At 66.0% G+C, this 55,620-nt stretch carries 57 protein-coding genes and 1 tRNA gene (2 of these 58 cut by a window edge); 29 read left to right on the top strand and 29 right to left on the bottom strand.

Features of this window, described 5'->3' with window-relative positions; translation table 11 throughout:
- The 4 genes in view from NK214_RS04820 to gspG are tightly spaced (at most 9 nt apart) and all read right to left on the bottom strand, a layout consistent with a single transcriptional unit that may run on beyond the window.
- Positions 1-1,120, bottom strand: the 5' portion of a protein-coding gene (locus NK214_RS04820) for a GspE/PulE family protein (RefSeq protein WP_253313863.1). Its footprint begins 461 nt before the window's first position; only the first 1,120 of its 1,581 coding nucleotides appear in the window; its start codon is at positions 1,118-1,120; its stop codon lies beyond the left edge, outside the window.
- Positions 1,121-1,129: 9 nt separating this feature from the next.
- Positions 1,130-2,311: a type II secretion system F family protein gene (locus NK214_RS04815; protein WP_107798279.1), complete on the bottom strand. Its 1,182-nt coding sequence runs from the start codon at positions 2,309-2,311 to the stop codon at positions 1,130-1,132.
- 1 nt (position 2,312) lies between these two features.
- Positions 2,313-2,780: a transglycosylase SLT domain-containing protein gene (locus tag NK214_RS04810; RefSeq protein ID WP_107798278.1), complete on the bottom strand. Its 468-nt coding sequence runs from the start codon at positions 2,778-2,780 to the stop codon at positions 2,313-2,315.
- A complete protein-coding gene (gene gspG / locus NK214_RS04805; RefSeq protein ID WP_253313862.1) occupies positions 2,770-3,198 on the bottom strand; it encodes a type II secretion system major pseudopilin GspG in 429 nt (142 codons plus the stop codon). Before gspG ends, NK214_RS04810 begins: the two co-directional genes overlap by 11 nt.
- 337 nt (positions 3,199-3,535) lie before the next feature.
- On the opposite strand from gspG, the gene NK214_RS04800 reads away from it, so the two are divergent.
- The 3 genes from NK214_RS04800 to NK214_RS04790 all read left to right on the top strand — a co-directional run bounded on the left by NK214_RS04800 (position 3,536) and on the right by NK214_RS04790 (position 5,352).
- Entirely contained in the window at positions 3,536-4,198 is a 663-nt protein-coding gene (locus NK214_RS04800) for a cytochrome b (protein ID WP_253313861.1), read from the top strand.
- A gap of 99 nt (positions 4,199-4,297) precedes the next feature.
- Positions 4,298-4,810: a superoxide dismutase [Cu-Zn] SodC gene (sodC, locus tag NK214_RS04795; RefSeq protein WP_253313860.1), complete on the top strand. Its 513-nt coding sequence runs from the start codon at positions 4,298-4,300 to the stop codon at positions 4,808-4,810.
- 89 nt (positions 4,811-4,899) lie between these two features.
- Complete coding sequence (locus NK214_RS04790; protein WP_107798274.1) at positions 4,900-5,352, top strand: DUF4442 domain-containing protein; 453 nt, start codon at positions 4,900-4,902, stop codon at positions 5,350-5,352.
- An 11-nt stretch (positions 5,353-5,363) separates the two neighbouring features.
- On the opposite strand, the gene NK214_RS04785 is transcribed toward NK214_RS04790, so the two are convergent.
- From NK214_RS04785 to NK214_RS04775, 3 genes are all read right to left on the bottom strand, one after another.
- The gene (locus tag NK214_RS04785; RefSeq protein WP_253313859.1) at positions 5,364-5,792 is read right to left on the bottom strand and encodes a hypothetical protein; all 429 of its coding nucleotides are present in this window, start codon (positions 5,790-5,792) and stop codon (positions 5,364-5,366) included.
- Positions 5,789-6,727 carry a Nudix family hydrolase gene (locus NK214_RS04780; protein ID WP_253313858.1) on the bottom strand — a complete coding sequence of 313 codons (939 nt, stop codon included), beginning with the start codon at positions 6,725-6,727 and terminating at the stop codon, positions 5,789-5,791. Before NK214_RS04780 ends, NK214_RS04785 begins: the two co-directional genes overlap by 4 nt.
- Positions 6,728-6,852: 125 nt before the next feature.
- Positions 6,853-7,056: a hypothetical protein gene (locus tag NK214_RS04775; RefSeq protein WP_107798271.1), complete on the bottom strand. Its 204-nt coding sequence runs from the start codon at positions 7,054-7,056 to the stop codon at positions 6,853-6,855.
- An 818-nt stretch (positions 7,057-7,874) separates the two neighbouring features.
- Here NK214_RS04775 and NK214_RS04770 point away from each other — a divergent pair.
- Positions 7,875-9,584 carry a potassium/proton antiporter gene (locus NK214_RS04770; RefSeq protein ID WP_107798270.1) on the top strand — a complete coding sequence of 570 codons (1,710 nt, stop codon included), beginning with the start codon at positions 7,875-7,877 and terminating at the stop codon, positions 9,582-9,584.
- Here NK214_RS04770 and NK214_RS04765 read toward each other — a convergent pair.
- Together NK214_RS04765 and cysK are read right to left on the bottom strand one after the other, a co-directional pair.
- A complete protein-coding gene (locus NK214_RS04765) occupies positions 9,576-10,448 on the bottom strand; it encodes an ATP-binding protein (RefSeq protein ID WP_107798269.1) in 873 nt (290 codons plus the stop codon). The two genes, NK214_RS04770 and NK214_RS04765, sit on opposite strands and share 9 nt — an antisense overlap.
- 90 nt (positions 10,449-10,538) lie before the next feature.
- Positions 10,539-11,474 carry a cysteine synthase A gene (cysK, locus tag NK214_RS04760; RefSeq protein WP_107798268.1) on the bottom strand — a complete coding sequence of 312 codons (936 nt, stop codon included), beginning with the start codon at positions 11,472-11,474 and terminating at the stop codon, positions 10,539-10,541.
- Positions 11,475-11,668: 194 nt separating this feature from the next.
- Between cysK and NK214_RS04755 the strand changes: the two genes are divergently transcribed.
- Positions 11,669-12,544, top strand: coding sequence for an ion transporter (locus NK214_RS04755; protein WP_107798267.1), 876 nt, complete (start codon positions 11,669-11,671; stop codon positions 12,542-12,544).
- Here NK214_RS04755 and NK214_RS04750 read toward each other — a convergent pair.
- The 4 genes from NK214_RS04750 to NK214_RS04735 form a co-directional block, all read right to left on the bottom strand.
- A complete protein-coding gene (locus NK214_RS04750; RefSeq protein WP_107798266.1) occupies positions 12,537-13,061 on the bottom strand; it encodes an O-acetyl-ADP-ribose deacetylase in 525 nt (174 codons plus the stop codon). The genes NK214_RS04755 and NK214_RS04750 overlap by 8 nt on opposite strands.
- A 92-nt stretch (positions 13,062-13,153) precedes the next feature.
- Positions 13,154-14,518: an amino acid permease gene (locus NK214_RS04745; RefSeq protein WP_269326035.1), complete on the bottom strand. Its 1,365-nt coding sequence runs from the start codon at positions 14,516-14,518 to the stop codon at positions 13,154-13,156.
- Positions 14,519-14,862: 344 nt separating this feature from the next.
- Positions 14,863-15,324 carry a DUF4136 domain-containing protein gene (locus NK214_RS04740; protein WP_227107084.1) on the bottom strand — a complete coding sequence of 154 codons (462 nt, stop codon included), beginning with the start codon at positions 15,322-15,324 and terminating at the stop codon, positions 14,863-14,865.
- A gap of 4 nt (positions 15,325-15,328) precedes the next feature.
- Positions 15,329-16,219 carry a LysR family transcriptional regulator gene (locus NK214_RS04735; protein ID WP_253313857.1) on the bottom strand — a complete coding sequence of 297 codons (891 nt, stop codon included), beginning with the start codon at positions 16,217-16,219 and terminating at the stop codon, positions 15,329-15,331.
- Positions 16,220-16,404: 185 nt separating this feature from the next.
- On the opposite strand from NK214_RS04735, the gene aceB reads away from it, so the two are divergent.
- The 4 genes from aceB (at position 16,405) to NK214_RS04715 (ending at position 20,891) form a co-directional block, all read left to right on the top strand.
- Positions 16,405-18,000, top strand: a complete 1,596-nt coding sequence (gene aceB, locus NK214_RS04730; protein ID WP_227107080.1) for a malate synthase A — start codon at positions 16,405-16,407, stop codon at positions 17,998-18,000.
- Positions 18,001-18,235: 235 nt separating this feature from the next.
- Entirely contained in the window at positions 18,236-19,429 is a 1,194-nt protein-coding gene (locus NK214_RS04725; RefSeq protein WP_253313856.1) for a GGDEF domain-containing protein, read from the top strand.
- Positions 19,430-19,492: 63 nt separating this feature from the next.
- A complete protein-coding gene (locus NK214_RS04720; RefSeq protein ID WP_107798261.1) occupies positions 19,493-20,182 on the top strand; it encodes an SIMPL domain-containing protein in 690 nt (229 codons plus the stop codon).
- A 97-nt stretch (positions 20,183-20,279) separates the two neighbouring features.
- A complete protein-coding gene (locus tag NK214_RS04715) occupies positions 20,280-20,891 on the top strand; it encodes a glutathione S-transferase (RefSeq protein WP_253313855.1) in 612 nt (203 codons plus the stop codon).
- Positions 20,892-21,115: 224 nt separating this feature from the next.
- Here NK214_RS04715 and NK214_RS04710 read toward each other — a convergent pair whose 3' ends face one another.
- The 7 genes from NK214_RS04710 to treR form a co-directional block, all read right to left on the bottom strand.
- A complete protein-coding gene (locus NK214_RS04710; RefSeq protein ID WP_346774537.1) occupies positions 21,116-21,448 on the bottom strand; it encodes a YnfA family protein in 333 nt (110 codons plus the stop codon).
- A gap of 25 nt (positions 21,449-21,473) precedes the next feature.
- Positions 21,474-22,160, bottom strand: coding sequence for a DUF1345 domain-containing protein (locus NK214_RS04705; RefSeq protein WP_227107074.1), 687 nt, complete (start codon positions 22,158-22,160; stop codon positions 21,474-21,476).
- Between the two features lie 73 nt (positions 22,161-22,233).
- Positions 22,234-23,025: an arylamine N-acetyltransferase gene (locus NK214_RS04700; protein ID WP_107798260.1), complete on the bottom strand. Its 792-nt coding sequence runs from the start codon at positions 23,023-23,025 to the stop codon at positions 22,234-22,236.
- A 122-nt stretch (positions 23,026-23,147) separates the two neighbouring features.
- Entirely contained in the window at positions 23,148-24,368 is a 1,221-nt protein-coding gene (locus NK214_RS04695; RefSeq protein WP_253313854.1) for a carbohydrate porin, read from the bottom strand.
- A 96-nt stretch (positions 24,369-24,464) separates the two neighbouring features.
- Positions 24,465-26,117 carry an alpha,alpha-phosphotrehalase gene (treC, locus tag NK214_RS04690; protein WP_253313853.1) on the bottom strand — a complete coding sequence of 551 codons (1,653 nt, stop codon included), beginning with the start codon at positions 26,115-26,117 and terminating at the stop codon, positions 24,465-24,467.
- A gap of 16 nt (positions 26,118-26,133) precedes the next feature.
- Positions 26,134-27,564: a PTS system trehalose-specific EIIBC component gene (treP, locus tag NK214_RS04685; RefSeq protein ID WP_107798257.1), complete on the bottom strand. Its 1,431-nt coding sequence runs from the start codon at positions 27,562-27,564 to the stop codon at positions 26,134-26,136.
- 233 nt (positions 27,565-27,797) lie between these two features.
- Complete coding sequence (gene treR / locus NK214_RS04680; protein ID WP_199225800.1) at positions 27,798-28,505, bottom strand: trehalose operon repressor; 708 nt, start codon at positions 28,503-28,505, stop codon at positions 27,798-27,800.
- A gap of 190 nt (positions 28,506-28,695) precedes the next feature.
- Here treR and NK214_RS04675 point away from each other — a divergent pair, with 190 nt between their 5' ends.
- Complete coding sequence (locus NK214_RS04675; protein WP_253313852.1) at positions 28,696-29,172, top strand: nuclear transport factor 2 family protein; 477 nt, start codon at positions 28,696-28,698, stop codon at positions 29,170-29,172.
- Positions 29,173-29,336: 164 nt separating this feature from the next.
- Here NK214_RS04675 and NK214_RS04670 read toward each other — a convergent pair whose 3' ends face one another.
- Together NK214_RS04670 and NK214_RS04665 are read right to left on the bottom strand one after the other, a co-directional pair.
- Positions 29,337-30,029 carry a M24 family metallopeptidase gene (locus tag NK214_RS04670; protein WP_107798254.1) on the bottom strand — a complete coding sequence of 231 codons (693 nt, stop codon included), beginning with the start codon at positions 30,027-30,029 and terminating at the stop codon, positions 29,337-29,339.
- Between the two features lie 37 nt (positions 30,030-30,066).
- The gene (locus NK214_RS04665) at positions 30,067-31,131 is read right to left on the bottom strand and encodes an FAD-binding oxidoreductase (protein ID WP_253313851.1); all 1,065 of its coding nucleotides are present in this window, start codon (positions 31,129-31,131) and stop codon (positions 30,067-30,069) included.
- Between the two features lie 123 nt (positions 31,132-31,254).
- Between NK214_RS04665 and NK214_RS04660 the strand changes: the two genes are divergently transcribed.
- From NK214_RS04660 to NK214_RS04645, 4 genes are all read left to right on the top strand, one after another.
- Entirely contained in the window at positions 31,255-32,703 is a 1,449-nt protein-coding gene (locus NK214_RS04660) for a PLP-dependent aminotransferase family protein (protein ID WP_253313850.1), read from the top strand.
- Positions 32,704-32,747: 44 nt separating this feature from the next.
- On the top strand, positions 32,748-33,227 hold the full coding sequence (locus NK214_RS04655) for an SRPBCC family protein (RefSeq protein WP_227107062.1): 480 nt from the start codon (positions 32,748-32,750) through the stop codon (positions 33,225-33,227).
- Between the two features lie 120 nt (positions 33,228-33,347).
- Positions 33,348-33,421: transfer RNA gene (locus NK214_RS04650), tRNA-Gly, on the top strand.
- 63 nt (positions 33,422-33,484) lie between these two features.
- Positions 33,485-35,635, top strand: coding sequence for an AsmA family protein (locus tag NK214_RS04645; RefSeq protein ID WP_107798250.1), 2,151 nt, complete (start codon positions 33,485-33,487; stop codon positions 35,633-35,635).
- A gap of 78 nt (positions 35,636-35,713) precedes the next feature.
- Here NK214_RS04645 and NK214_RS04640 read toward each other — a convergent pair whose 3' ends face one another.
- Positions 35,714-37,687: a cation:proton antiporter gene (locus NK214_RS04640; protein WP_107798249.1), complete on the bottom strand. Its 1,974-nt coding sequence runs from the start codon at positions 37,685-37,687 to the stop codon at positions 35,714-35,716.
- A gap of 119 nt (positions 37,688-37,806) precedes the next feature.
- On the opposite strand from NK214_RS04640, the gene NK214_RS04635 reads away from it, so the two are divergent.
- The 15 genes from NK214_RS04635 (at position 37,807) to NK214_RS04565 (ending at position 51,790) form a co-directional block, all read left to right on the top strand.
- Complete coding sequence (locus NK214_RS04635; RefSeq protein WP_227107058.1) at positions 37,807-38,787, top strand: KpsF/GutQ family sugar-phosphate isomerase; 981 nt, start codon at positions 37,807-37,809, stop codon at positions 38,785-38,787.
- A gap of 25 nt (positions 38,788-38,812) precedes the next feature.
- The gene (locus NK214_RS04630; RefSeq protein ID WP_107798247.1) at positions 38,813-39,337 is read left to right on the top strand and encodes an HAD family hydrolase; all 525 of its coding nucleotides are present in this window, start codon (positions 38,813-38,815) and stop codon (positions 39,335-39,337) included.
- Positions 39,334-39,903 carry an LPS export ABC transporter periplasmic protein LptC gene (gene lptC / locus NK214_RS04625; protein WP_107798246.1) on the top strand — a complete coding sequence of 190 codons (570 nt, stop codon included), beginning with the start codon at positions 39,334-39,336 and terminating at the stop codon, positions 39,901-39,903. The genes NK214_RS04630 and lptC overlap by 4 nt, the downstream gene beginning before the upstream one ends.
- Complete coding sequence (gene lptA / locus NK214_RS04620; protein ID WP_107798245.1) at positions 39,893-40,447, top strand: lipopolysaccharide transport periplasmic protein LptA; 555 nt, start codon at positions 39,893-39,895, stop codon at positions 40,445-40,447. Before lptC ends, lptA begins: the two co-directional genes overlap by 11 nt.
- Positions 40,444-41,172 (top strand): LPS export ABC transporter ATP-binding protein, encoded by a 729-nt coding sequence (lptB, locus tag NK214_RS04615; protein ID WP_227107056.1) that lies wholly within the window; start codon positions 40,444-40,446, stop codon positions 41,170-41,172. The genes lptA and lptB overlap by 4 nt, the downstream gene beginning before the upstream one ends.
- Positions 41,173-41,175: 3 nt before the next feature.
- Entirely contained in the window at positions 41,176-42,597 is a 1,422-nt protein-coding gene (locus NK214_RS04610; RefSeq protein ID WP_235084266.1) for an RNA polymerase factor sigma-54, read from the top strand.
- Positions 42,598-42,664: 67 nt separating this feature from the next.
- Positions 42,665-42,979: a ribosome hibernation-promoting factor, HPF/YfiA family gene (gene hpf / locus NK214_RS04605; protein WP_019104259.1), complete on the top strand. Its 315-nt coding sequence runs from the start codon at positions 42,665-42,667 to the stop codon at positions 42,977-42,979.
- A 121-nt stretch (positions 42,980-43,100) separates the two neighbouring features.
- Positions 43,101-43,562, top strand: a complete 462-nt coding sequence (ptsN, locus tag NK214_RS04600) for a PTS IIA-like nitrogen regulatory protein PtsN (RefSeq protein WP_107798242.1) — start codon at positions 43,101-43,103, stop codon at positions 43,560-43,562.
- Complete coding sequence (gene hprK / locus NK214_RS04595; RefSeq protein ID WP_019104261.1) at positions 43,555-44,511, top strand: HPr(Ser) kinase/phosphatase; 957 nt, start codon at positions 43,555-43,557, stop codon at positions 44,509-44,511. Before ptsN ends, hprK begins: the two co-directional genes overlap by 8 nt.
- Positions 44,492-45,334, top strand: coding sequence for an RNase adapter RapZ (rapZ, locus tag NK214_RS04590; RefSeq protein WP_107798241.1), 843 nt, complete (start codon positions 44,492-44,494; stop codon positions 45,332-45,334). The genes hprK and rapZ overlap by 20 nt, the downstream gene beginning before the upstream one ends.
- Before the next feature lie 34 nt (positions 45,335-45,368).
- Complete coding sequence (locus NK214_RS04585) at positions 45,369-46,004, top strand: flavin prenyltransferase UbiX (RefSeq protein WP_253313849.1); 636 nt, start codon at positions 45,369-45,371, stop codon at positions 46,002-46,004.
- Positions 46,005-46,049: 45 nt separating this feature from the next.
- Positions 46,050-47,540, top strand: coding sequence for an NAD(P)H-hydrate dehydratase (locus NK214_RS04580; RefSeq protein ID WP_107798239.1), 1,491 nt, complete (start codon positions 46,050-46,052; stop codon positions 47,538-47,540).
- 115 nt (positions 47,541-47,655) lie between these two features.
- Entirely contained in the window at positions 47,656-48,573 is a 918-nt protein-coding gene (locus NK214_RS04575) for a DMT family transporter (protein ID WP_107798238.1), read from the top strand.
- A 77-nt stretch (positions 48,574-48,650) separates the two neighbouring features.
- Positions 48,651-50,195: a sensor histidine kinase gene (locus tag NK214_RS04570; RefSeq protein WP_107798237.1), complete on the top strand. Its 1,545-nt coding sequence runs from the start codon at positions 48,651-48,653 to the stop codon at positions 50,193-50,195.
- The gene (locus NK214_RS04565; RefSeq protein WP_253313848.1) at positions 50,192-51,790 is read left to right on the top strand and encodes a DUF3369 domain-containing protein; all 1,599 of its coding nucleotides are present in this window, start codon (positions 50,192-50,194) and stop codon (positions 51,788-51,790) included. Before NK214_RS04570 ends, NK214_RS04565 begins: the two co-directional genes overlap by 4 nt.
- Before the next feature lie 108 nt (positions 51,791-51,898).
- On the opposite strand, the gene NK214_RS04560 is transcribed toward NK214_RS04565, so the two are convergent.
- The 6 genes from NK214_RS04560 to NK214_RS04535 all read right to left on the bottom strand — a co-directional run.
- Complete coding sequence (locus NK214_RS04560) at positions 51,899-52,516, bottom strand: hemolysin III family protein (RefSeq protein WP_019100472.1); 618 nt, start codon at positions 52,514-52,516, stop codon at positions 51,899-51,901.
- Between the two features lie 181 nt (positions 52,517-52,697).
- Positions 52,698-53,354 carry an adenylate kinase gene (gene adk, locus NK214_RS04555; protein WP_107798235.1) on the bottom strand — a complete coding sequence of 219 codons (657 nt, stop codon included), beginning with the start codon at positions 53,352-53,354 and terminating at the stop codon, positions 52,698-52,700.
- 70 nt (positions 53,355-53,424) lie between these two features.
- A complete protein-coding gene (gene kdsB / locus NK214_RS04550) occupies positions 53,425-54,198 on the bottom strand; it encodes a 3-deoxy-manno-octulosonate cytidylyltransferase (protein WP_235084268.1) in 774 nt (257 codons plus the stop codon).
- Positions 54,195-54,377 (bottom strand): Trm112 family protein, encoded by a 183-nt coding sequence (locus tag NK214_RS04545; RefSeq protein ID WP_048408720.1) that lies wholly within the window; start codon positions 54,375-54,377, stop codon positions 54,195-54,197. The genes kdsB and NK214_RS04545 overlap by 4 nt, the downstream gene beginning before the upstream one ends.
- Complete coding sequence (gene lpxK / locus NK214_RS04540; protein WP_253313847.1) at positions 54,367-55,389, bottom strand: tetraacyldisaccharide 4'-kinase; 1,023 nt, start codon at positions 55,387-55,389, stop codon at positions 54,367-54,369. Before lpxK ends, NK214_RS04545 begins: the two co-directional genes overlap by 11 nt.
- A gap of 4 nt (positions 55,390-55,393) precedes the next feature.
- A protein-coding gene (locus tag NK214_RS04535) for a biopolymer transporter ExbD (RefSeq protein ID WP_107798232.1) crosses the window boundary here: on the bottom strand, positions 55,394-55,620 show its 3' portion. Its footprint extends 187 nt past the window's final position; 227 of the gene's 414 nt are visible here — the last part of the coding sequence; the start codon falls outside the window, past its right edge — the gene reads right to left on this strand; it ends in the stop codon at positions 55,394-55,396.

Genomic DNA, 55,620 nt, shown 5'->3' with positions numbered 1-55,620 from the left:
GATCGTGGCGCAGGATGGAGCGCAGGCCGCGGGCGAAGGTCAGGCCCTTTTTCTCGTTGACCGGGATTTGCAGAATGCCGGCCATCTCGTACTCCACCGGGTCTTCGATGGTGATGATCTTTTCCTCTCCGGTATTGATCTCCGCCAGCGCGCCGTACAAGGTGGTGGATTTGCCGCTGCCGGTGGGCCCGGTGATCAGGGTCAGGCCGTAGGGCAGTTGCGCCAGCGCGCGCACGCGGCGCGCGGTTTCGCCGTGAAAGCCCAGGCTGTCCAGGTTCAGGCTGTCGCCGCGCTGGGATTTGTCCAGCAGGCGCAGCACCGCGTTTTCGCCGTGGGCGCCCGGCATGATGGACACGCGGAAGTCCACTTCGCGGCCTTGCAGCGCCACCTTGAAGCGGCCGTCCTGCGGCACGCGCTTTTCCGCGATGTCCAGGCTGGACAGCACTTTCAGCCGCGACATGGTCTGGCTGGCCGCCAACTGCCCCGGCACCTTGCGTATGGCCTGCATCACGCCGTCGATGCGGTAGCGTATCTGCAGCCCGTCGTCGCGGGACTCCAGGTGGATGTCGCTGGCGCGGCTTTGCAGCGCGTCGTACAAGGTCATGTTGACCAGGCGGATCACCGGGCTTTCGTCCTTGGCCAGGCTGGTCAGCGAGATAGACTCCACCGCCTTGGCCAGGCTGTCCTCGGCCAGATCCACCGCCGCGCCGTCCATCACCCGCTCGCGGGCCTCGGCCTGTTTCAGCCAGGCGTCGGCCACGCCGGGCAGGCTGAGGGCGAAGCGCTGGCCGCGGCCCAACAGCCGGTTTTGCAGGCCGAGACGCGCGTCCAGCCGCAGCGGTTCGGCCAGCAGCAGGTACAATTCGCCCCGCCACTCCAGCGGCGCCGCCCGGCAGGACAGCGCTTCCGGCAGCGGCAGCAGATCGAAGCGCGCCGCCGCCTCCCCCACCTGGGCCTCGCTCAGCGCGGCCAGGCCCAGCAGCCGCGCCGCCTGCGGCAGGCTGGCCGGCTCGCGCTCCAGCTGCCGGTTCAGCAGCTCGGCCATCGGCAGGTCTTCCTCTCCGCTCTCGCGCCGCCATTGCCAGCCGGCCGTCGTCGTCGGGTCCATCAATGCTCGCATCACGTCTCCTCAGCCCATGCCGCCGGCCAGTTCGAATATCGGCATATACAGCAGGGCGACGATCAGGCCGACCAGGCCGCCCACCGCCAACATCAGAATCGGCTCGAACACTTTGCTGAACACCTCGATCGCCTGATCCAGCGCGCCGTCGTGGAACTGGGCGATGCGCTCGCACATGCCGCCCAGATCGCCGCTTTGTTCGCCGACGCGCAATAAGCGCTCCGCCACCGCCGTGGTCAGTTGGTGGCGCGCCAGGGTGTCCGCCACCGGCCGGCCGGCGCGCAACTCCTCCAGCGCGCGCGCCAAGCGCTGCGCGTAGGCGTCCGGCAACAGCCCCGCGGACAAGTCGAAGGCCTGCAGGGCCGGCGTGCCGCCGGCGATCAATAAGCCGGCGGTGCGGTAAAAGCGCGCCAGCACGAACAGGCGCGCGACATCCCGCAGCCGGGGCAGCGTCCACAACAAGCTCAGCAGCGCGCGCTGGGTTCGCCGGGCGCGCAGCAGCAGGCACAGCGCCGTCAGGCCGACGGCCAGGCCCGCGCCCAGCAAGCCGCCGTGAGCCTGGACCAGGCGCGCCCACCACAGCATGGCGGCGGCGCTGGCCGGCAGTTCGCGCAGCGATTCGAACACCACGGCGAAACGGGGAATCACGAAGAACAGCATGAACAGCAGAATGCCGAAGCCGACGGAGAGCACCAGCGCCGGATAGACCAGGGCGCCGGTCACCCGCTTGCGGATGGCGACGATGCGCAGCTCGTAATACTGATAGCGCTTGAGCGCCGCCGGCAGCTGGCCGCTGCCTTCGGACGCGGCCACGGTGGCCGCCAGCAAGGCCGGGAAGGCTTCCGGCTGGGCCTCCATCGCGCGCGACAGCGGCTGGCCCTGGTACAGCGCTTGCAATAGCCGGTCCAGCACGCCCTGCAAGGCCTTGTCGCCGCCGCCGGCCTTGTCGCGCAGCGCTTCCAGCGCCTCGATCAGCGCCAGGCCGGCCTCCAGCAGCGCCGACAGCTCCTGCAGCAGCAAGCCCAGCGCCGCGCCCTTGAGCGCGCCCTCCGCGCCGGCCTCGCGCCTCGCCTCCAGCACCAGGCCGTCGTCCGCGCCCAGCTGGGCCCGCGCGGCGGCCTCGTTGTCCGCCCGCACCAGGCGCGTCCTCACCTCGCCCTGAGCCAGGACGCTGATCCGGTAGGCCGCCATCTCAGCCCCTCGCCTCGCGCTCGGCGCGCAATTGCAGATACTGCCGCCACACCTTGTCCACATAGCGCTTGCGCGCGCCTTCGCGCGTCGCCGCGCCTCCGGCGTTGTAAGCGCCCACCGCGCGCCAGGTGTAGCCGTAGCGCGCGATGAAGTCCGCCAGGATGGACGCGCCCACCTGTATGCTCAGACAGGGCTCGTCCAGCAGGCGCTGACGCGTGATGCCGCGCTTGGCCAGCCCCGGCAGATGAAGGCTGTTGATCTGCATCAGGCCGATGTCGTGGCTGCCGTCCTTGTTGTAGTTGACGGCGCGCGGATTCAGCGCCGATTCCACCTTGGCGATGGAATACAGCAGCAGCGGATCCACCCGGTGGCGCGCGCCGGCCTCGCGCCAGCAATTGGCCGCCGCCTGCGCGCCGTCGGCCAGCGCGGCGCAGGCGGCCAGCAGCGGCAGCAGTCCCTTACAGCGCATGGACCAGTTCACCGTCGCCTCCCGCCCGCCCGGCCTCGCCCAGGGATACGATCTCAGCCTCGCTCTCGCCGCCGGGCACCCGCCATTGATACGGCCGGCCCCAGGCGTCCATCGGCACATCCTTGGCCAGATAGGGCCCATGCCAGCCGGCCACGCCCGGCGGCGCCTTCAGCAGCGCGCCCAGCCCCTGTTCCGCGCTGGGATAGCCGCCGACGTCCAGCCGGTATTGCGCCATGGCGTCTCCCAGGGTTTTCATTTGCGCCTGGGTGGCCTTGACCTTGGCCTTGTCCACCTGGGAAAACAGCTTGGGCCCGACATAACCGGCCAAGAGGGCGATGATCAGCAGCACCACCAGCAATTCCAGCAGCGTGAAGCCGCCTTGTCCGGCGGAGCGCCGTCTAGCGTTCATCGTCGTCATAAGATTCGCTTGTCCAAAAAGCCGCGCCGCAAGAGCGTGCGCTGGAAGATATAAGCGGCGTCCGCGCCGGACCCCGGCAGGGACGGCGACGGTTCCGCCCCTTGCCAGCGCATGCTCACACGGGACTTTCGCCGTTCTCAATATTTCTGAAAGGAATCTAAAACGGCCGCGGCGGGGCCTGACGACCGGCGCCGGGAAGGGCGTCCGGCGGCGCGGACGGGCGGCTTGAGAATGGTTTCAGAATCATGGCGCCGTCGCCGGCGGCGGCGCTTGAATAGCGTTTTTAATCGAACGCGCCGCGGGCATCCGTCCCAGCGGCCGCGCCTTGGAGAAACGCATGCCCTCTTCCGCCCCGGCCGCCAACCCTGGCTATCCGCGTCTGCAAATCCTGTTTCACTGGCTGAGCGTGCTCTTGATGGCCGCCCTGGCGCTGGCCGGCGGCTTGCGTCACCTGCTGGCCGGCCACGCCGTCGCCGACATGCGCAGCGTGATGATCGTGCACATAGGCTGCGGCATGGCCCTGCTGTTCCTGACCCTGCTGCGCGCCGCCACGCGGCTGGCCGGTCCGGCGCTGCCGCCGCTGGCCGGCAGCAGCCGCGCGCAGCGCGCTTGCGCCCATGCCGCCCATCTGGCCATCTACGGCCTCATTCTGGCGTCCTGCCTGCTGGGCTGGATCATCGTCAACGCCAAGGGGCTGGCGATCCCGATGCCGCTGCTGGGCTTCGACTTCCCGCGCCTGGTCGCGGCCGACCCGGCCCTGGTGGCCGCGACGGTGGGCCTGCACGAATGGCTGGGCTGGATCTTCTACGGTCTGCTCGCCGTCCACATCGCCGCCGCCGTCTGGCACCATGTCGCGCTGAAAGACGACACGCTGCGGCGCATGAGCTGGCGGCGGCCGACGCCGGCGGCGGCTCCCGCCGCGGCCGACTGCCACCGTTGCTCGCCGGATACCCTGGCGCAGAACGAGGAACTGACGTCCGCGGACCGGCTGGCCTCCTGACGCGCGCCCGTCCCACCCGAACAGCCAGGCTCCGGCCTGGAACCGGGATGGCACAATCGAGGTCTTGACTGTTCCCCCGCCTATACGGAGAACCTACCCATGTTACGTCCCCTATCCGCCGTCTTGTGCTGTCTGCCCGCGCTGGCCCTGGCGCAAAGCGTGGAGCTGTCCTTCGTCGACGCCAAGGGCGACGCCGGCCCGGCCGGCAGCGTCCTGATCGAGGACACGCCCTACGGCGCGCTGTTGACGCCCAAGCTTGAAAAACTGCCGCCCGGCGTGCACGGTTTCCACGTCCATGAAAAACCCTCTTGCGCGCCGTCCGTCGGCGCCAACGGCGCGGTCACGCCGGCCGGTGCCGCCGGCGGCCACTGGGACCCGGACAAGACCGGCGCGCACGCCGGCCCTTACGGCCGCGGCCACAAGGGCGATCTGCCGGCGCTGTACGTGGGCGCCGACGGCAAGGCGAGTTATCCGGTGCTGGCGCCGCGGCTGAAAGCGGCGGACTTCTCCGGCCACGCGCTGATGGTGCACGCCGGCGGCGACAATCATAGCGATCATCCGCAGCCCTTGGGCGGCGGCGGCGCGCGCATGGCCTGCGGCGTGGTCGAATAAACCGTACTCGGCAAGGAAAAACCGGCGCGATTGACAAGGCCGGTTTTTTTATTGACGATGACAGAATTCAAACGACCGTTTCAACCGAGATGAAACCACCCGCCTGGCTGTTCCGATTCCTGCTCAATCTGTGGCCGCCCTTCCTGGGCGCCGGCATCCGCGTCAAACGGCTGGCCGCCGATTTCAGCGATATCGAAGTGCGGCTGAAACTGGGCTTCAGCAACCGCAACTATGTCGGCACCCATTTCGGCGGCAGCCTGTACGCGATGACCGATCCCTTCTTCATGCTGATGCTGATGCACCAACTGGGGCGGGACTACTATGTGTGGGACAAGAGCGGCAGCATCGACTACGTCAAGCCGGGCCGCGGCACGGTGAGCGCGCGCTTCCGGCTGGCGCCGGGCATGCTGGAGGACATCAGGCTGCGCACCGCCTCGGGCGACAAATACCTGCCTCAATTGCAGGTGGACATCGTCGATCAACAGAACGAGCTGGTGGCGAGGGTGTTCAAGACGCTGTACATCAAACGCAAGAAGAAATGAGGCGCCGCGCTTCAGCGCGCGGAAAACGCCAGCAGGTAGCGCTTGCCGTCCAGACTCAGGACGGCCAGCCAGTCGCGGCTGCCGCTGACGCACAGCGGCAGCGTCACCGTCGCCTTCCAGTCCGCGCCGTCGCGCACAAAGGTGTAACGGTTGAAGCCCATGTCCATGTCGGCCATATTGAACTCCACCTGCGGCGCTTCCCGCGCCGCGACGCCCTGCAAGCGGATTTCAAACGGTTTGCCGTGCTGCGGCGGCGAGGCGAAACGCCAGACGCCACCGCCCGGCAGGGCGCAGCTCGCCTGGCCGGCGACGCAGGCCAAGGGCGACGGCTTGACCGCTTGCCGCTCGCTGTACCAGCGGTAAATCAGGCCGAACTTGATACAGGCCAGCAGCAGCAAAACGCCGCCCAGCGCCAGCCATTTACGCTGTTTGGCCGTCATCGCCAAGCCCCCCGCATCAGCGCCACCCCATGCGCGCCGTGGCGGCGGGCGGCCTCCAGATCATCCATGCTCATGCCGCCCAGCGCGTAGACCGGCGTCGGCGCGCCGTCCGCCAGACAAAGCCGGAAACCGTCCCAGCCCAAGGGCGCCGCGCCGGGATGGCTGGCGGTGGCGGCCACATGGCCGAGCAAGGCGTAATCCAGCCCCAGTTCGCCTATCCGCGCCACCTGCGCCGCCTCGTGCGCCGAGGCGCCCACCCAGGCGAACGCCGGGCGCTCCTTCAGCGAGGCCAGCCGCGTCGTGTTCAGATGCACGCCGTCCACCGGCCATTCCGCCGCCCAGGCCGGATCGGCGTTGACCATCAGCTTGCCGCCGCGCTCATGGACGATGGCCGCCGCCTTGGCGACGAAATCGGCGAGCTCGGCGCGCGCCATCTGCGGCTCGCGCACCTGCACCATGCCCCAGGCCGGCCCCTGCTCCAGCCGCCGCAATTGGGCGTCCACGCCGATTTCGTGCGCGCAGGTGATCGCGTAGGCCGCCGGCAATTCCAGCGATTTGAGAATGGGCCCGTTGGCCGGCAGCATGGGCTGCACCGTGCAAGCGCCTGGCTTCTGCCAGGCGAAGCTTTGGCCTTCCCGCGACTGCGGCTCGCCGCGCCAGGACCAGACCCGGAAGAAACGCAGCCGCACCGAGGCGTGCTCATAATGATGGACCTTGCTCAGCCACGGCGTCGCGGCCAGCGTTTCAATGCCCATTTCCTCGTAGAGTTCGCGCGCCAGCGCCTGTTCGCCGCTTTCGCCCGGCTCCACCTTGCCGCCGGGAAACTCCCAGTAACCGGCGTAAGGCTTGCCCTCCGGCCGGCTGCCCAGCATGAAACTGCCGTCCGGCCGCATCAGCGCGCCGGCCACTACCTCGATGATCTTGCTGTCGCTCATTGCTTGGTCTTGCCCGGTGAATATCGTTCCGGCTCTCCGCGGCCGGCAGCGCATTCTACCGCAAGCGCTCCCCAGCAATAAGGGCGCCGCGGCGCCCTTATTGACTCAACCAACGGTCTAAGACCTCAACCCGGGCGGCCCGGCTTGGTGCAGCCGGCGTCCTTATAAGGCTGGGAGCTGAACTGCGTCCAGCCCGGACCCAGGGAGAATTGCGAGCAAGCGAGCTTGCCGTCGAGCTTGCTTTGCCACAGATACCAGGGCGCCGGCGCGGCCAGGGTCATCAAGGGGAAGGACAAGGCCGCCAGGGCCAGAATGATTTTGCGAGTCATTGCGCATACCTCAGACAAAGTGAAGGACACCACGGCCAAGATGAAGCGGCCAGGCAGGAAAATGCCATGACAATATACTGCATCATACTGTTGGCATAAAGCGCCTCATGCCACTTTGCCTGGAAGAATGCGCCAAGCTCTGCGCGCCTCCCCCTGACTAACGCGCAGCAATAAGGGCGCCGCGGCGCCCTCGTCTTCCTACCCGCGTCCGGAATGGCGCGCGCTGCTCTGGGCCGTAGCCGTCGGCAGCAGCCCCCGATCAGCCAGGGCGGCCTTGAACGCGGCAACCCGCGTCTTTGTAAGGAATGCTATTGAGCAAAACCCAACCCGGTCCATAGGAGAATTGCGAGCACACCAGATGGCCGTCGGACTTGCTTTCCCATAGGTACCAAGGAGCCATGGAAGCAAAAGCCATCCAGGACACGCTAAGACCCGCCACCAGCAGGGCAATTTTACGGATAGTCATACTCACCTCAATAATTATTTATCATTTAAATACAAACAAAAAATGCATAATTAATATACATTAATTTAAGCATTAAAATAACTGTTTCGTCATATCTTTGGCAGTATTAACACCCCAAATAAAATGATCACGCCCCGTTAGAGCGCAAAAATTAACGGATTGCCCGTTTCAAGCACGGCCGATAAGCCTCAAAGTGTTACCATTAGCTCCGTAAACCTGCGAAATCTGCACATTTATCCCGATTGTCATTTCGTTGCCGCGTGTAGCGACACTGGGAAGGCCTTTTGCGCTCCGCCGCCGGGCTTGATCGATTTCGTCATGACCTCCCCCATCCCGCCGAAGGAGCTTGCACTTGGACACCTTAAACTCACTCATTCTGGCCGGCTCGCTGGTATTCCTCGCCAGCCTGGTGGTGTCCTCCATCGCCTCCCGCTTCGGCGCGCCGCTGCTGCTGGTCTTCCTCGCGCTGGGCATGCTGGCCGGCGAGGACGGCCCCGGCAAGATCGTGTTCAGCAATTACCAGCTCAGCTATGTGGTCGGCACCATCGCCCTGGTGGTGATCCTGTTCGACGGCGGCCTGCGCACGCGCCAGGACAGCTTCCGCATCAGCCTGAAGCCGGCCGGAGTGCTGGCCACGCTGGGCGTCTTGATCACCACTGGCGTGACCGGCCTGTTCGCCGCCTGGGTGCTGAATCTAAGCTGGCTGGAAGGCTTGCTGATCGGCGCCATCGTCGGTTCCACCGACGCCGCCGCGGTGTTCGCCCTCCTGTCCGGCCGCGGCCTGGAGATCAATCGCCGCGTCGGCAGCGCGCTGGAGATAGAATCCGGCAGCAACGATCCGATGGCGGTGTTCCTGACCTCGGCGCTGATCGGGGTCTTGGGCCAGCAGGGCCAGGACGCCGGCGTCGCCGCCATGCTGTGGCTGTTCGTCAAACAGATGGGCCTGGGCGCCTTGGCCGGCTGGGCCGGCGGCAAGGCCATGGTCTGGCTGTTCCAGCGCCTGGGGCCGCGCGGCGCGATGTTGGCCCTGTTCAGCCTGGGCACCGCCGGCGCGCTGTTCAGCCTGACCACGGCGGCCGGCGGCAGCGGCTTCCTCGCCATCTACCTGGCCGGCATCGTGGTGGGCAACGCCCGGGTGGCGGACTTGCCCAATCTATTGAATATCCACGACGGCTACGCCTGGCTGGCGCAAGTGACCATGTTCCTGGTGCTGGGGCTCTTGGTGACGCCGTCCAATCTGCTGCCGGTGGCGCCCTACGCGCTGGCGATCTCCATCGTACTGATGCTGGTGGCGCGGCCGCTGGCAGTCTGGCTGTGCATGCTGCCCTTCCCGGTGCCCAAGGCGGAAAAGCTGTTCATGAGCTGGGTGGGCCTGCGCGGCGCGGTGCCGGTGATTCTGGCCATTTTTCCGCTGATGGCGGGGCTGCCCAATAGCCAGCTCTTCTTCAACGTGGCCTTCTTCGTGGTGATGATGTCGCTGCTGTTCCAGGGCTGGACCATCGCGCCGCTGGCTGAAAGGCTGAAGTTGAAACTGCCGGCGCGGCCGGACGTGGAGCACCGGGTGCCGGTGGTCAGCGGCCAGGAAGCCCGCTATGAGGCGGCCTCCTGCCAGGTGCGCGCCGACAGCCCGGCCGAAGGCCAGCTGGCCGGCGAGCTGGCCTTGCCCAGCGGCGTGCGGCTGGCGGCGCTGTACCGCGACGAACAAGCGCTGGAACCGACGGCGAGCCAGACGCTGCGCGCCGGCGACTGGGCCTGCCTGATCGGCCCCGGCCCGGCGCTGGAAACGGCCGGCGAAGCCTTCCACCCGCCCGGCGAAGACCCCTATTACGGCTACTTCACCGTGTCCGGCCTGGCGCGGCTGGCCGATCTGGCCGACAGCTACGGCCTGAATCTGAGCGACCGCGACCGCGCCGACAGCATCGCCGACTACTGCAAGCGCGCTTGCGGCTATCCGCTGGTGGCCGGCGACGTGCTGCGGCTGGACCGGCTGGAGATGGTGATACGCGCGGCCGCCGACGGCCAGGTCAAGAGCGTGGGCCTGCGCTATTTGAAATCACAATAAGGCTTTGCGCTCCTTGGCGCCGCGCCCGGCCCAGTCGCAGGCGAACTGCCAGGCGACGCGGCCGGAGCGGCTGCCGCGCAGATGGCTCCAATGCAGCGCCGCCTTTTCCGCCTCCGCGTCCAGCTTCAGGCCGAAATGCGCCAGCCACTCGGCCGCCGCCGCCAGATAAGCGTCCTGATCGAAGGGATAGAAGGACAGCCACAGCCCGAAACGGTCGGACAGCGACACCTTTTCCTCTATCGCCTCGCCCGGATGGATTTCGCCGTCCTGCACCCAGCCTTCGCGGTTTTCGCTCATTTTTTCCGGCATCAGATGACGGCGGTTGGACGTCGCGTACACCAGCACATTGTCGACGCGGCGCGCCAGGCCGCCGTCCAACGCGGTCTTCAGCGCCTTGTAGGCGTCGTCGCCCTGCTCGAAGGACAGATCGTCGCAGAACAAGATGAAACGCTCCTTGCGTCCGGCCACCATCTCGACAATGCGGTTCAGATCGCCCAGCTGCGCCTTGTCCACCTCGATGATGCGCAGGCCCTTGGCGGCGAAGGCCGGCAACAACGCCTTGACCAGCGAGGACTTGCCGGTGCCGCGCGCGCCGGTGAGCAGCACATTGTTGGCCGGCCGCCCCTTGACGAACTGGCGGGTGTTGCGCAGCAATTGCGCGCGCTGAGCGTCGATATGGGTCAGCCGCTCCAGTTCCGGCGCGTGCGGCTCCGCCACCGCCTCCAGCCAGCCGGCCATGCCCTGGCGCTGCCAGCGGAAAGCCAATGCGCTCCAGTCCGGCTCCGGCCGCGCCGGCGGCAGCAAGGGCTCCAGGCGCGCCAGCATGGCTTCGGCCCGGGCCAGGAAGGCTTGCAACTGCTCCATGATTTCCCCTCGATGCGAAACGACAAAAACAAACAGCCTGGCAGAAAGCCGCCAGGCTGTCGATATTCGCGGCCGCGGCCGCGGCCGAACTCAGTCTGCCAGATGTTGGAACAAGGGCGTGGACAGATAGCGCTCGCCAAAGGAGGGAATCACCACCACGATCAGCTTGCCGGCGTTTTCCGGACGCTTGGCCAGTTCCAGCGCCGCCCACACCGCCGCGCCGGAAGAGATGCCCACCAGCAGGCCTTCGCGCGCGGCCACCGCGCGCGCGGTCTCCATCGCGTCCTCGTTCTTCACGCGGATGATTTCATCGTAAATGCCGGTGTTGAGGATGGCCGGCACAAAACCGGCGCCGATGCCCTGGATCGGATGCGGGCCCTTGGCGCCGCCGGACAGCACCGGCGAGGCGTCCGGCTCCACCGCCACGATCTGCACGCCGGGCTTGCGCGCCTTCAGCACTTCGCCCACGCCGGTGATGGTGCCGCCGGTGCCCACGCCGGCGACGAAGATGTCGACCTGGCCGTCGGTGTCGTTCCACACTTCTTCGGCGGTGGTGTTGCGGTGGATGGCCGGGTTGGCCGGGTTCTCAAACTGCTGCGGCATGAAATGGCTGTCCGGATTCTGCTCCACCAGCTCGCGCGCCTTGGCGATGGCGCCGCCCATGCCGTCCGGCCCCGGGGTCAGGATCAGCTCGGCGCCGTAGGCGCGCAGCAACTGGCGGCGTTCGCGGCTCATGGTTTCCGGCATGGTGATCACCAGCTTGTAGCCGCGCGCGGCGCAGACCATGGCCAGGCCGATGCCGGTATTGCCGGAAGTGGGTTCGACGATGGTGGTGTCCGGGCCGATTTTGCCGGCCTGCTCGGCGGCGTCTATCATCGCCACCGCGATGCGGTCCTTAACGCTGTGAGCCGGGTTGAAGAACTCCAGCTTGGCCGCCACGGTGGCGCCGCAGCCGTCGGTCACCCGATTAAGCCGCACCAACGGGGTGTTGCCGATCAAATCCGTCACTGCATTGGCAATTCGCATCTTTATTCTCCACAGACAGTTTTGAAGAAAACCATATTACCCAGCATCATAAACAAGCCGAGCGACGATCCAAAATATTGTTTGCTTATAATCGACAAACTTGGCAGTCTCAGCCGGCCACGCGCTCTCCGCGGCCCGGCGGCTACACTGAAACCATCGCCCATCACCCGCAGACCAAGGTCCATTCCCCGCCTATGCCCACACAGGAAACCCTGATCCCGCTCACCGGCTGGCGCCGCAAGCTCTACATCATCATTTACGAGGCAGACACCCGGCCCGGCCGCATCTTCGACCTGGCGCTGATCGTCGCCATCCTGCTGTCGGTGCTGACGGTGATCCTGGAAAGCGTGCAAAGCATACAAGCGGCCTGGGGCGTCCAGCTCAAGATTCTAGACTGGTGTTTCACCATTCTGTTCACTATTGAATACGCCTTGCGGCTGATCTGCATCCATAAACCGATGCGCTATGTGAAAAGCTTCTTCGGCGTCATCGATCTGATGGCGGTGCTGCCGATGTATCTGGGTCTGTTCATCCCGGAAAGCCGCTTCCTGGCGGATATTCGCATCCTGCGGCTGCTGCGCATGTTCCGCATCCTCAAGCTGACGCGCTATATCGGCGAGGCCAGCGAACTGAAACGGGCGATGCTGGCCAGCCGCCGCAAGATCACGGTCTTCCTGGTCACCGTGGTCTTGCTGGTGGTGATTCTGGGCACGCTGATGTTCGTGATCGAAGGACCGGAGCACGGCTACACCAGCATCCCGGTCAGCATTTACTGGGCCATCGTCACCCTGACCACGGTGGGCTTCGGCGACATCACGCCCAAGACGCCGCTGGGCCAGGCGCTGGCCAGCGTGGTGATGATCACCGGCTACGGCATCATCGCGGTGCCCACCGGCATCGTCACCGCCGAAATCGCGCGCGGCAGCGGCGCCAAGAGCAAGACCGCGGAGGCGGTGTCCGGCACCCGGCTGTGCCCGCACTGCTTCACCGAGGGCCACGACTGGGACGCGCGCTTCTGCAAGCACTGCGGCGGACAGTTGCCGCGTCCGTCCAAGGGCGAGGTCAGCTAACGCCGGCCAGCAACTGCCGGTAGCGGCCGGCCATCGCGTCGTCGAAGGCCACCAGCAACACCCGCCGCAGGCCATGCGGCTCGCGCGCCAGCCAAGCGCGCACCGTCTCCACCGCGATGGCGGCGGCCTGCTGCTGCGGATAGCCATAGACGCCGCAGCTGATCGCCGGGAAGGCGATGCCGTCCAAACCATGCCGCGCCGCCAGTGCCAGGCTGTTGCGGTAGCAGGCGGCCAGCAGCTCCGCCTCCCCGTGGGCGCCGCCCTGCCACACCGGGCCCACGGTGTGGATCACATGCCGCGCCGGCAGCCGGTAGCCGGCAGTCAGCTTGGCCTCGCCGACGCGGCAGCCGTGCAAGCTCCGGCACTCCGCCAGCAGTTCCGGTCCGGCGGCCCGGTGAATGGCGCCGTCCACGCCGCCGCCGCCCAGCAAGCGGGTGTTGGCGGCGTTGACGATGGCGTCCAGCGCCAGCGTGGTGATGTCGCCCTGCCATGCCGTCAATTCGGTCTTCGCTTCCATTGCGTCCCCTCCTCCGTCCAAGCCGCCATTATCCGCCCGCCGGCGCCGGGCGCAAAAAAAGCCGGCTGACGCCGGCTTTTTCCTTTTCCGCCTTAAGCAGGATTGTTCAACAGCGAATTGCGCCGCGAATAGCCAAAGTACACCACCAGGCCGATCAACAACCAGGCCATGAAGCACAGCCAGGTCAGCAGCGACAGCTGAGTCATCAGGAAGCCGCAGCACAGGATGGCCAGCGTCGGGATGTAGGGCACGCCCGGGCAGACGAATTTGCGCGGCAGATCGGGTTCGCGCTTGCGCAGCACGATCACCGACAGCGCGATCAGGGTGAAGGCGGCCAGGGTGCCGATGTTCACCAGCTCGGCCAGGGTGTGCAGCGGCACGAAGCCGGCCAGCAAGGCGATGATGGTGCCGATCAGCCAGGTGGCCTTGTACGGGGTGCCGTACTTGGGGTTCACCTCGGAGAAGATCTTGGGCAGCAGGCCGTCGCGCGACATCGCGAACAGGATGCGGGTCTGGCCGTAAGTCATCACCAGGATCACCGTCATCATGCCGAGGATGGCGCCCAGGTCGACGAAGCCGGCGAACCAGTCCAGCTTGGCCACTTGCAAGGCCAGCGACACCGGGTGGTCAACGCCGGCGAACTGCATATAAGGCACGATGCCGGTCATGATGGCGGCCACCACCACATAGAGCAGCGAACACACGCCCAGCGACCAGATCACCCCGCGCGGGATGTCCTTGGCCGGGTTCTTCACTTCCTCGGCGGCGCAGGTCACCGCGTCGAAGCCGATGAAGCTGAAGAACACGATGGCGGCGCCGTGGAACACGCCGGAGAAGCCGAAGGGCAGCGCCGGCTGCCAGTTCACCGGCTTGACGTGCCACACGCCGATGCCGATGAACAGCAACACCACGCCCACCTTGATCAGCACCACCACATTGTTGACGCGCTTGGATTCCTTGATCCCGAAGGCCAGCAAGGCGGTGATCACCATCGCCACGCAGAAGGCCGGCAGATTGAACAGCGTCTGCTTGCCCGGCAGCGAGCCGGCGGCGGCGGTCAGGTATTCAGGCAGGGTCACGCCGAAGCCGGACAGCAGGCTCTGGAAATAACCGGACCAGCCCACCGACACCGCCGACGAGGCCAGCAGGTATTCCAGCAGCAAGTCCCAGCCTATGATCCAGGCGATCATCTCGCCCAGCGTGGCGTAAGCGTAAGTGTAAGTGGAGCCGGAAACCGGCAGCATGGAAGCGAACTCGGCGTAGCACAGCGCGGCGAAGCCGCAGGCGAAGGCGCTGATCACGAAGGAAAGCACCAGTCCGGGGCCGGCCACCGTGGCGCCGGTGCCGGTCAGCACGAAGATGCCGGTGCCGATGATGGCGCCGATGCCGAGCATGGTAAGGTCGAAAGCGGAAAGCTCCTTGCGAAGCCCACGCGAGGTCTGAGCGGTAGCCAGCATTCCCTGGACGCTCTTTTTGCGCATCAAACTCATTTGTTTCACTGTCCCGTAACGGCCGTCCGGTACAACGACAAAGCGCCCGCTGTCCCGGCGGGCGCTTCATACTCGGATAGGGCCTGTATGATCTGTTGTGTCCTCTCCCCGCTGCTCTGTCTGTCGTTGGCTTTAAATAAACGCGATAACAAGGGCTTGCCGTTGTCGAGCGCGGTGCTTAAGCCGCCGATCCACGCAGTTCATGCCGGGGAAGAATGCGATAGTACCGCAGGGCCGGCCGCCGGCAATACGGGAAACCCCATATAGCCCGCGGCCATCAAACCCTGCGTGTCATCATAGCGCAAAACAAATCATGGCAATGGCATTAAATCTATCAATTTGCGCGCGGCGTTCTCCAATTGCTGGCGACCGTTGTCGCCGTCGCCCAATTCCTGCTGGCCCTGCCACAACATGGCGCCGTCGGCGCTGTTGACCACTTCCAGCGCCAGCGTGCGCACCGTGCGCACCTGATAGTCCGGCGACCAATACATGCCGCCGCCGTAACGCCAATCGCGCCAGCCGCCGGCGTACCAGCCGTCCGCCGGCCAATACACCTGGCGCTGCTGGCTTTGCTTGAAGCACAGCTTCCATTGCGGACGCGCCTCGTCCACCGCCGCCCCCTTCAAGACCAGCCGGTCCAACAGCCACTCGCGCATGTCCACGCCGGCGCCGGCCGACGGCAGGCAACTCAGTCCCACCGTGCCCGCGCCGGCCCAGGACGGGCCGGCCGCCAGCAGCGCCAAGAGCGCCGCCATCGCTGTTTTCATCTTCATCGCCTCAATTCCAATAAGCCGCGTCAGCATACACTGACCGCAAATAGTCGACGAAGTGCCGCACCCGCGCCGGCAGCAGGCGGCGCTGCGGCACCACCGCGCACACCGGATAGTCCGGCGCGGAGAATTCATCCAGCACTGTCACCAGCCGGCCGTCGGACAGATCGTCCTTCACCTCCCACAGCGAACGCCAGGCCAGGCCCAGGCCCTGCAAGGCCCAGTCGTGCAGCACCGCGCCGTCGTTGCACTCCAGCCGGCCGCTCACGCGCAGGTTCACCGCCTCGCCGTCGCGGCGGAACGCCCAGCCTCGGCTCTGGCTCTCGCCCAGGGACAGGCAGTTGTGCTCGGCCAGATCCTCCAAGCGGCGCGGCAGTCCGTGACGCGCCAGATAGGCCGGCGCCGCCACCACCACGCGGCGGTTTTCCGCCAGCCGGATCGCCACCAGCGAGGAATCGGCCAGGTCGGAGATGCGGATCGCGCAATCGACGCGGTCGCGCTGCAGGTCCACCAGCCGGTCCGACAGATCCAGCGTCACCTTGACGTCCGGATGGCGTAGCTGGAAACCGGCGATGTGCGGCGCCACATGCTTGCGGCCGAAGCCGGCCGGCGCCGACACCCGCAGATGGCCGCGCGCGCGGCCGCTGCCGGAAGCCACCGCCGCTTCGGCGTCCTCCAGATCGGCGAGGATGCGCTGACAGTCTTCGAAAAAGGCCGCGCCCTCCTGAGTGAGCGCCAGGCTGCGCGTGCTGCGGGTCAGGAGCTTGACGCCCAGCCTCTCCTCCAGCGCGTCTATGCGCCGGCCGATGATGGCCGGCACCACGCCCTCCTGGCGCGCGGCGGCCGACAAACTGCCCTGCGACACCACGGCGACAAAGGTCTCCAATTGTTTCAACATCCGGGCCGCCCCACGATTAGCTAACAAAAAGTAAAAGATGATATGTCTATATATGCATTTTTTTTTACGCTTTGCCTAGATAGACTAGCCAGGTCCCGTTTCACTGTCCCAGGTCCGGACGCGGGCGCCGCCCGTCCCGGCGCGTCCGCTCGCCGCCCCGTCCAACGATGCAAAGGAGTCCCAGCATGGCAGCCGCGCTTCCCCAGGGGATGGAAATCCTCGCTACGCTCACCCCGGCCTACGCCGACATCCTCAGCCACGACGCGCTGGCCTTCGTCGCCAAGCTGCACCGCCGCTTCGAGCCGCGCCGCCGCGAACTGATGGCCGCCCGCGCCGCGCGCCAGGCGGAGCTGGACGCCGGCAAGCTGCCGGACTTCCTGCCCGACACCGCCGCCGTCCGCGCCGGCGACTGGAAGATCGCGCCGCTGCCGGACGACTTGCTGGACCGCCGCGTGGAAATCACCGGCCCGGTGGACCGCAAGATGATGATCAACGCGCTCAATTCCGGCGCCAAGAGCTTCATGGCGGACTTCGAGGACTCCAACTGCCCGAGCTGGGACAACCAGATCAACGGCCAGATCAATGTCCGCGACGCCTACCGCAAGACCATTTCCTTCGCCAACCCGGACGGCAAGCAATACCGGCTCAACGCCGACACCGCCACCTTGCTGCTGCGGCCGCGCGGCTGGCATTTGATGGAAAAGCACGTCAAGGTGGACGGCGACATCGTCTCCGGCGCGCTGTTCGACTTCGCCCTGTCCTTCTTCCACAACATCGAATTCTTGCGCGGCTCGGGCAGCGCCACTTATTACTATCTGCCCAAGATGGAAAGCCATCTGGAAGCGCGGCTGTGGAACGAGGTGTTCGTCTTCGCCCAACAGGAGCTGTCCATCCCCCAGGGCACGATCAAGGCCACGGTATTGATCGAAACCATACTCGCCGCCTTCGAAATGGACGAAATCCTGTACGAATTGCGCGAGCACAGCGCCGGCCTCAACGCCGGCCGCTGGGACTACATCTTCAGCTGCATCAAGAAATTCCGCCAGAACCGCGACTTCTGCCTGGCCAACCGCGCCCAGATCACTATGACGGTGCCCTTCATGCGCGCCTACGCGCTGCTGCTGCTGAAAACCTGCCATCGCCGCGCGGCGCCGGCGATAGGCGGCATGGCGGCGCTGATTCCGATCAAGAACGATCCGGAGGCCAACGAGAAGGCGCTGGCCGGCGTCCGGGCGGACAAGGAGCGCGACGCCGCCGACGGCTACGACGGCGGCTGGGTGGCCCACCCCGGCCTGGTGCCCATCGCCGCCGAGGCCTTCGGCAAGGTGCTGGGCGACGCGCCCAACCAGATCGCCAAGCAGCGGCCGGACGTTCAGGTCGGCGCCGCCGACTTGCTCAACTTCCAGCCGGAAGCGCCGATCACCGAAGCCGGGCTGGCGATGAACATCAATGTCGGCATCCAGTACCTGGGCGCCTGGATTTCCGGCAACGGCTGCGTGCCCATCCACAATCTGATGGAAGACGCCGCCACCGCCGAGATCTCCCGCTCTCAGATCTGGCAATGGATGCGCAGCCCCAAGGGCGTGCTGGACGACGGCCGCAAAGTCACCGTCGAGCTGTTCCGCCAGCTGCACGCGGCGGAGACGGCCAAGCTCAAGGCCGAGTACGGCGCGCGCTGGACCCGCCAGTACGACGACGCGGCGGCGATGTTCGATCTGCTGACCACCTCGGACGATTTCGTCGAGTTCCTGACGCTGCCGGGATACGAATACCTGGCCTGACAGGACAAATGAATCCCGGCGGCCTCATTGTCGGGATTTGTCAGCCCGGCTGCGTAGCTTTGCGGATTGAAGAGCATGGACAAGGGCCCTATGATGGGCCGCTTGTCATAATTCACCTTGCAAAGCGCGCCCGCCTCGGAGCCTGTTCAAGCTCTGGCGCCCGCCCGCGACACAGGGCGCCGCGCTCGCCGCGCGAGCTTTCAACGCGCGCAGCGGACTTTGAACAGACTCCTACATGCAAAGCATCCTCGACTTCCAGGCCACCGTGCTCAGCACCACCGGTTACGGCCTGGTGCTGACCGCCGTCATCACGATGTTCTGGCTGCGCAACCGCGACGAGCGGGCCTTTCTGTATTTCTGCGCGGCCGGCGTCTGCGTCAGCCTGGGCGGCGTGTTCAGCCTCTTGCCCATCGGCCTGCCGCCGTGGCCGCAACTGGTGTTCAACAATCTGCTGTGGATGCTGTTCCATCCCGTCGCGCTCTGCGGCATCCGCCATCTGAACGGCAAGCGTCCGCGCGTCTGGCAAAGCCTGCTGCTGACGGCCGCCGGCATGAGCGCCTATATACTGGCCGGCCCGGCCGATATGGGACGCCGCACCGCCGCGGTCTGCCTGGTTTATCTGATCGCCTGGCTGCTGGCCGCGCGCGAGCTGTGGCCCGGACATTCGCGCATCGGCGGCGCCGGCCGCAAGATGGCGCTGACGGTCTGCCTGCTGTACGCCTTGCTGGCGCTGGCGCGCATCGTCCACGCCGGCTGGACCGGCGAGGTCTACGACGCCGACGCGATGCGCTTCACCATGCTCAGCTCGCTGGGCATGCACTGGCTCAGCTTCAGCTTCATCCTGTGCGCGCTGTACATCTGCTACGAGCGCGCGCTGGAGCGGACCCAGCACCAGGCCAGCCACGACGGCCTGACCAATCTGCTCAACCAGCGCCGCTTCCGCGAACTGGCCGAGGCCGCCTGCCGCCGCGCCTGGCGCGAGCGCAAGCCGCTGGCGCTGCTGCTCTTGGACGTGGACCACTTCAAAAGCATCAACGACCGCTACGGCCACCAGTGCGGCGACCTGGTGCTGCAGCAACTGGCCGCCTGCCTGCGCGCGGAGGCGGGCCGCGACGACATCGTCGGCCGTTACGGCGGCGAGGAGTTCGTGATGCTGCTGCCGCGCACCGGCCTGGAGGACGCGCACGCGGCCGCGCAACGCATCCTGCGCGCGGTGGACGCGCTGCGGCCGCAACCGGCCGCCGCCGCCCCGCCCTTGCGCGTCAGCGTCAGCATCGGGGTGGCCAGCACCAGCCAGCAGCCTTACGACGGCCTCTCCAGCCTGTTCCGCGCCGCGGACGGCCAGCTCTACCGGGCCAAGCGCAACGGCCGCAACCGGATAGAACTGGCCGAAGGGCAGTATGCCGTCGGAAACTTTTCTCGGGCATGATGGGCCTACACACTGCAAATCGGACTTTTCCGATCAAGACAACAATGTCATGGGAATCGACACATGAACAAACCAACTCTCTTGCTTGCCAGCCTCGGAACCCTGTTCGCCGTCAGCGCCGCCCCGGCGCTGGCCGAAAGCACCCAGCTCAATCTGTCCGCCAGCGCGCAGCGCGAAGTGGCCAACGACCAGATCAGCGCCACCTTCTACCAGCAAATGAGCAACGCCCAGCCGGCGGTGCTGGCCGATAGGCTTAACAAGGCCGCCGCCCAGGGCATTGCGCTGGGCCGCAACTACTCCAAGGTGCAGCTGTCCAGCGGCGGCTACAACACCTGGCCCAATTACGACAAAAACGGCAAGATTCAGGGCTGGCAAGGCCGGGTGGAAATCCAGCTGAAGAGCCGCGACTTCACCCAGGCCGCCGAACTGATGGCCAAACTGCAACAGAACCTGTTGCTGCAAGGGCTGCAATTCAGCGTGTCCGACCAGGCGCGCAAGGAAGCCGAGCAGAGCATGCTGCCGGAGGCCATCGCCAATCTGGAAGCCCAGGCCAAGATCGCCGCCAAGGCGATTGGCAAAAACGTCAGCAATATCAAGGAATTGGACATAGGCAGCCAGTCGCCCATCTTCCGCCCGCCGATGATGATGAAGGCCGCCGGCATGGCCGCCAACGCGGAAGTGGCCCAACCGGACCTGCAGCCAGGACAATCGCAACTGCAACTGCAAGTCAGCGGCAAGGTGGAGTTGAAGTAAGCCTTCCAGCCGCCACGGCATTGCGCTAAAGTAGTCGCTCGCCAGGCCTCGCGTCCGGCGAGCACTTCGCCAGCCATCATCCAGAACGACCCGAAACATGAAACTGATCGCCTCGTTGACCAGCCCCTACGCCCGCAAGGTGCGCATCGTGCTGGCCGAAAAGAAAATAGACTGCCCGCTGGAGGAGGACGTGCCGTGGAACGCGGATACCCGCGTCGGCGACTACAATCCTCTGGGCAAGGTGCCGGTTCTGGAACTGGATGACGGCTCGACGCTGTACGACTCGCGCGTCATCGCCGAGTATCTGGACAATATCTCCCCGGTGTCGCGCATCCTGCCGCAGGAAAACCGCCTGCTGATCGCCACCCGCCGCTGGGAAGCGCTGGCCGACGGCATCGTCGACGCCGCGGTGGCCATCGTGCTGGAAAAACGGCGCCCGGACGACAAGCAGATGCCGGAAGCGATCGCGCGCCAACGCGGCAAGATAGATCGCGGCCTGGCCGCGCTCGCCGCCGATCTGGCCGACCGCCAATGGTGCAACGGCGTGGGCTACAGCCTGGCCGACATCGCCGTCGGCGCCTGCCTGGGCTATCTGGATTTCCGCTTCCCGGAAATAGACTGGCGCGACAGCCATCCCAATCTGGCCAGTCTGCTGGAGCGGCTGATGACGCGGCCGTCCTTCGCCGACACCCTGCCGCCGGCCGCCTGAACCGCGCCGCCGTCAAAAAAAACCGGGCCAAGCCCGGTTTTTTCATGTCGCTTCGCCGCGCGCTGGATCGGCAATCCGCTCTCAGAGCCTGTTCAAAGTCTCGCGAGCAAGAGCGAGACAAGGCGAAAACGGCTGAGAAAGCGGAGTGTACATTCGGTACATGAGCATTTCGAAGCGGTTTTCAACGCCGTATCGCCGAAGCGCAGCAGACTTTGAACAGGCTCTCAGACCGGCCGCGGCGCCAGCATGATGATGGCCATCCCGCACAAGGCCACCGCCGCGCCGGCCATGTCCCAAACACTGGGCCGCACGCCGTCCACCAGCCACAGCCACAACAGCGCCACCGCCACGTAGACGCCGCCGTAGGCGGCATAGACCCGGCCCGCCGCCGCCGGATGCAGGCTGAGCAACCAGACGAAGAGCGTCAAGGCCAGCGCCGCCGGCAGCAACAGCCACCACGGCCCCTCCTTGCGCAGCCACAGCCAGGGCAAGTAACAGCCGACGATTTCCGCCACCGCGGTCAGGCCGAACAAGAGCAATAATTTCAAAGCATTCAACATGGGGTCTCGCTGCGCGCCGGCATCAGATCAGGCCGGCGGCGATATTGATCATCAAGGCCAACACCGTGGCGTTGAAAAAGAAGGACAGCACGCAATGCAGCGTGCCCACCTTGCGCATGGCGCTGGTGGTGTAGCTGACGTCGGCCGTCTGTCCGGACGTGCCTATGATGCAGGCGAAATAGAGGAAGTCGCCGTAATCCGGCTCCTCTTTGCCGGGAAACTCCAGGCCCGGCGCCAGGCCGCGCGCGTGGGCGGCGTAGTAGGCCCGCGCGTAATGCAGCGCGAACATCACGTGAATGAAGGCCCAGGAGGAAAAAATGGTCAGGATGGCCAGCGCGACGTGGACGGCGCGCGGCCAGCCGTGCAGGTCCTTGACCGCCGCCAGCTCCAGCACGATGGCGGCCAGGCTGGCCAGCGCCGCCAAAACGGCCAGCGTCATCACCAGCGTCTGCCCCTCGTCCTCCAGCCTGGCCCAATGGCGGATGTGCTGACGGCCCTCGCTGAACATCATCCAGGCCACCAGCGCCAGATAGAGCGCGGCGCCGGCGTTCCAGCCGACGATGTAGCGGGTGATCTCCCGCATCGGCAACAGCCAGGGCAGCGCCAGCACGGTCAGCAGGCCGACGGCGGCGGCGATCACCAGCCGCGGACGGGCCAGCAGCATGCGCGCCGGCGCGAACCGGCGGACGGAGCGAAACAGGGCGGACATGGCGGCGAAACTCCCGGCAATGGATCAGGGCCTCAGTGTACCTGTCCCGGCGCGGGCGGCAAGCCCTCGCCGCTCAGCCCGGCGACGCGCTAAAGCGCCGGGTGAACAGCCGGCGGAAGGTCTCGAACTCGCCCGGCGCCAGCGTCAGCCGGCATTGCCTGCCGTTGCGGGTCTCGGTCAGCGCGTCCTCGGTCAGCACCCGGCTGCCTTCGGCGGTCAGCAGGGCCATCAGCCGGCTCTTGTTGAACGGCGAGCGCGGATCCTCGGCGATACGGCGCTGGATCTCGCTCAGCGCGCCGCAATCGGCGATCTCGTCGTCCAGATCGAAACCGTAGGCGATGCGCCAGCTCTCGCCCTCCCCCGGCGGCCGCCGCTCCAGTTGCGCGAAGCCGGCGCCGGCCGGCCAAGCCACCCGGTAGTCGCCGTTGGCGGAGCGCGCCACTTCGCCGCACAGCGGCACCATGCGCAGCGGCTGCTTGAGGCCGTAGCCGCAATCCAGCAGATAGCCCTGGCCTTGATGCCACAGCAGAATGGCGACATGGGTGCCGCCCAGCGGCAACCAGTCCTGGCTGTCTTCATCGAAGATCGTCGCGCGGATCAGGCTGGCTTCCAGGCCGTTGCGGCGCAGGAAGAGATAAAGCAAGGGATTGAGTTCGTAACACAGGCCGCCTTCGTCGCGCAGCGCGATTTTTTCCAGCAGGCTGTGCTCGCTGATGGGCTCGGGCCCGCCCTGGAACAGGCTCAGGTTTTCAAACGGCAGGCTCAAGGCCGTCTCGCGCAACAAGGCGTCGATGTCCTCGAAAGCCAGCGGCCGCTGCGCGTCCCAGCCGACGCGGGCCCGAAAAAGAGCGTTGATGTCCGGCATAGTCCCTCCCGTCTAGCGTCAGACAGGCAATCTAACAGCCGCCGGACGGGATCGACAGATCAATTATCCGGGCGAGACGTTCAAAAAATTTGATGGTCCGCCCCCTTGCGCTCAAACGCCGCTCACCACCAATGCTCCAGCTGCACCCCGAAGGTGGAGCCGCTGAGCGCGTTGCCGAAGGCGCCGCCTTCGGCCAGCGTCGAGCCGGGCGCGGCCGCCTGCTGGGCGGCGCGGTTCCAGCGCGCGTAGGTGTAGAAGAAGCGCAGTTCCGGCCGGCTCCAGAACGCCTTGTCCAGCGCCAGCGTCGGCGCGATGGTGAACTTGCTCAGGGTGCGGACCTGTCCGTCGGCGGCCTTGACCCGGTCGAAACCCAGCTCGGCCGCCAGCTTGAAGCGCTCGCCGAAGGCGTAGACCGGCCGCGCGCCGGCCGACCACCAGGTCTGCCCGCCGTCCGGCCGCGCGTCGCGCTGCCAGGCCAGCATCAGCTGGCCGCCGAACTCGCGCGTGGCCTGCCAGTCCAGCGCCTCCACCAGGCGGCTGCGGCGCGCGCCGCTGTCGCTGACGAGGCTGCCGGTGCCGCCCAGGCCGGTGCCCGGTCCCACCCCGTATTGCAGCGAGAACAGATTGCGGCCGCCCAACACGCCTTTTTGCTCGTGCAGCGCGCTGAGCGACCAGCCGCTGTTCGCGCCCGCCACCTGGCCGGCGCGCTGGATGTAGCTGAGGCCCAGGCTCAGCTCGCCGCCGGGATTGACGGCGATGCCGCCCAATTGCAGATCGTGCTTATTGGCCTGATCCGCCTGCCACCAATTGTCGTTGCGCGAGAAGGCGTAGCTGAGCTTGAGCTCCCGGCCCAGCTTGAAATCCTCCAGGCCGAAGCCGGTGCCGCTGGGGTTCCAGAAATAAAAGTCGGCGATATGCACGTCGTGACGCTTGTAGTAGCGCCGGCCGGCCCACAGCGTGGCGCCGTTCAGCTGCGGGATGTCGCTCCATTTGGCGTAGGCCTGCGGTAGCCGGACATTGCCATTGTCGCCCTGGAAGGTCAGCGAATGGCCGTTGCGGTTGTACAGGCTGGCCATGCCCACCACGCTGAGCTTGCTGCCGTTGTCGGCCTGGAACAGCTGCTGGCCCAGTTCCAATTCGGCGTACTGCTCGCATTCGTTGCCGAGCCGGTACTTGGTTTCGGCGCCGGCCAGCTGGAAGCAGCTCTGTTTGCCGCCGCCGTCCGATCCGCCGGCGCCCAGGCGGGCGTAGCCGTGAAAGTCCAGCGCCTGGGCGGCGGCGGGCAGCAGCAAGGGGGCGGACAAGGCCAGCAAGGCCAGGCCGCGGGGTGCGAATTGAGTCATTGTTCTCTCCATTTCCCTTAGTTTTGGGCACAGCGCGGCCTGCCGGCCGGGAATGCCGGCAGCTCGCAGAGGATTCACTCCTCGAAAATCTGAGGCTCAGTTCAGAACGGCGCGGTACATCAACGATTCGTAAGGCCGCAGCCGCGCCCGGGCGGGATGCGCCGCCGCGTCGGCGTAATTGGCGCACAGCAGCTGCCAGGCGTGATCCGGTCCCAGGTAGTCGGCCGGCGGCGAATAGTCGCGCTCCTCGGCGCTGAAATTGCTGATCACCAGCAGCTTCTCGCGCGCCCCGGTCCGCGCGTAGACCCATAGCGCCGTATCGTCCGGCGTCAGGCAGCGGTAATCGCCGTCGCAGAAGATCGGGTACTGCTTGCGCAGCGCGATCAAACGCCGGTAATGCTGCAGCACCGACTCCGGATCGCGGCGCGCGGCGGCGACGTTCACCGTCTCCGCGTCCGGCGCCAGCCCTATCCACGGCTCGCGCCGCGAGAAGCCGGCGAAGCGGCCGTCGTCCCATTGCATAGGCGTGCGCGAGTTGTCGCGCGACTTCTGCCGGATCGCCGCCATCGCCTCTTCCCGCCCCAGGCCGTCGGCCAGCAGCTGGCGATAGGCGTTGCGGGTTTCCACGTCGCGGTAGTCGTCGATATCGGCGAAGCCGGGGTTGGCCATGCCGATTTCCTCGCCCTGGTAGATGTAGGGCGTGCCTTGCAGGCCGTGCAGCGTGGTCGCCAGCATCTTGGCGGACTCCAGCCGGTAGCGGCCGGCGTCGCCGAAGCGCGACACCACTCGCGGCTGATCGTGGTTGCACCAGAACAGCGCGTTCCAGCCGCCGCCCTCGTGCATGCCGCGCTGCCAATCAGACAGGATGCGTTTGAGCGCGATGAAATCGAAGGGCGCCGCGCGCCATTTCTCGCCGTCCGGGTAATCCACTTTCAAATGGTGGAAGTTGAAGGTCATCGACAACTCGCGCCGCTCGGGATGCGAATAGGCGACGCAGTGCTCCAGCGAGGTGGACGACATCTCCCCCACCGTCATCAGATCGCGGCCGGCGAACACCTCGCGGTGCATCTGCTGCAGGTATTCGTGCACCCGCGGGCCGTCGGTGTAGAAATGGCGGCCGTCGCTGTCGTCCTCGGAGAAGGCCGGGTCCTTGGAAATCAGATTGATCACGTCCAGCCGGAAACCGGACACGCCCTTGTCCGCCCAGAAGTTCATCATGTCGAACACCGCGCGCCGCACCGCCGGGTTGTCCCAGTTCAGATCCGCCTGGGTCTTGTCGAACAGGTGCAGATAATACTGGCCGCTGGCCTCGTCCCACTCCCAGGCCGATCCGCCGAACTTGGAGCGCCAGTTATTGGGCCGGTCGCGCCAGATGTAGAAATCCCGATAGGGATTGTCCCGGCCCTGCAAGGCCTGACGGAACCACGGATGCTCGGTGGAAGTGTGGTTGACCACGATGTCCAGCATCACCCCGATGCCGCGCAGCCGCGCCTCGGCCAGCAGCAGTTCGAAATCGGCCATGCTGCCGTAGGCCGGGTCTATGGCGTAGTAATCGCTGACGTCGTAGCCGTTGTCGCGCTGCGGCGAGCGGTAGAACGGCGTCAGCCACAAATAATCCACCCCCAGCCAGGCCAGGTAGTCCAGCTTGTCCGCCACCCCCAGCAGATCGCCGGTGGCCGTGCCGTGGTGGCTGTAAAAGCTCTTGGGGTAAATCTGGTACACCACCGCGGATTTCAAATTCTTGTTCATCGGAACGGCTTTCGTATCAGGACTGCGGCAGCTGACGGCGCGCCAATACCCAGGTCAGCGCGAACGGCGTCACCAGGGCCACCACCATGCCCACCAGGAACATCGGAATCTGCTGCGGAATGATGGAGATGAAGGCCGGCAGGCCGCCGACGCCTATCGCCGAAGCGCGCACATGGCTGAGGGTGATGGTGGCCGCCGCCAGCGCGGAACCGGCCAGCGCCGCGTAGAACGGCAGCTTGTAGCGCAGGTTGACGCCGAACATCGCCGGCTCGGTGATGCCGAAGAAGGCGGAAATCGCCGAGGTGGACGCCATGCTCCTCTCATTGCTGGCGCGCGCCAGCCAGAACATCGCCAGCGCGGCGCTGCCCTGGGCGATATTGGACAGCGCGATCATCGGCCAGATGAAGGTGCCGCCCTGGTTGGCGATCAGCTGCAGATCCACCGCGATGAACATATGGTGCATGCCGGTCAACACCAGCGGCGCGTACAAGGCGCCGAACAGCATCGCGCCCAGCACGGGCGCCAGGTTGAACACATAGACTAGCGCGTCGGTGATGGCGATGCCCAGGTGGCGCGCCACCGGACCGATCACCGCCAGCGCCAGCACCCCGCTGACCACGATGGTGACGATGGGCACCACCAGCAGCTGGACGGAATTGGGCACCCGCGGCCGCAGCCACAGCTCCACCCTGCACATCACCCAGGTGGCGGCCAGGATGGGCAGGATCTGCCCCTGGTAGCCCACTTTCTCGATGCGGAACCAGCCCAGCACATCGAAATACGGCAGCGCCGCGCCGTCCAGGCCGGCGGCGGCCTTGCCGTAGTTCCAGGCGTTGAGCAGGTCCGGATGCACCAGCAGCAGGCCCAGCACGATGCCCAGCACCTCGCTGCCGCCAAAGCGCTTGGCCGCCGACCAGCCCACCAGCGCCGGCAGGAAGACGAAGGAGGTGTTGGCCATCATATTGATCAGCCCCCACACCCCGTCCAGGCCCGGGTAGGCGTCCAGCAGGCTCTTGCCGTCGATGAACATGCCCTTGGCGCCCAGCAGATTGTTCAAGCCCATCAGCAGGCCGGCCACGATGATGGCGGGCAGGATGGGCATGAACACGTCGGAGAACACCTTGACCAGCTGTTGCAAGCGGCCCTGCTTCTGATCGCCGCTGGCCTTGACCTCGGCCACGGTGGCGCGCTGCAGCGCCGCCAGTTCGATCAAGGGCTGGTAGACCCGGTCCACGTCGCCGGAGCCGATCACGATCTGAAACACGCCGCCGTGACTGAACTGCCCCTTGATCAGGTCCACCTGGCGCAAGGCCTCCTGGTCCACCCGGCTTTCGTCCTTCAAGGACAGGCGCAGCCGGGTAATGCAGTGCGCGGCCTGCTGGAGGTTGTCGCGGCCGCCCACCGCTTCGAGTATCCGCGCGGCTATCTTCTGGTAATCGTGGCTCATCTGAGGGTCCCTGTATCTCTCGGCCGACGGTCTGCGCCGTCTAGCCCGTTATCAAACCTGGCGGCGATATTGGCAAGCGCCGCCGATGCTGATGGCACGCTAACTGGTACAGACGAGTTGTGTCAACACTCGTATAGACGAGTTTGCGCAAAATCAAACGCCCCCGTGCGTGAACGCAACAGGCGCGACGGATCGCTTCAGATCAAGGAATGACGGCGCGCGCCGCTGCGCCGCTATTTGCGGCGGGCGACGTCGGAGAAGAAGAATTTGTCCAGCCGGTGGCGGGACTCGGTGTATTCGAACTGACGTCCGTCGTAGAGATGGGTGTGGTTCTTGACCACGATCACGTGGTCCATGCCGTTCAGATCCAGATAGCGGCGATCGTCGTCGCCGCAGGCCTGCGCCTCTATCACCCGGCGCGCGTAACTGATGTTCAGGCCCAGCCGCTGTTCGATGAATTCATAGATGGAGCCGGCGGCGGCCTCCCGGTCCAGGCCCGGCACCAGGCTGGCCACGAAGTAATTGATGTCCAGGATCACGTTTTCATTATCGATATTGCGCACCCGCTTGATCTTGAGCAGCGGGGTTTTCTCGCGCACGTCCAGCAGACGCGCCAGTTGCGCGTCCGCCGGCACCGTCTCCATCTCCGCCACCCGGGAGCTGACGCGGCGACCCAGGTGCTGATGCGCCTCCTTGAAGCTGACGATGCCGCTGAGCTGGAACTCGATATTGCCGGAGCGCAGCACGAACACGCCCTTGCCGTGAATCTTCTGCACATAGCCGCGCTCCTGCAACATGTCCACCGCCTTGCGCACGGTGCCGCGGCTGGCCTCGTAGCCCTGCATCAGCTCGGTTTCGGAAGGAATGCGGTCGCCTTGCTGGTAACGCTGGTTGTCGATGTCGGCGACGATGTCGGAAAAGATTTGGCTGTATTTGTTCACGGCGTGGATTCGGCAAGATCTGGCGGAGCGCCCCAGTCCGGCAGTCTGCCTCAAGCGCGGGCGGCGCGCCAGTCCGCGCCGGACGCGTTCTTCCGCTCCGCGCAACACTGCATTGTCCGCCGCGGATATTCCGCCTGCCGCCGGCCCGGCGCACACTGGGCGCCTTCCCTCACCAGACAGGAACGTCGTCATGCACGCACCAGAACTCCGCCCGCCGCTGCCGCCCTTCGATCGCGACAACGCCATCCTCAAGGTCCGCCTGGCCGAAGACGGCTGGAACAGCCGCAATCCGGAACGCGTGGCCCAGGCCTATACCGAAGACAGCCAGTGGCGCAACCGCGCCGAATTCCCGCGCGGCCGCGCGCAGATCATCGACTTCCTCGCCGGCAAATGGCGGCGCGAACACGAGTACCGGCTGATCAAGGAACTATGGGCCCACGACGGCGAGCGCATCGCGGTGCGCTTCGCCTACGAATGGCGGGACGAGGCCGGCCAGTGGTTCCGTTCCTACGGCAACGAAAACTGGGAGTTCGCCGCCGACGGCCTGATGCAACGCCGCTACGCCTGCATCAACGATCTAGCCATCCGCGAGGACGAGCGCCTGTTCCACTGGCCGCTGGGGCGCAGGCCGGACGATCATCCCGGCCTGAGCGAACTGGGCTTGTAAGAACCTATTCAAAGCCTGCTGCGCTTCAGGCCGCCTTGCACGGCGAGTACAAGCTCAAAATGCTCATGTACCACGAGTACATTCCGCTTTTTCGCTCGTTTTCGCCTTGTCTCGCTCTCGCTCGCGAGACTTTGAACAGGCCCTAAACCAGACCTAGGCGGCCCTCACTCCGCAAAGCAGGCATCCTCCAGCAACATGTCCTCGAAGAAGGCGCCGAAGGGCCGGGACGGATGGCGGATGTGGATCTCCAGCACCCACAGCATGCGCGCCGGCGTGAAGTCCACCTCCGCCAGCGGCCCCTCGTGGATGGCCGCGTGTGGGAAGTCCGCCAGCCGGTGGCCGGACAGATCCAGGTTCAAGGCCCAGCCGCGGCCGGCGGCGCAGTCCTCGGCGAAGCGGTACAGCTCGCGCCCGCTACAGCCCTCGCTCGCCCATTTGCGCCTCACCTCGTGGAAGATGGCGCGGGCGTCGGCGGCGCAGCGCGCCATCTCGGGATCGGCGCCGGTGACGAAGCTGTCGCCGCCGTCGCCCTCCCACTGTTTCCACACCGGGCCGATGTCGATGAAGAAAATATCGTCCTCGCCCAGACGCACGCCGGGATCGGAGGCCGCGCCGAAAGTCTTCAGCGTGTTGCGGCCGAAACGCACGTAGACGTCGTGCCAGCCGCGCAGCATGCCGCGCTCGGCCAGGATGTCCTTGGCCTGTTCCACCGCGTCCTCCTCCAGCATGCCCGGCCGCATCGCCGCGGCGATCAGGGCGATCGCCTGCCGGGTTTTGTCCCGCACCGCCATCAATTGCTGCGGATCGAAGGCCGGGCCCACGCCCTCCAGCGCCGATTGTTCAATGCTTGCTTCCATTTCATGCTCCTGTGCTTGAGTGCGGGCAGGCGGTCGCCTACCCGGGTATGGCTATCTGTAAACCGTGCAAGCTTGGCTGCAGGGCGATCTGGCAGGCCAGCCGGCAGCGGCCCTCGTCCGCCTCCGACAGCTCCAGCGCCGCCAGCAGCCGACGCTCCGCGCGCTCCATCGCCGGCAAACGCGGCAGCCAGTCCGGCTCGACGCGTACCAGGCAAGTGCCGCAGGCGGCCTGCCCGCCGCAGACGCCGCGCATCAGGCCGGCGGCGGCCAGCGCCTGCATCAGGCTGCCGGCGGCGGGCGCTTCCAGCCGCCGCTCCCCGCCGTCCGCGGCGCGAACGCTCACCGCCATGAGGGCCGCGCTCGGCGCGGCTGGCGCCGCCGGCTGGAAGGCGTCGGCCAGGAAACGCTCTTCCGGCAAGCCGCGCTGCCGCGTCAGCAATCGGCGCGCCGCGTCCACCATCGCCGGCGCGCCGCAGGCGTAGACCTCCGCGGTGCGCAAACAGGGAAAATCCTCGGCCGCCGCCTGCTGGACGAAACCGCGCCGGCCGTCCCAGTCCGGATCCGGCTCGGACAGCACCGGCTCAAAGCGGAATCCCGGCCGCTCACGCTCCCAGGCTCGCAGCTCCTCGAGCAAATACAGGTCGTCCGCGTTGCGGCCGCCCCAGTACAGGGTCACCGGCCGCCGCCCGGCCGCGCCCAGGCCCTGCTGCAACATCGCCCGCAGCGGCGCGATCCCGGTGCCGGTGGCCAGCATCACGGCCTGATCGACGCCGGAGTCCTCCCGCCACACGCAATCGCCATAGGGCCCTTGCAGCCAAAGCGCGTCGCCCGGCCGCGCCTGCCGGCGCAGCCATTCCGAAAACGCCCCGCCCGGCTGCAGCCGCACGTGCAACTCCACGCCGCCGTCGGCGCGCGGCGGCGCCGCCATCGAGTAACTGCGCGTCAGCCCGCCCGGAGCCGTCACCGAAACGAATTGCCCGCTGCGGAAAAACAGCGGCGCCGCGTCGGCGCACTCCAGCCGCAGCCCGCAGACCTCGCGCCCCAGTCGCTCTATCGCCGCCAGCCGGTAGCGGCCTGCGCCGCTGTCTGCCTCTTGTGTCATTTGCCGCTCCTTGAATGTCCATCCCGATCACTTTAAGCCGTCGCTGGACCAGCAAAAACATCCAGTTTTGATAAGATTGATGGTCCAGAAACGGGAACGAGAACCAGGAAAGGGGTCCGCGGCATGCTGCGAAAATGGGATTTGCAACTGAGCCTGGATAGAGACGGCGGGCTGCCGGTGCATCTGCAAATCGCCCAGCAGATCAGCGCCGACATCCAACGCGGCCGGCTGCGGCCGGGCGCGCCGCTGCCAGGCAGCCGCGAACTGGCGGCGCAGCTGGGCATCAACCGCAAGACCGCGGTGCTGGCCTACGAGGAACTGGCGGCGCAAGGCTGGCTGCTGACGCAGGGCCGGCGCGGCACCTTCGTCGCGCCCAGCCTGCCGCTGCTGTCGCCGCGGTCCGCGCCGGCCGCCGCGCGGACGCCCGCAAGCGTCCCCGCGCACGACGACATCGACTTTGGCGACGGCGTGCCGGATTCGCGGCTGATTCCCTTCGACGTGCTGGGCCGCGCCTACCGCCGCGCGCTGATCGCCGCGGCCCGCGCCGGGCGGCTGGCCTACGGCGACCCGCGCGGCGAACTGCCCTTGCGCCAGGCCTTGGCGGAGATGCTGGACATGGAGCGCGGGCTCAACGCCGACGCCGAACGCATCTGCCTGGTGCGCGGCAGCCAGATGGGCATCTATCTGGCCGGCCGCGCGCTGCTGCGGCCCGGCGACGCGGTGGCGCTGGACGCGCTCAGCTATCCGCCGGCGCGCGAAGCCTTTCGCTCTCTGGGCGCGCGGCCGTTGGACGTGGAACAGGACGCCGCCGGCATGCGTGCGGACGCGCTGGAGCGGCTGTGCCGGAGCCAGCCGGTCAAGGCCGTCTACCTGACCCCTCACCACCAGTATCCGACCACGCGGATGATGCCGGCCGAACGCCGGCTGCAATTGCTGGCCCTGTCGCGACGCTACGGCTTCGCCATCATCGAGGACGACTACGACCACGAATTCCACTACAGCCGCAGCCCGGTGCTGCCGATGGCCAGCCTGGACGCCGCCGAGCGCATCGTTTACGTCGGCTCCCTGTCCAAAGTGCTGGCGCCGGGGCTGCGCGTCGGCTATCTGGTGGCCGAGCCCGCCCTCATCCAGCGCTGCGCCGCCGACATCATGCTGATAGACCGCCAAGGCAACGCCGTCACCGAACTGGCGGTGGCCGAACTGATGCACAGCGGCGAACTGAAACGCCATCTCCGCCGCGCGCTGCGCATCTACCGCGCGCGCCGCCAGGCGCTGGCCGACGCGATAGACCGCCATCTGGCCGGCCTGGCCGAATACGAGTTGCCGGAAGGCGGGCTGGCGCTTTGGCTGCGGCTGCCGTCCTGGGTGGACATGCCGCGGCTGGGCGCGGACGCGCGCAGCGCGGGCGTGCGCTTCCTGCCCGGCGGCGCCTTCGCCGACGACGGCCGCGACATCCCGGCGCTGCGCCTGGGCTTCGGCGCGCTGGAAGCGGAGCAACTGGAGCAAGGCGTCGCCCGCCTGGCGCAGGCGCTGCGCCGGCAAATTCCGGCAACGGGATTGCGGAGCTCATGACAAAGAACTAATCTGAGCCGACACCCTCACCCGAAAGGCCGCGCATGAGCCAAGCCCACGCCCCCTACCGGCTAACGCTGGAACGCCTGATCGACGCTCCGCCGGAACAGGTTTACCGCGCCTGGACCGACCCCGAACTGCTATGCCAATGGTTCACCCCGCGGCCGTGGACGGTGGCCTCGGCCGAACTGGACGTCCGGCCCGGCGGCTCCAGCCTGGTGGTGATGCGCAGTCCGGAAGGACAGGACTTCCCCAATCGCGGCGTCTATCTGGAAGTGCGGCCCGGGCGCCGTCTGGTGTTCACCGACGCTTACACCGAAGCCTGGCTGCCTTCGGCCAAGCCCTTCATGACCGTGACGCTGGAATTCCAGCCCCGCGACGGCAAGACGCATTACCGCGCGGACGTCTTGCACTGGACCGAGGCCGACCTGCGCGAACACGAGGCGATGGGCTTCGCCAGCGGCTGGGGCCAGGCCACCGATCAACTGGAAGACCTGCTGGCCGGGCTGGGCGGAGGCGCTTGAGCGTGTGCTTTTTTATCAATCGCTTAGCGCCCGCGCCGTCGCCGGAACCGCCCACAGCGGCGGCGCGCCTTGCCAAAACAGGCAAAAAACGCTACATTCGGGCGCTCTAGCCGAAAACGCGCGGGTGTAGCTCAATGGTAGAGCAGAAGCTTCCCAAGCTTACGACGAGGGTTCGATTCCCTTCACCCGCTCCAGTCCGATTTCCCAACCCGTAACCTAGATCAAACCGCTGGCATGGCCCATCCGAGCATCCACCCATGAAATTGAACTCCGGCCGGCTGTGGCTTCGCATCGCTGTTTACAGCCTCACCGCGCTAGTGGCGGTCGTCGTGCTGGTGCAATCGCTGATCTACTGGCAATTTAATGAAGCTCAGGTGCGCGGCACCCTGTCGCACGCCTTGCAGGACACCGGCCGCGTCATCAGCATCGAAGGCCGCGTCACCCCGATATTGTTCCCCTCTCCCGGCATCCAGATCGAAAAGCTCTCTGTCTCCGAACCGGGCCAGCAAACGCCGTTTGCCCGCGTGGAGGAATTGCGCGTCGGCCTGGCCTGGTGGCCACTGCTGTTCGGCAACCGCGAAGTGAGCTCGGTGGCGCTGTACGGCCCCAGCGCCAACATCAGCCGCGGCGAAGACGGCCGCCTGTCCATCGCCGATCTGTTTCAGCGCCATAGCCAGAGCAGCTTCTCCATCAAGCTGGACACGCTGAAGATACGCGAGGGCACCCTGGTGCTGTCCGACCAGATGACCCATACCGACAGCCGCGTCGCCAGCATCAGCCTGGACGCGGACGATCTGCGCGGCGGCGCCAGCCTCAGCGCCGGCGCCATCCTGGAACAGGGCTCGCGCCCGGTGCGCCTGGCGGTCAACACGCCGCTGTCCATCCAGGACGACCAGGTCAGCCTGGAGGCGCTGGACGCGGTGGCGATGACCCAGGTTCCCGGCCTGGGCGAAAGCAAACTCACCGTCAGCGGCCAGTACAAACTCAATTTCGCCACCTTGCAGGCCACCGGCAGCAATGTGGCGCTCGCCTTCAGCAGCGAGCGGCCCAGCAGCGAAGTCCACCTGGCGCTGCCGCAGATCAACGCCAGCTTCGACGAGCTGACCATGCCTTCCGGCCAGCTGAGCGCCAAGCTCAGCTACGCGCGCAGCCAGTACCAGCTGGAAGCCGCGCTGGAAAACCTCAAACTCAACGAAGCCGGCCTGTACGCCGACAAGCTGCACGGCGACTTCAACTGGCTGGCCGGCTCCACCAAGGTCAACGTCAAGCTCAACGCGCCGCTGTCCCTGGCCGGCATGAATCAATTGCGGATGCAGCCCTTGGCGCTGACCTCCACCATCACCACCCCGCTGCTGCCGCGCGGCAAGCTGGTGTCCACCATGGACGGCGCGCTGGACGGCGATCTGGACGAGCCGCGCTTCAATCTGCGCGTCGCCGGCAAGATGGACGGCTCCGACCTCGCCGTCACCGTCAGCCAGTACGGCCTGATCAAGCCGCGCCACGAAGCCACGGTGTCGGTGGGCCGTCTGGACCTGAACCGCTACCTGCCGGAAAGCAAGGGCGATCCGGTGGCCATCTTCCAGAACACCGGCGACATCCCGCTGGACTGGCTGGACCTGTTCGACCTCACCGGCAAGGTGGCGGTGGGCGAGCTGGCGGTGGGCCGCTTCCGCATCAAGCAGATCAGCAGCAATGTGCGCATCAACCCGCGCGAGCTGGAGCTGGACCAGATGTCGGCCGACATCTACGAAGGCAGGCTGCAAGGCGACGCCAGCCTCAGCCGCCGCGACGTGCCGCAGCTGAAAGTGAACCAGACGCTGCAGGGCATGAAGATCCGCCCGCTGCTGGTGGACCTGTTCAACTTCAGCCGCCTGGACGGCAAGGGCAACGGCAAGATAGACATCAACGCCGACGGCAAATCCTTCGCCCAGCTGCGCGACACCCTGAGCGGCAATGTGCAGATGAGCCTGAACAACGGCGCGCTGACCGGCATCGACCTGGTGGCGGCGCTGAAGAACCTGCCGGCCGAGCTGAAGGAATGGAATAGCGCCGCGCAGAACGACCAGAAAACCACCTTCGCCACGCTGTCCAGCAGCTTCCGCCTGGACAAGGGCGTGGCGCGCAGCCAGGACCTGAAGCTGGCCTCTCAGCTGATGAATGTCGGCGGCGGCGGCAAGATAGACCTGAAGCAAAGCATCGTCGACTACACCATGGACGTGCAGGCCAACCCGCTGGCCTTTGCCCGCCTCAAGGGCGTCAACGTGCCGCTGAAGATCACCGGCCCGCTGAACGCGCCGGTGTACGCGCTGGACTTCAACGCCATGGTCAAGGGCAAGAAGACCGAGGTGGAAAAGCAGCAGGCGCTGAAGCAGCAGTTGCAGAAGCAGATCACCACCATCCTGCCTTAACGCCCGACAAACAGCATCAAAACGAACGGCCCCCGCAGCTCACGCCGCGAGGGCCGTTCGACATCCTCCCGCCGGTCCTTATTCCCCCTGCAGAATCCGGTACTCGGCCAGCGCCAGCTGCTCCGGCGTGCCCAGCAACACCAGCGCGTCGCCCTGCTCCACCTCGAAACTGTCGTCGAAATCGGTGCGTCGCACCCGCTGACGGCGAATCGCCTTCAATTCCACGCCCAAATCCCGCAGATGCAGATTGGCCAACGGCTGACCCACCGCCGCCGCTCCGGTGCAGACCTGAATGCTCTGCAGCCGCGGCACCAAGGCCTCGTCCATGCCTTCGCCCTCGTCGCTGACGCCGCGGAAGAAGCCGCGGAACAGGCCGTAGCGCTCCTCGCGCACCGCGCGGATGCGGCGCACCACCCGGCTCGGCGGCACGCCGACCACCAGCAGCGCCTGCGAGGCCAACATCAAGCTGCCCTCCATCACCTCGGCCACCACCTCGTCGGCGCCGGCGTGGCGCAGCTGATCCATATCGCTGTCGTCCACCGTGCGCACAATCACCGGCAGTCCCGGCCGCGCATGCTCCACCGAACTCAAAATGCGCAAGGCCGCGTGGGTGTCGGCGAAGGTCACCACCACCGCCTTGGCGCGCATCAGACCGGCCGCCACCAGCACCTCGTGCTTGCCGGCGTCGCCGAACACCACCGGATCGCCGGCCTCGCCGGCCTCGCGCACCCGCTCCGGGTCCATGTCCAGCGCGAAGAACGGGATCTCCTCCGCCTCCAGCAAGCGCGCCAGCGCCTGACCGCTGCGGCCGTAGCCGCAGATCACCACGTGGTCACTCTTGGACATGCTCTCCACCAGCATATGGTGCAGGTCCAGCGCCTGGAACATCCAGTCCTGCTTGATCAGGCGGCGGGTGATCTTGTCCCCGTACAGGATCAGGAAGGGCGCGATCAGCATCGAGATCAGAATCGCGGCGATCGCCGCCTGAGCGGTGCCGGCCGGCACCAGATGCAGGTTCAAGGCCAGCGCCAGCAGCACGAAGCCGAATTCGCCGCCCTGAGCCAGGGCCAGCGCGGCGCGCATGGATTCATTGGACTTGTGGCGGAAGCCGCGCGCCACGCCGAACACCACCGCCACCTTGATCGGCAGCAGCAGGGCCAGCATCAGCAGCACTTCGCCGAAACGCTCGAACAACACCGTCAGCTCCAGCTTCATGCCCACGGTGACGAAGAAGAAGCCCAGCAGAATGTCGCGGAACGGCCGGATGTCCTCCTCCACCTGATAGCGGTATTCGGTTTCCGAAATCAACATGCCGGCGACGAAGGCGCCCAAGGCCAGCGACAGGCCGGACAGCTCGGTCAGCCAGGCCACGCCCAGCGTCACCAGCAGCACATTGATCATGAACAGCTCGCCCGAGCGCTGGCGCGCCACCAGATGGAACCACGGCCGCAGCAGGCGCTGGCCGAAGAACAGCAGCAAGGCCAGCACCACCACCACCTTCAGCGCCGCCAGGCCCAGGTCCATCCACAAGGTGTCGCTGCCGCCGGCGAAGGCCGGGAACAGAATCAGCAAGGGCACCACCGCGATGTCCTGGAACAACAGCACGCCAATGGCCAGCTGGCCATGGGCCTGGTTCAGCTCCAGACGCTCGTTCAGCAATTTGCTGACGATGGCGGTGGACGACATCGCCAGCGCGCCGCCGACGGCGAAACCGGTCAGCGGACTGCCGCTGAGCCAGCCCACCGCCAGACCCACCAGCAACATGGTGGCCGCCACCTGGCCGAAGCCGACGCCGAACACCAGCTGCCGCATCGCGCGCAGCTTGGGCAGGGAAAACTCCAGGCCGATGGAGAACATCATGAAGACAATGCCGATCTCGCCGAGAAAGGCGGTTTCCTCGCCTTGCGGAATCAGATTCATCACGCCGGGGCCGGCCAGAAAGCCCACCACCAGATAACCGAGCATGGCCGGCACTTTCAGGCTGCGGCACAAGGTCACCGACAACACCGCGGCCAGCAGAACCAAGACGATAGGGGCTAGTGACGAATGCATCGCGCGGCGGGGCTCCTGAAGCGAGAGAAAGGAAAAAGACTGCAATTTTTAACACATGCCAAGCAAAAGATGCACCAGCCTGCGTTCAGCGATTATAACCTTTGATATACTTTCGAATTATGGAAAAAGTACAAGCTCCGTCCCGGCTCCAATTGGCCCGGGAAGTCCTGCAGATAGAGTCCGAAGCCCTCACCGCGCTGTCGCGCAGCCTGAACGGCGACTTTCTCGCCGCCGTGGACCTGATCCTGGCCAGCGCCGGCCGTCTGGTGATCACCGGCATGGGCAAGTCCGGCCACGTGGCGCGCAAGATCGCCGCCACGCTGGCCAGCACCGGCACGCCGGCCTTCTTCGTTCACCCGGGCGAGGCCGCCCACGGCGATCTGGGCATGATCACCGCCCAGGACATCGTGCTGGCGCTGTCCAACTCCGGCGAAAGCGACGAAATCATCGCCCTGCTGCCGGCCTTGAAGCGCAAGGGCGTGCGCTTGATCTGCATGACCGGACGCGAAAGCTCCACCATGGCGCAGGAGGCCGACATCCACCTGGACGCCCGCGTGGAGAAGGAAGCCTGCCCGCTGGGCCTGGCCCCCACCACCAGCACCACGGTGCAGATGGCGCTGGGCGACGCGCTGGCGGTCACGCTGATGGACGCGCGCGGCTTCGGCCAGGGCGATTTCGCGCTGTCGCATCCGGGCGGCAGCCTGGGGCGCAAGCTGCTGGTCCACGTTTCCGACATCATGCACAGCGGCGAGGAATTGCCGCGGGTGGCGCCGGGCACGCCGCTGAAGGACGCCTTGCTGGAACTGTCCCGCAAGCGCCTGGGCATGCTGGCCGTCTGCGCCGCCGACGACGCCCTGCTGGGCGTCTACACCGACGGCGACCTGCGCCGCACGCTGGAACGTTCCGCCAACCTTTACGATCTGACCATCGATCAGGTAATGAGCCGCTCGCCGCGCACCATCAGCCCCAAAAAGCTGGCCACCGAGGCGGTGTTCCTGATGGAGCAGAACAAGATCACCAGCCTGCTGGTCGTAGATGAAAGCAACAAATTGATAGGCGCGCTGCATCTGCACGATCTATTCAAGGCCGGCGTGATCTGAGTCGCCGGCATTAGCAAGGACAAGCATGCAAAGCATTTTTGAGCAGGCCCGCAAGGTCAAGCTGCTGATCATGGACGTGGACGGCGTGATGACCGACGGCCGCATCTACTACAACGCCCACGGCGAAGAAAGCAAATCCTTCAATGTGCAGGACGGCCTGGGCCTGCGCCTGCTGCAATCCACCGGGGTCCAGCTGGCCATCATCTCCGGCCGCGCCGACCGCTGCGTCGAGCATCGCGCTCAGGCGCTGCACATCGACCACTACTACGGCGGCGTGCACGACAAAAAACTGGCCTTGGGCGAACTGCTGGAACTCACCGGCCTGACGGCCGAGGAATGCGCCTTCATCGGCGACGATCTGATCGACCTGCCCATCATCACCCGCGTCGGCCTGGCCGTCGCGGTGCCGGAAGCGCCGGCCCTGGTGCGCCAGCGCGCCCACTACGTGACCGGCTGCTCCGGCGGCAAGGGCGCGGTGCGCGAGCTAGCCGAGCTGATCATGCAGGCCCAGGGCTCCTTCGACGCCATCCTGGCCAGGTATCTGGCATGATCCGCCTGCTGCGCTCCCACCGCCTGTTCCCGCTGCTGCTGGTGGGCCTGACCGGCCTGTTGACCGTGTGGCTGGACCAGGTCTCGCGCTGGGACAGCAACCGCCGCGAACTGGACCCGGACAAGCCCGAGTACGTGGCCGAACACCTGATCGCCACCCGCTTCGACCCGCAAGGCAAGCTCTACGAGCGGCTGATCGCCTCGCGCATGTGGCAATACCCGGGCAAGGACGACGCCTTCTTCGAAAATCCCGAGCTCTACCAGTACCAGCAAGGCGCGCTGCAATACCAGTTGATCGGCGACGTCGGCCGTTACAACAACAAAACCCAGCAAGCCTATTTCGACAAGAAGGCGACCATGATCCAGCCCGCCGCCGCGGACAAGCCGGAGACCAAGGTCGTCACCAGCGCCATGCATGTCGACACCGGCAAGAAAATCGCCCGCTCCGCCGCGCCCACCGTATTCTTCCAGGGCAAATCGCACGGCAACTCCGTGGGCTTCGTCTACCAGCAACAGACAGGTTTGTTGAACCTGCTGTCTCACACCAAGATCATTTATGAAAAATAAGCTCCGTCTCCTGCTGGCCGGCCTGGCACTGGCCGCCGCCTCCGTCGCCCACGCCGAACAGGCCGACCGCACCAAGCCGATGGAAATCACCAGCGACAACGGCTGCACCATGGACCAGATCAAGGGCGTCTCCACTTGCGAAGGCAATGTGGTGATCATCCAGGGCACCTTGCGGCTCAACGCCGACAAAGTCGTCGCCACCCAGGACAAGCAGGGCAACCAGACCCTGGTGGCCACCGGCCGCATCGTCACCTTCCGCCAGAAAATGGACGGCAAGAACGAATGGGTGGAAGGCCAGTCCAGCCGCCTCGACTACAGCAGCGCGGCCAACCTCGCGGTGCTGACCGGCAACGCCCGGGTCAAGCGCGAAGGCGACCTGGTGGTGGGCAATGTGATCACCTACAACACCCAGAACGAAACCTACCAAGTGACGGGCGGCACCGCCACCGGCCCCAACAAGGGCCGCGTCACCGTGATCCTGCAGCCCAAGAACACCGCCTCCCAGCCGGCGACGGCCAAACCCGCCAGCGGAGCCGCCAAATGACGCAAAGCGTGCTCAAGGTGGAGCGCCTGCGCAAGCGCTTCAAGAAACGCACCGTGGTCAAGGACGTGGCGCTGGAAATCGCCAGCGGCGAAGTGGTGGGCCTGCTCGGCCCCAACGGCGCCGGCAAGACCACCAGCTTCTACATGATCGTCGGCCTGATCGGCGCCGACGACGGCGAGATTCGCCTGGACGATCAGGTGATCACCCACTACCCCATCCACCAGCGCGCGCGCCTGGGCCTCGGCTATCTGCCGCAGGAGGCCTCCATCTTCCGCCGCATGACGGTGGAGGAGAACATCGCCGCCATCCTGGAAGTGTCCGGCCTCAAGGGCAAGGAACTGGACAAGGAACTGGACCTGCTGCTGGACGACCTCAATATCGGCCACCTGCGCGACAGCAGCGCGCTGTCGCTGTCCGGCGGCGAACGCCGCCGCGTGGAGATCGCCCGCGTGCTGGCCACCCGGCCGCGCTTCATCCTGCTGGACGAACCCTTCGCCGGCGTCGATCCGATCGCGGTGATCGACATCCAGAAAATCATCTCCTTCCTGAAGGAACGCGGCATCGGCGTGCTGATCACCGACCACAATGTGCGTGAAACCCTGCGCATCTGCGACCGCGCCTACATCATCAGCGAAGGCTCGGTGCTCGCCTCCGGCGAGCCGGAAGAACTGGTCAACAACGAGAAGGTGCGCGAAGTTTACCTTGGCGAACACTTCCACCTGTAAGCGATGAAACAGACACTTCAGCTCAAGGTATCGCAGCAGCTGACCCTGACGCCGCAACTGCAGCAATCGATCAAGCTGCTGCAGATGTCCACCCTCGACCTGCAGACCGAAGTCGAGCGCTTCTTGCTGGACAATCCCTTGCTGGAGCGCGGCGACGAAGCGCCGCAGGGCGAAGCGCCGGACGCCGCCGCCCAGGAACCGGAGGCCCCGGCGGAAAGCCGCGACGACGCCTCCGGCGACGACGGCGAACGCGGCGCAGAGACCGGCGAACTGAGCGACTGGGGCAGCGGCGGACGCCGCGGCGACGGCGACGACGAGCTGGACCCGATGCTGAACGTGCCCTGTCCTATCAGCCTGCGCGAGCACCTGCTGGCGCAGTTGGGCGAAGTGGCGCTGCCTACGCGCGATCAGGCCATCGTCCAGCTGCTGATTGAAGAGCTGGACGACGACGGCTATCTGGGCCAGACGCTGGAAGACATCGCCAGCCACCTGCCGCTGGAACTGGAAATCGAGGCCGACGAACTGATGATAGGCCTGCGCCTGCTGCAGCAGTTCGACCCGCCCGGCGTCGGCGCGCGTTCGCTGCCGGAAGCGCTGGCGCTGCAATTGCAGCGGCTGGACCCGGACGAGCCGCAGCGCGGCCTGGCGCTGGCCATCGTCCGCGACCACCTGGCCTTGCTGGGCAACCGCGACTACACCCGGCTGAAAAAACAGCTGGGCGTGGACGACGCCGCGCTGCGCGCCGCCCAGGCGCTGATCGCCCGCCTCAACCCCCGCCCCACCGCCGGTTTCGGCGCCAGCGACACCCAGTACGTGATCCCCGACGTCTCGGTCAGAAAACGCAAGGGACGCTGGGTGGCCGCCCTCAACGGCGGCGCCGTGCCTCGCTTGCGCGTCAACCAGATGTACGCGCGGCTGCTGGCGGAAAACCGCGGCGGCAACGGCGAAATGTCCTCGCGGCTGCAGGAGGCCAAATGGCTGGTGAAGAACATCCAGCAGCGATTTGACACTATCCTGAAAGTGGCGGAAGCTATCGTTGAACGGCAGCAATCGTTCTTTGAACACGGCGAAGTGGCCATGCGCCCGCTGATTCTGCGCGACATCGCGGACGAGCTGGGCCTGCATGAATCCACGGTGTCCCGGGTCACCACCCAGAAATACCTGCTCTGCCCGCGCGGCCTGTTCGAGCTCAAGTATTTCTTCGGCAGCGCGCTGGAAACCGACAGCGGCGGCGAGTGCTCCGCCACCGCGATCAAGGCCCACATCCGCAGCCTGATCGACGCCGAATCGCCGAGCAAACCGCTGTCCGACAGCGCCCTGGTCGAAGCGCTGGCCAAACAGGGAATACAAGTTGCCAGACGCACGATAGCCAAGTATCGTGAAGCCATGCAGATACCGCCGGTCAACCAGCGCAAGACGCTGTGACCCAGGCGGCGGAATACAGCGATCCGGCCGACCCGACCGGACTGTCAACACCAGAAGGAGCTAGGGTATGAACCTCAAAGTAACTGGACTGCATCTGGAAGTAACTCCCGCCCTGCGCGAATACGTTGAAACCAAAATGGAGCGCGTTACTCGACATGTCGACCATGTGATCGACATTTCCGTTACTCTGTCTGTTGATAAACTGGTGCAAAAGGCCGAAGTCAACGTGCATCTGTCCGGCAAGGACATCCACGTGGAAGCCACCGAATCCGATATGTACGCCGCCATCGATCTGCTGATCGACAAGCTGGACCGTCAAGTGCTGAAACACAAGGAAAAGCAGTCTGAACACCGTGCTCCGGCGCCTGAAGCCAGCCTGTAATCCCTTGAATTGGAAGGCGGGGGCCTGCGGGTTCCCGCTTTTCTTTGCACTTGCCCGTTTTCAGTACTATCAAGGCAACGTAGAATTGCCGGGTTTTTCTCAGCCGCATGCATAATCCAATATGAACCTCATCGGCAAAATCCTGACACCCGAACACGTCCTGCTGGATCTGGACGTCGCCAGCAAGAAGCGCGTGTTCGAGCAAGTCGGCCTCTTGGTTGAAAATACCCGGGGCATCGCGCGCAGCGAAATCTTCGATTGCCTGTTCGCCCGCGAAAAGCTCGGCTCCACCGGCCTTGGCCAGGGAGTGGCGATTCCGCACGGCCGCGCGCGCGGCCTCAAGGACGCGATGGGCGTGTTCATCCGTCTGAAGACCCCGATTCCCTTCGACGCGCCCGACGGCAAGCCGGTGCAGTGCCTGTTCGTGCTGCTGGTGCCGGAACAGGCCACGGACCTGCACCTGCAAGTGCTGTCCGAACTGGCGCAGCTGTTCTCCAGCCGCCAGATGCGCGAGCAGATGCTGGGCATCCCCCTGCGCGACGAGCTCTATCAGCTGCTCAATAATTGGGTGCCCAATGCCTAGCATCAGCGTCCGCCGGCTGTACCAGGAAAACCAGCAGAAGCTCAACCTGACCTGGGTCGCAGGCACCGGCGGCGCCGACAATATGATAGGCAACGACGAACAGCGCCCCACGCAGGCGCTGGTCGGCCACCTCAATTTCATCCACCCCAACCGGGTCCAGGTGCTGGGTCTCGCCGAGGTGGACTACCTGAACCGGCTGGAGCAGTCCGCCGCCAAGACCGCGCTGGACCAGCTGTTCCACAAGAGCATGTCGGTGGTGATGGTGGCCAACGACCAGCCGGTGCCCAAGCTGCTGCGCGACTACTGCCACACCCACAACGTCCCGCTGATGACCACCAAGCTGGAAAGCCCCTACCTGATGGATGTGCTGCGCATCTATCTGGCGCGGGCGCTGGCGGTGTCCACCGTGCTGCACGGCGTCTTCCTCGACGTGTTCGAGATCGGCGTGCTGATCATGGGCGATTCGGCGATGGGCAAGAGCGAGCTGGCGCTGGAACTGATTTCCCGCGGCCACGGCATGGTGGCCGACGACGCGGTGGAGCTGTACCGCATCGGCCCCGACACGCTGGAAGGCCGCTGCCCGCCCTTGCTGCGCGACTTCCTGGAAGTGCGCGGCCTGGGCATCCTCAACATCCGCACCATCTTCGGCGAAACCGCCGTGCGGCCGAAGAAGGTGCTGCGGCTGATCATCCACCTGGTCAAGGCCAACGACCAGGCGATGCAGGCGCTGGACCGCCTCAACATCCAGTCGGAAACCCAGGACATCATCGGCGTCACCATCCGCAAAGTGGTGCTGCCGGTGGCCGCCGGCCGCAACCTGGCGGTGCTGGTGGAGGCCGCGGTGCGCAACTACATCCTGCAGCTGCGCGGCATAGACAGCACCCGCGAATTCATCGAACGCCACACCAACTTCCTCAGAGACCAGGAAAATGCGCCTGATATTGATTAGCGGCCTGTCCGGTTCCGGCAAGTCGGTGGCGCTGCGCGCGCTGGAAGACGCCGGCTTCTACTGCGTGGACAATCTGCCGGCCACCATGCTGCACGAGGCGATGTCGCTGTACGCTGACTACGGCTACGAACAGATCGCCATCAGCGTGGACACCCGCTCCGGCCCGTCGCTGGGCGCCTTGCCGGCGGAAATGGAAAAGCTGCGGGCCCAACATGTGGACGTGCGCCTGCTGTTCCTGGAAGCCACGCCCGCCACCCTGGTCAAGCGCTTCTCCGAAACCCGCCGCCGCCACCCGCTGTCCGGCGCCGACGTCACGGTGGAGGAAAGCATTCTGCTGGAACAGGACATGCTGGCCGAGATCATGGAGCTGGGCACCCGCATCGACACCAGCGAGCTGTCCGCCAACGCGCTGCGCAGCTGGGTGCGCGAGCTGGTGGACGCCGACAGCAGCCGGCTGACCCTGATCTTCGAATCCTTCGGCTTCAAGCACGGCCTGCCGCGGGACGCCGACTTCGTTTTCGACGTCCGCTGCCTGCCCAATCCCTATTACGACCCGCAGCTGCGCCCCTTCACCGGCCGCGACCAGCCCATCATCGACTTCTTCCAGCAAACGCCGGAAGTGCAGCAGATGGTGGACGACATCCAGCAGCTGGTCAGCAAATGGCTGCCCTGTTTCAGCATGGAAAACCGCAGCTATCTGACCGTCGCCGTCGGCTGTACCGGCGGTCAGCACCGCTCGGTCTACATCACGGAACGTCTTGCCCGCCTGTTCGCCGCCGAGCAGGTGCTGGTGCGCCATCGCCAGCTCTACCGCCAGAACTGAACGCATTCGGGCCGCCCGCCTACAGGAGACATTCATGCGCCCGATCCAAACCGTCACCGTCGCCCTGACCGGCGCCTCCGGACTACCCTACGGCCTGCGGCTGATCGATTGCCTGATCGCCGCCGGCGTCCGCGTCTGGGTGCTGTATTCGCAGGCCGCGCAAGTGGTGGCCAAACAGGAAATGGACCTGACCCTGCCCTCGCGCCCGGCCGAAGCCCGGCAATGGCTGATGCAACGCAGCGGCGCGCGCGACGGCCAGCTGGCGGTCTTCGGCCGCGAAGAGTGGTTCGCGCCGGTGGCCTCAGGCTCCAACCCGGCCGACGCCATGGTGGTCTGTCCGTGCTCTATGGGCACGCTGGCCGCCATCGCCCAGGGCAGCAGCGACAATCTGATCGAACGCGCCGCCGACGTCAACATCAAGGAACAGCGCAAGCTGGTGCTGGTGCCGCGCGAGGCGCCGTTCTCCGCCATCCATCTGGAAAACATGCTCAAGCTGGCTCGTCTCGGCGTTGTCATCCTGCCGCCGTCTCCGGGGTTCTATACTCATCCCAAGACCGTGGACGATATGATCGACTTCGTGGTGGCGCGAATTCTGGATCAGCTCCGCATCGACAATCAATTGACGCCGCGCTGGGGCGAGCCCGCCCCGGACCGCCCCGCGGCCCCCTAGCCAGCCGCCGCGCCGCTTGCGGCCCGGTCAAAGAGGAACCTTGGGATGCCGACACAAGACCAAAGCATTCTCAGCCTGGACGCCTTGCGCCAACTGGAGCGCCAAGCCACCGACGCCGGCTACAACCTGATGCAGCGCGCGGCGATGGCCACCGCGGACTGGGTCAGCCACCACCTGCCCAGCGCGTCCCGGCTGTTGATCTGTGCCGGCCCCGGCAATAACGGCGGCGACGCGCTGTACGCGGCGCTGGAACTGATGCGCCGTCGTTTCCGCGTCGACGTGCTGGTGCCCACCCAGCCCACCAGCCCCGCCACCTCGGAAGCCCTGCATGAGCTGGAGCAGGCCCAGGGCCATGTGATGTTCGATCTGCCGCGCGACTACCGCGCGCCGCAACTGGTCATAGACGGCCTGTTCGGCGTGGGCCTGAGCCGGGACTTCGACCTGGAATGGACCACGCTGATCGACCGCATCAACCAGCTGGGCAGCCCCATCCTGGCGCTGGACTGCCCCAGCGGCCTGGACGCCTATACCGGCGTGCCGGCCAACACCGCGATCCAGGCCAGCCACACCCTGACCTTTTTGTGCCAGAAGCCCGGCCTGTTCAGCGCCTCCGGCGCCGATCTGGCCGGCAATGTGGAACTGGAACTGCTGGACTGCCCGCCCAGGCTGATCCCCGCGGCGGACGGCAGCATCAACCAGCCGGACGTCCGCGCGCTGCTGCGGCCGCGCAACAGCCACAAGGGCCTGTTCGGCACCGTCTGCGTAATAGGCGGCGCGCCGGGCATGCTGGGCGCGGCGCTGCTGGCCGGGCGCAGCGCCTTGGCCTGCGGCGCCGGCAAAGTCCATGTCTGCCCGCTGGACGACCGGCTGCCGGTGGACCCGGTGGTGCCGGAGCTGATGATTTCCGCGCTGGACGAAGCGGCCGGCCTGCCCGACGCCGACGTGCTGGCCGTCGGCCCCGGCCTGGGCCAGCAAGAACGGGCCGGCCGCCTGCTGGACCAAGTCATCCAGCTGCCGCAGGCGCTGGTATTGGACGCCGACGCGCTGAACCTGCTGGCCAACGACCACGCCGCCGCCGCCCTGATCGCCAAACGCCAGGCCGGCACCGTGCTGACCCCGCATCCGGCGGAAGCCGCGCGCCTGCTGGGACAAAGCACCGAGACGGTGCAAAAGGACAGGCTGATGGCCGCGCGCCGGCTGGCCAACCACTTCAACTGCGTGGTGGTGCTCAAGGGCGCCGGCAGCCTGATCGTCGGCCCGGACGGCTTCTACCATCTGAACACCAGCGGCGGCCCGGCGCTGGCAGTGGCCGGCCAGGGCGACGTCCTGACCGGCATCATCGCCGCGCTGCTGGCCCAGCGCATGGAGCCGTTCGAAGCCGCCAGCCTGGCCGTGCACATCCATGGCCTGGCCGGCGACGATTTCGAAATGGAAACCGGCGGCCCCATCGGCCTGTCCGCCTCCGACACCGCCTGGCGCGCCAGCCTGATGCTGAACCGCCTGATCCAGGAACGCGCGCAGGAACAGGCCACCTAGATCCAAGACCCTGCAAGCCCCCGGGGAAATCCATTTGCATTAGAATGGGTCATCGGCGCGCGGGCCGGCGGCATGGCCGTCCCGCGGCCCCTCATCCGTCACCCTGGGGATTACCTTGCAGTCACAATCTAAAGCTTACGCCTACGGACTCGCCGCCGTCCTGGCCTGGTCCACGGTGGCCAGCGCCTTCAAGATCAGTCTCGCCCACCTCAGCCCGGCCCAGCTGGTGCTCTATGCCAGCGCCGCCTCTCTCTTCTGCCTGCTGGGCTTGCTCGCCGTCCAGGGCAGGCTGCCGGAGCTCGCCCCGGCCCTGCGCCGCCACTGGCGCGCCTCGCTGATCTTCGGCGCCGTCAATCCGGCGCTGTATTATCTGATTCTGTTCCAGGCCTATGCGCTGCTGCCCGCGCAGGAAGCCCAGGCCATCAACTACACCTGGGCCTTGACCATGAGCTTGCTGGCGGTGCCGCTGCTCAAACAAAAGCTGCAGCGCCGCGACATCGCCGCCGCGCTGGTCTGCTATCTGGGCGTGCTGGTAATCGGCACCCGCGGCCAGGTGCTGGAACTGCGCTTTTCCGACTCGCTGGGCGTGGCGCTGGCGCTGGCCTCCACCCTGCTGTGGGCCGGCTACTGGATTTTCAACGCCCGCGACGCGCGCGAGCCGGTGATAGGCCTGACGCTCAATTTCGCCTTCTCGCTGCCGCTGAGCCTGGCCTGGTGCGCCTATACCGGACAGCTGGGCCCGGTGGCCTGGCAGGGCCTGGCCGGCGCCGCCTATGTCGGCGCCTTCGAGATGGGCTTCACCTTTGTTCTGTGGCTGACGGCGATGAAGCTGACGCCGAGCACCGCCCGCATCGCCAACCTGATTTTCCTGTCGCCGCTGCTGTCGCTGGCGCTGATTCATTTCCTGATCGGAGAGGCCATCCTGCCCTCCACCCTGGTCGGTCTGGGCCTAATCCTGAGCGGGCTGGCGCTGCAAAAACTGGCCCCGCGCGCCAAGCCCGCTGCGGCGCTGAGCGCCGACGGCGGCGGCTAGCTCCGCGCGCATCCGGATTTGGTATTCGCGCCAGAACTGCCTAGGATTCAGTGTGGGCACTTGGAACTGTGAACATAATGAAAAGCATAAAAACCAAATTGATGTTCTGGTTGATGGCCTGGATCACCGCCATTCTGGGGACGACGGGCCTGTTTTCCTATTTGCACAACCAGGAACGCAATGAGGCCGATTACCAATCCCAACGCGCCGCGGTCAAAGCCCGCCTGGCGATGTCGCTGCCGCACAGCGTCTGGCAGCTGGACGATGAAAACGTCAGGCTGACGCTGGACAGCGAGCTGAGCTGGCCGTCCATCATCGCCATCAGCGTCAAGGGGGAATCCGGGCTCAGCCTGGGCCGCAGCCATGACAGCGACGGCAGCATCCGCGACATGCCGCCGTCGGAGGAGCCGCGTTCCGACGACATGCTCAACATTCCCATCGTCTACCAGGGCAAGGAGCACTTGGGCAACGCCACCGTCTATCTGTCGCGCCAGGCGCTGGCCAAACATCAGCGCGACCAGTTGATCGAACTGTCCGCCCAGATCCTGCTGCTGGACGTGATGATCTTCATGATCATGTCCTTCAATCTGCAACGCTTCCTGTTCCAGCCGCTAGCGCGGCTGCAGCAGGCCTTGAACACCGCCATCCGCGCGCCGGACGCCAGCGGCGCCCAAGTCACCCACGTCGCCGACGACGAGATCGGCGGCATCGTCAACGGCTTCAACCGCATCGTGGCTCGCACCGCCGGCGATCTGGCCAAGCGCACCGAGGCCGAAGCGGTGGCCCGCGCCGAGCGCGACCGCGCGGAAGAAGCTTACCGCCAGTTGATGGAAGCGCAGCAAACCCTGGTGGAAACCGAGAAGATGGCCTCGCTGGGCAGCCTGGTGGCCGGCGTCGCCCACGAGATCAACACCCCGGTGGGCATCACCCTGACCACCGCCTCCCACCTGGGCACCGCCACCAGCCACATCATAGAAAAGGTGGACGGCGGCACCGTCAAGAAAAGCGACTTCCAGGCTTATCTGGACACCGCCAAGGAATGCAGCGATCTGATCCTCTCCAACGCCGAGCGCGCGGCCAACCTGATCCACAGCTTCAAGCAGGTGGCGGTGGATCAGACCAGCGAGGCGAGGCGCAGCTTCCAGTTGCAGGATTATCTGAACGAGGTGATCACCAGCCTGAAGCCGCGCTTCAAGCACGCCAACACCACCATCAGCGTGCAGTGCGAGGAAGACATCCTGCTGGACAGCTATCCGGGCTCCTTCGCCCAGGTGGTCACCAATCTGATGGTCAACTCCCTGGTGCACGGCTTTGAAAACCGCAGCAGCGGCAAAATCCTGATCGAGGCCAGGCGCAACAATCCGCATTACATCACGCTGACGCTCAGCGACGACGGCAAGGGCATTCCGCCGGAAAACCTGAGCCGCGTGTTCGACCCCTTCTTCACCACCCGCCGCGGCAGCGGCGGCAGCGGTCTTGGGCTCAACATCGTCTACAACATCGTACGGCAACGCCTGGGCGGGTCGATCGAGGTGCATAGCGAAGTGAATAAAGGCACCACCTTCACCATCACCATGCCCTGCTCCGCCCCGGTCAACCAGAGCAAGGAGAACATAGCATGAGCGACATCACCAACCAGGAAGACGACTGGCTGCTGGACGATGATGACGCTCCGTCTGCGTCTTCCCCAGCCTCCGCCGCCGGCGACGGCCGCCACCCGTGGAAAATCCTGATCGTCGACGATGAGAAGGACGTGCACACCGCCACCCGCATCGCGCTGCGCAACATCCGCTACAAAGAACGGCCGCTGGAACTGCTCAGCGCCCACTCCGGCAAGGAAGCCTACGAAGTGGTGCGCCAGCATCCGGACATCGCGCTGATCATGCTGGACGTGGTAATGGAGAGCGAGGACGCCGGCCTGAAGCTGGTGCACCAGATCCGCCAGGACCTGAAGAACGGCCTGGTGCGCATCGTGCTGCGCACCGGCCAGCCCGGACAGGCGCCGGAGCAGGAAGTCATCCTCAACTACGATATCAACGACTACAAGACCAAGACCGAGCTGACGGTGCAAAAGCTGTTCACCACCATCATCTCCTCGCTGCGCGCCTACGAAAACCTGCTGTCGCTGGAGAAAAACCGCCAAGGCCTGTCCAAGATCCTGGAAAGCGCGTCCGACCTGTACCAGCTGTATTCGCTGCGCGAGTTCGCCTCCGGCGTGCTGCGCCAGATCAGCGCGCTGCTGGACATCGGCAGCGACGGCATCCTCTGCGTGCGCAACGACAGCAGCAACGGCCGGCCGGAACTGGAAATCCTGGCCGCCTCCGGCAATTACGAACCGCTGGGGCAAAGCGGCGACCTGAGCCCCTTCCCCGAGCTGGAGCAGGTGATCCTGCGTTCCTTCGCCGAGAAGCGCAGCATCTACCAACACCCCTACGACGTGCTCTACATCACCTCGCGCAACGGCCGCGAGTTCATCATCCACTTCACCCCGCAATGGCCGCTGGAAGAAGTGGAGCGCGACCTGCTCGACGTGTTCTGCCAACGCATTTCCGCCGCTTACGACAATCTCTACCTCTACAGCCAGCTGCGCAGCGCGCAGGAGGCCACGGTGGTGGCGCTGGCGGATCTGGCGGAATTCCGCGACACCGACACCGGCAATCACGTGCTGCGCGTGCAGCGGCTGACCGACGCCATCGCCGGGCAGATGCGGGACAACGGCGCTTATCCGGAACTGATGGGCAAGGAATTCATGGACATGGTGGGCATGGCCAGCATCCTGCACGATGTCGGCAAGGTGGGTACGCCGGACCACATCCTGTTCAAGCCGGGCAAGCTGGACCCGGACGAGCGGGTGATCATGGAGCAGCACGCCACCATAGGCGCGCAGATTCTGGCCAGATCGGCCAGCATGGTGGAGGGGATGAGTTATCTGTCCCTGGGCTCGGAAATCGCCGGCGGCCACCACAAGCACTTCGACGGCAACGGCTACCCCAGGAAGCAGAAAGCGCACGAAATCCCGCTGTCGGCGCGCATCGTCGCGGTGGTGGACGTATTCGACGCCCTGCTCAACAAACGGCCCTACAAGGAGCCGTGGACGCTGCACGACACCATGGAATACATTTCCGGCCGCTCCGGCAGCCAGTTCGATCCCGAAGTGGTGCGCGCGCTGGAAACCCTGGTCAAGGAGCGCCGGCTGCAGGACTTGCCGGACGCCTGAGCGAGCGCCAGCGTCCACGCCTCAATAAAACAGGGCGAAAGCAGCGTTTGCGCTGGTTTCGCCCTTCTTCTTCGTCCCGCCGCGGCGCGGAGGACTTCAAGCCTCGGCTCAGGCCACGTAGAACAACACGCTGACAAACTGGCAGACGCTGCCGCCCAGCACGAACAAATGCCAGATGCCGTGGCCGTGGCGGATTTTCTCGTCGTTGAGAAACCAATAGATGCCGACGCTGTACAGAATCCCGCCCAAGGCCAGCCAGAACAGGCCGCCGCTGGGCAAGGACTCGATCAAGGGCGGCAAGGCCACCAGCACCAGCCAGCCCATCACCACATAGAGAATCATCGACAGCAAACGGGTGCGCCGCCCCAGGGTCAGTTCCTGGATGATGCCGAACACGGCCAGGCCCCAGCTGACGCCGAACAGGCTCCAGCCCCAGGCGCCGCGCAAAGTCACCAACGCGAACGGCGTGTAGCTGCCGGCGATCAGCAGATAGATCGCCGAATGGTCGCACTTCTGCAGCACCGCCTTGGCGCGGCCGCGGAAGCTGTGATACAGCGTGGAAATCAGATACAAGGCCACCAGCGTGGCGCCGTACAGGCTGAAACTGACCACCTTCCAGGGGTCGCCCTCGCGCGCGGCCATGGTCACCAGCACCACCAGGCCGGTAATGGCCAGCAAAGTGCCGATCAAATGGGAAATCCCGTTGAAACGTTCCCCGTGATACATAGGTATTATCCTTGCGCCGGCATCGCGCCGGCTTGACGCACAAAAACTTTTGGAGCCGCTCGCGGGCTCCGGGTTCAATTGTCCGCCTGTTGCCGCCGCCGCGCCAGCCCTTTCTCTACACGTCAAAAGAAAAGCGGGCCATAAGGCCCGCTTGTCTTCTTGGAGAACCCGGAACAGGTTCTCAGGCGCCCAGCGCCTTCAGCACCTCGTCTCGCACCACTTCCACCGCGCGGGTGCCGTCGATCTTGACGTATTTCGGCGCCTTGGCGTCGCCGCTGGCGGCGCGCTCGCCGTAGAAGCCCACCAGCACCGCGGTCTGTTCGTGGTAAACCGACAAACGCTTCTTCACGGTTTCTTCGCGGTCGTCGTCGCGCTGGACCAGCTCTTCGCCGGTCACATCGTCCTTGCCGGCCACTTTGGGCGGGTTGAAGCTGATGTGGTAGGTGCGGCCGGAGGCCATATGCACGCGGCGGCCGGCCATGCGCTCGACGATGGCCGCGTCCGGCACGTCGATCTCCACCACGTAATCGATGTCCACGCCGGCGGCGATCATCGCCTCGGCTTGCGGAATGGTGCGCGGGAAGCCGTCGAACAGGAAACCGTTGGCGCAATCCGCGTCGGCGATGCGCTCCTTGACCAGGCCGATGATGATGTCGTCGCGCACCAGGCCGCCGGCGTCCATGATCGCCTTGGCTTCCAGGCCCAGCGGCGTGCCGGCCTTGACCGCGGCGCGCAGCATGTCGCCGGTGGAGATTTGCGGGATGCCGAATTTTTCCTTGATGAAATTGGCCTGGGTGCCTTTGCCGGCGCCAGGCGCCCCCAACAGGATCAGTCGCATGAAGATCGCTCCGTCAATTTGAATAAGATGATTTGATATCGAAATCCGGGCCGCGCCGACGCGGCCCGGCTTATGAGTTCCGTCCGGCGCCCAGCAAGCGGCGCACCCGCTCCAGGTCCTCCGGCGTGTCCACGCCGGCCGGCGGCGCGGACTCGACCACCGCCACCTTGATGGCGAAGCCGTGCCACAACACCCGCAACTGCTCCAGCGCTTCGAAACGCTCCAGCGGCGCCGGTTCCAAACGGTTATAGGTCTTCAGAAAACCCGCCTGATAGGCGTACATGCCGATATGCCGCAGCACCGGTAGGTCCGCGGGCAGCGCGCTCGCATCCTGTGCGAAGGCGTCGCGGGCATAGGGAATCGGCGCGCGGCTGAAATACAATGCGCGGCCGGCGTGGTCCAGCACCGTCTTGACCACATTGGGATTGAACATGTCGGCGGCGGCGTGAAACGGATGCGCCAGCGTCGCCACCGGCGCGTCGCCGGCGGCCAGGAGCGCCGCCAGCTGATCGATCAGCGCCGGATCGATCAGCGGCTCGTCGCCCTGGACATTGACCACGATCTCATCGTCGGCCAGGTTCAAGGCCTGCGCCACTTCGGCCAGCCGGTCCGTGCCGCTGGCGTGGTCGGCGCGCGTCATCAACGCCTCGACGCCGTGAGCGCGACAGGCGTCCAGCACATCGGCGTGGTCGGTGGCCACGATCACCCGCGTCGCGCCGCTCTTGGCCGCCTGCTCGGCGACCCGCGCCACCATGGGCTTGCCGGCGAGATCGGCCAGCGGCTTGCCCGGCAAGCGGCTGGACGCCAGACGCGCCGGGATCACCACGCAAAAGCCGCGGCTCATTTTATTTCTTCTTCCGGCGCCAGCTCGCGGGCTTCGGCTTCCAGCATCATCGGGATGCCGTCCTTGATCGGGTAAGCCAGTCGGTCGCCCTTGCAGACCAGTTCCTGCTTGGCCTTGTCGAAAACCAGCGGGCCCTTGCACAGCGGGCACACCAGAATATCCAGGAATTTAGCATCCATGTTTTATCTTCAGTCGATCCAGAATCCAAGCGCTCAGATCAGGCTCCAACTCCGCCTGAACCGGCAAAACCCATAGTCTAGCACGCTGCGCTGCATCATGAATCACCCGCCGCAGCTTGACCGCGTCCTTGCTGGTGACGATCACCGCGTCCATGTCGGCCGGCAGGTCCGCCGCGGCGAATTGATGATGGTCGGGCCAGGCCAGGCAAAGCTCAGGCCGCAGGCCCAGGCCGGCCAGCGTGTCGAAGAAGCGCTGCGGGTGGCCGATGCCGGCCATCGCCGCCAGCCTCAGCCCGGCGAAATCCGCCGCCGCCCGCGTCTCCTCGGGCCGGTCCAACCGCTGCAGCGCGGCCGGACGCAAACGCATGGCAAAACGCCGCGGCCCGGCCGGCAAGGCCAGGCCGGCGGCGTCCCCGCCATTGATCACCACCGCGCCGACGGAGCGCAGCCTAGACCACGGCTCGCGCAGCGGACCGGCCGGCAGCAGCCGCCCGTTGCCGCCGCCGCGCGCGCCGTCCAGCACCACGATCTCCAGATCGCGGCTTAAGCGGTAATGCTGCAGACCGTCGTCGGTCAGTATCAATTCCAAATCGGGATGCAGCGCCAGCAGATGACGGCCGGCGGCGACCCGGTCGCGCCCCACCACCACCGGCGCGCCGCCGGCGGCCAGCAAGAGCGGCTCGTCGCCCACTTCCTCCGGCGAACTGTCCGGCCGCACCAGCGTGGGCTGGCGGTGGCTGCCGCCGTAACCGCGGCTGATCACCCCCGCCTTGACGCCGCCTTGTTGCAAATCGCGCAACAGGGCCAGGGTCAGCGGCGTCTTGCCGACGCCGCCCACATTGATGTTGCCTATCACCGCCACCGGCGCGGCCAGGCGCTCCGCGCGCAGCCAGCCGCGGCGGTAAGCCAGCCGCCTGGCCGCCGCCGACAGGGCAAACAGCCCTTCCAGCGGAGCCAGAAGGGCCGTCAGCCACCAGCGCGGCCGATACCATTGCCGTTCTATCCAATGCATGCGGCTATTGCGAACGGGTGGCGAAGGTCAACTGGTTCAGACCGGCCTCGCGCGCCGCCTCCATCACCGTCACCACCGATTGGTGGGTGGCTTTGGCGTCGGCGTTGACGATGACGATCACATCGCTCTTGCCCGCGGCGTCGTCCTTCAGCTTGCTCAACAGCGCCGCCTTGTCGCCGGCGGCCAGCTTGGCCTCGCCCACCGCCATTTCGCCGTTGGCGGCCACCGCCA

The sequence above is a fragment of the Chromobacterium sp. S0633 genome (assembly GCF_024158805.1).
Classification (GTDB): Bacteria; Pseudomonadota; Gammaproteobacteria; order Burkholderiales; family Chromobacteriaceae; genus Chromobacterium.
Note: the sequence above shows the minus strand (reverse complement) of the source record. Positions and strands in the feature narration are given on the sequence as shown.

Bases quoted from the DNA above. Each gene is read 5' to 3' on its own strand.
- hprK (WP_019104261.1), top strand. From the start codon at position 43,555: ATGCCTAGCATCAGCGTCCGCCGGCTGTACCAGGAAAACCAGCAGAAG.
- NK214_RS04560 (WP_019100472.1), bottom strand. From the start codon at position 52,516: ATGTATCACGGGGAACGTTTCAACGGGATTTCCCATTTGATCGGCACT.
- NK214_RS04580 (WP_107798239.1), top strand. From the start codon at position 46,050: ATGCCGACACAAGACCAAAGCATTCTCAGCCTGGACGCCTTGCGCCAA.
- NK214_RS04815 (WP_107798279.1), bottom strand. From the start codon at position 2,311: ATGGCGGCCTACCGGATCAGCGTCCTGGCTCAGGGCGAGGTGAGGACG.
- NK214_RS04610 (WP_235084266.1), top strand. From the start codon at position 41,176: ATGAAACAGACACTTCAGCTCAAGGTATCGCAGCAGCTGACCCTGACG.
- NK214_RS04670 (WP_107798254.1), bottom strand. From the start codon at position 30,029: ATGGAAGCAAGCATTGAACAATCGGCGCTGGAGGGCGTGGGCCCGGCC.
- treP (WP_107798257.1), bottom strand. From the start codon at position 27,564: ATGAGCCACGATTACCAGAAGATAGCCGCGCGGATACTCGAAGCGGTG.
- NK214_RS04565 (WP_253313848.1), top strand. From the start codon at position 50,192: ATGAGCGACATCACCAACCAGGAAGACGACTGGCTGCTGGACGATGAT.
- NK214_RS04645 (WP_107798250.1), top strand. From the start codon at position 33,485: ATGAAATTGAACTCCGGCCGGCTGTGGCTTCGCATCGCTGTTTACAGC.
- aceB (WP_227107080.1), top strand. From the start codon at position 16,405: ATGGCAGCCGCGCTTCCCCAGGGGATGGAAATCCTCGCTACGCTCACC.
- NK214_RS04780 (WP_253313858.1), bottom strand. From the start codon at position 6,727: ATGAGCGACAGCAAGATCATCGAGGTAGTGGCCGGCGCGCTGATGCGG.
- NK214_RS04705 (WP_227107074.1), bottom strand. From the start codon at position 22,160: ATGTCCGCCCTGTTTCGCTCCGTCCGCCGGTTCGCGCCGGCGCGCATG.
- adk (WP_107798235.1), bottom strand. From the start codon at position 53,354: ATGCGACTGATCCTGTTGGGGGCGCCTGGCGCCGGCAAAGGCACCCAG.
- NK214_RS04700 (WP_107798260.1), bottom strand. From the start codon at position 23,025: ATGCCGGACATCAACGCTCTTTTTCGGGCCCGCGTCGGCTGGGACGCG.
- NK214_RS04675 (WP_253313852.1), top strand. From the start codon at position 28,696: ATGCACGCACCAGAACTCCGCCCGCCGCTGCCGCCCTTCGATCGCGAC.
- NK214_RS04810 (WP_107798278.1), bottom strand. From the start codon at position 2,780: ATGCGCTGTAAGGGACTGCTGCCGCTGCTGGCCGCCTGCGCCGCGCTG.
- NK214_RS04545 (WP_048408720.1), bottom strand. From the start codon at position 54,377: ATGGATGCTAAATTCCTGGATATTCTGGTGTGCCCGCTGTGCAAGGGC.
- gspG (WP_253313862.1), bottom strand. From the start codon at position 3,198: ATGACGACGATGAACGCTAGACGGCGCTCCGCCGGACAAGGCGGCTTC.
- lptA (WP_107798245.1), top strand. From the start codon at position 39,893: ATGAAAAATAAGCTCCGTCTCCTGCTGGCCGGCCTGGCACTGGCCGCC.
- NK214_RS04635 (WP_227107058.1), top strand. From the start codon at position 37,807: ATGGAAAAAGTACAAGCTCCGTCCCGGCTCCAATTGGCCCGGGAAGTC.
- NK214_RS04775 (WP_107798271.1), bottom strand. From the start codon at position 7,056: ATGACTCGCAAAATCATTCTGGCCCTGGCGGCCTTGTCCTTCCCCTTG.
- NK214_RS04660 (WP_253313850.1), top strand. From the start codon at position 31,255: ATGCTGCGAAAATGGGATTTGCAACTGAGCCTGGATAGAGACGGCGGG.
- treC (WP_253313853.1), bottom strand. From the start codon at position 26,117: ATGAACAAGAATTTGAAATCCGCGGTGGTGTACCAGATTTACCCCAAG.
- NK214_RS04740 (WP_227107084.1), bottom strand. From the start codon at position 15,324: ATGAAGATGAAAACAGCGATGGCGGCGCTCTTGGCGCTGCTGGCGGCC.
- NK214_RS04785 (WP_253313859.1), bottom strand. From the start codon at position 5,792: ATGACGGCCAAACAGCGTAAATGGCTGGCGCTGGGCGGCGTTTTGCTG.
- NK214_RS04585 (WP_253313849.1), top strand. From the start codon at position 45,369: ATGCGCCCGATCCAAACCGTCACCGTCGCCCTGACCGGCGCCTCCGGA.
- lpxK (WP_253313847.1), bottom strand. From the start codon at position 55,389: ATGCATTGGATAGAACGGCAATGGTATCGGCCGCGCTGGTGGCTGACG.
- NK214_RS04765 (WP_107798269.1), bottom strand. From the start codon at position 10,448: ATGGAGCAGTTGCAAGCCTTCCTGGCCCGGGCCGAAGCCATGCTGGCG.
- NK214_RS04630 (WP_107798247.1), top strand. From the start codon at position 38,813: ATGCAAAGCATTTTTGAGCAGGCCCGCAAGGTCAAGCTGCTGATCATG.
- NK214_RS04790 (WP_107798274.1), top strand. From the start codon at position 4,900: ATGAAACCACCCGCCTGGCTGTTCCGATTCCTGCTCAATCTGTGGCCG.
- lptB (WP_227107056.1), top strand. From the start codon at position 40,444: ATGACGCAAAGCGTGCTCAAGGTGGAGCGCCTGCGCAAGCGCTTCAAG.
- cysK (WP_107798268.1), bottom strand. From the start codon at position 11,474: ATGCGAATTGCCAATGCAGTGACGGATTTGATCGGCAACACCCCGTTG.
- NK214_RS04735 (WP_253313857.1), bottom strand. From the start codon at position 16,219: ATGTTGAAACAATTGGAGACCTTTGTCGCCGTGGTGTCGCAGGGCAGT.
- NK214_RS04655 (WP_227107062.1), top strand. From the start codon at position 32,748: ATGAGCCAAGCCCACGCCCCCTACCGGCTAACGCTGGAACGCCTGATC.
- NK214_RS04800 (WP_253313861.1), top strand. From the start codon at position 3,536: ATGCCCTCTTCCGCCCCGGCCGCCAACCCTGGCTATCCGCGTCTGCAA.
- kdsB (WP_235084268.1), bottom strand. From the start codon at position 54,198: ATGAGCCGCGGCTTTTGCGTGGTGATCCCGGCGCGTCTGGCGTCCAGC.
- lptC (WP_107798246.1), top strand. From the start codon at position 39,334: ATGATCCGCCTGCTGCGCTCCCACCGCCTGTTCCCGCTGCTGCTGGTG.
- rapZ (WP_107798241.1), top strand. From the start codon at position 44,492: ATGCGCCTGATATTGATTAGCGGCCTGTCCGGTTCCGGCAAGTCGGTG.
- ptsN (WP_107798242.1), top strand. From the start codon at position 43,101: ATGAACCTCATCGGCAAAATCCTGACACCCGAACACGTCCTGCTGGAT.
- NK214_RS04750 (WP_107798266.1), bottom strand. From the start codon at position 13,061: ATGGAAGCGAAGACCGAATTGACGGCATGGCAGGGCGACATCACCACG.
- NK214_RS04715 (WP_253313855.1), top strand. From the start codon at position 20,280: ATGAAACTGATCGCCTCGTTGACCAGCCCCTACGCCCGCAAGGTGCGC.
- NK214_RS04720 (WP_107798261.1), top strand. From the start codon at position 19,493: ATGAACAAACCAACTCTCTTGCTTGCCAGCCTCGGAACCCTGTTCGCC.
- hpf (WP_019104259.1), top strand. From the start codon at position 42,665: ATGAACCTCAAAGTAACTGGACTGCATCTGGAAGTAACTCCCGCCCTG.
- sodC (WP_253313860.1), top strand. From the start codon at position 4,298: ATGTTACGTCCCCTATCCGCCGTCTTGTGCTGTCTGCCCGCGCTGGCC.
- NK214_RS04570 (WP_107798237.1), top strand. From the start codon at position 48,651: ATGAAAAGCATAAAAACCAAATTGATGTTCTGGTTGATGGCCTGGATC.
- NK214_RS04695 (WP_253313854.1), bottom strand. From the start codon at position 24,368: ATGACTCAATTCGCACCCCGCGGCCTGGCCTTGCTGGCCTTGTCCGCC.
- NK214_RS04640 (WP_107798249.1), bottom strand. From the start codon at position 37,687: ATGCATTCGTCACTAGCCCCTATCGTCTTGGTTCTGCTGGCCGCGGTG.
- NK214_RS04755 (WP_107798267.1), top strand. From the start codon at position 11,669: ATGCCCACACAGGAAACCCTGATCCCGCTCACCGGCTGGCGCCGCAAG.
- NK214_RS04745 (WP_269326035.1), bottom strand. From the start codon at position 14,518: ATGCTGGCTACCGCTCAGACCTCGCGTGGGCTTCGCAAGGAGCTTTCC.
- NK214_RS04725 (WP_253313856.1), top strand. From the start codon at position 18,236: ATGCAAAGCATCCTCGACTTCCAGGCCACCGTGCTCAGCACCACCGGT.
- NK214_RS04665 (WP_253313851.1), bottom strand. From the start codon at position 31,131: ATGACACAAGAGGCAGACAGCGGCGCAGGCCGCTACCGGCTGGCGGCG.